Origin of the sequence: Thalassotalea euphylliae (assembly GCF_003390335.1) — a bacterium.
In the GTDB taxonomy this organism is placed as follows: Bacteria; Pseudomonadota; Gammaproteobacteria; order Enterobacterales; family Alteromonadaceae; genus Thalassotalea_F; species Thalassotalea_F euphylliae_B.
The window spans coordinates 4,670,527-4,728,197 of record NZ_QUOU01000001.1 but is presented as its reverse complement, the minus strand read 5'-3'; the positions used below and the strand labels follow the sequence as shown (position 1 = coordinate 4,728,197).

The window sequence follows — 57,671 nt, the reverse complement described above, 5'->3', positions numbered from 1 at the left end:
AATTACCGACTTAACTGGGTTGTATGGCAGTAAGTTTGCGCTAGAAACTTTGTCGGCAGGTGAAAATTTGCTGCTTTTATTCGCGGCGATTCTGCTTGGTTTACTGGGGAGTTATTTGTCGGTTCGCCAACATATTCGCGCAATTGAGCCAACCGCAGACTAAGCTTTTTGAGTGCTTGGCCAGCGGTCGCATCAACAAATTAAACGTTCAGCATACTATCAGCCCAACTCATTGCCTCAATATGAGCGGTTGAGCACACATCCATGCTTAGCCCAAACTGTTGGGCGATGCTTTCACAGTGTAACCACTGCCCTTGCTCAAAGTGTTTGGCGAGATCTAAATAGTTGGTGAGATAAGTGGTTTCGCCAAGTAATGCGGATTTAATATCTGGATCAATTGGCAAGATCTCAACCACACTGGCGATATCGTGATCTAAGATGCCATCAATCATTGACAGCAAACCCGTTAAAAAGGCTTTGGGGGGATTATCGCGGTCTTTTAGCTGTTGCCCAATCTGCTCGCAAAAGCTCGCTCTAAATAGCGACATGCGCATTAATTCACTGGTTTTATCTTCGGCCAGATCGGCAAGTGCGAGCAGCGCGATAAACTTTTTCAGCTCTGCTTCACCGATATACACTAGTGCGTGCTTTAATGAGGTGATCTGCTGGCTGCGGCCATACGTTGGGCTGTTGATAAAGCGCAGCAGTTTAAAGGTTAACCCGGGATCACAGCTAAAAATATCACTGATGTGATCAAAGTCTAATGTTAGATGGCTTGCTTGATTGATTAATTCCAAAATATTTTGCTTAGTGGTGGTGATTTTCTTTTGTTTCAGCGTTTCCGGCTTGGCAAAAAAGTAGCCTTGAAAGAGCGAGAACCCCAACAGTTTTAACTGCTCAAACTGCTGAGCCGTTTCCACTTTTTCGGCTAGCAGTATTTTATTGTACGGTCTGATTCTATTAACGTAGCGGCTAACCGCTAAAATCGAGATCGATAGTACATCTACTTTAATAATGTCGATATAAGGTAAAAACACATCCCACTTGGGATCAAAGTCGTGATCGTCGAGCGCCAGGACATAGCCCTGCTCTTTTAGCGACTTACATGCCGTCAATAATTCCTTGCTGATCGGTACATCTTCGAGTATTTCAATCACGATCTTTTTAGGATCTAAGAAGCTTGGGAAGTGGCGAATAAGGGTATCTGCATGAAAGTTGATATAAGCGGGTAAGTCGCCAGTTACCTGCTCTACGCCGAGCGTTAAGTGGTTGTTTGTTAATATATTAGAGGTTGCTTGGTCGGGGTTGATGTTCGGAAAATGGTTACTGTTGCCGTCGCGAAAGAGCAATTCGTAGGCGACTAACTGTTGTTCGGGATCTAAGATTGGCTGACGCGCAACGTAAGAATACACAATATTTTACCTTTAATTACATCAATACTTAGCCTTTCGTGGAGGATCTTTGCTAAGGTGATGATGTTTCGACTAGTTTTATTGATGAATTTTCATATAAGGCATAGCCTAGCAGAAGGTAACGGATATTTTCGACGGGCGATGAAATAAAATTGTGATATTCATGATCTGGTAATAAAAAGTTGTTATTGATAGTCGCATAGATAAATAAAGCGTGTTACTATCGCGAGCCGACTATCTGAATATCTTCAATAGTTTCCAGAGTAAATCGAGGTTTTTTAAATGAGTGAATCAATGCAATCAATGGCCTTAACTGTTCCGCAAAGCGGCAGCATTGAAGCATATGTCCAATCTGCTTACAGCATTCCTGTGCTTTCCGCGGAGCGTGAGCACGAACTAGCAACTCGTTTACACGACCAACACGATCTGAATGCTGCGCAAGAGCTTATTATGTCGCACTTGCGTTTTGTTATTCATATCGCCAAAAACTATTCAGGCTATGGCCTGCCGCAAGCGGATTTGATTCAAGAAGGTAACGTTGGCTTGATGAAGGCCGTTAAGCGTTTTAACCCAGCGGTTGGTGTGCGCTTAGTCTCGTTTGCCGTGCATTGGATCAAAGCGGAAATTCACGAGTACGTGCTGAAAAACTGGCGGATCGTCAAAGTTGCGACCACAAAAGCGCAACGTAAATTATTCTTTAACCTGCGCAAAAACAAAAAGCGTTTAGGTTGGTTCAGCAACGATGAAGTGAATACCGTGGCTGAAACTTTAGGTGTTAGCGCCAAAGACGTGATGGAAATGGAGTCACGCATGAGCAGCCAAGACCAAGCATTTGAACTTTCGTCAGACGATGACGATAGTGCAAGTAGCAGTGGTAGCTTTTCACCAGCCCAGTACCTTGAAGACAAGCAATCTGATTTAGCACTTTCGGTGGAAGAGGCAAACTGGGAGCAGCACGCTAATCAACGCTTATCAAATGCATTGGTGACCTTGGATGAGCGCAGCCAAGACATTGTTCGCACTCGCTGGTTAGATGATGATAAAGCAACGTTGCAAGAATTAGCGGATAAATACCAAGTCTCTGCTGAGCGCATTCGTCAGTTAGAAAAGAATGCCTTGAACAAATTAAAAAGTGCAATGGCGGTGTGATTAAACACACCTTCACAAGGTAAGTGAGAAAAACCGACATCTGTCGGTTTTTTTATGCCTGCAGATCTAGTGTGCATGTTTTTTGAGCGCCAATATTGGTTTTTTGTCACTTAACACTGGTCATCTAAGTGTTTTTTGATAGACTGTTTGCCGCAAACTAATCTGATAATTATAAAGAATAAGAACAAGTTACTTGAGCGATATCAGTACTAGGGAAGGTTCGCTCGCACAGCGACAACTTCCTAAATTAAAGTCACTACTCAACAAGTACCGGCAAGCAAACGCGATGCAGGAAAGCTTGCTGCGCCTGTCTGAACTTGCGAGTACTGTTACTGAGCTCAACGCATTCTACCCAGCAATGGTCGATATTATCGATTCATTGCTGACCACCAATAGCGTCCATATCGCGCTGCTTGATGATCACCAAGACCTTGAAGTTGTCTATTGCCACAATCCAGTGGAGCATCGTCTTGCCGAACACGTCGAGTTTAACGATTGGCGCAAAGGCTTAACTGGGCAGGTGTATTTAACCCAGCAACCACTTCATTGCAATGCTGCTGAGCGCATGGCACTGGCGAAGGCGGGCAAAATTGTGCTGTATGGCTCTGCTTGTATTGACTGGTTGGGGGTTCCACTGAAACGCGGTCATCACGTCATCGGTGTTATTGCGCTACAAAGCTATGACGAGCAGCTTTATTTTGATGACCGAGACTGCCAATTACTTGAATTTATTGGGGAACACTTAGTCACGGCGATAGATCGCGTGAAAAGTCGTGCGCTACTCGAGCAAAGTATTGAGCAACGAACACAAAAACTGACAGAAGCCAATCGTCGTTTACAACGGGAGATCTGTGAACGTCAGCAGGTGGAAAAAACCCATCAAGTGATGCTGGCCGTTTCTGAAATCGTTGCAGCCAACCAAGCATTGCCGAGCTTATTTAAACAAGTTCATCAAGAGTTGAAAGGGCTACTCGCTTGTCAGAACTTTTATGTGATCAGTAAGCAAACTGAAGCTAATGTTCTGTATCAAGCAAGGCAAGAGCACGTTGGCATTGACGATAAAAGACGCTTATCGATATTCACCGAGTTGGCGAGCAACATAGCCAAGCCATTACTGATTGCCCAGGGGCAGCTAATTACGCTTGAAATTGATGGCAGTATGGCACGCACACCCTATGTGCTGGACTTCGACAACAAGCATCAACCCCAAACTTGGCTTGCGGCGCCACTGATGGAAAACGGTCAAGTTATCGGTATTATCGCCACTCAGCACTATACAAATTCGCAAGCTTTTAGCGAAAAGCATTTAGCAATATTTCGCTTTATTGCCCAGCAGCTAACGAGTGCTATTGTGCGCGAACGAGATTTAACTCTTGTTGAGCAAAGCAAAGCGTCATTAGAGCATTTGGTTAACGAGCGCACTCAGGCATTACAAGCGTCTAACTTTAAACTGCGTAACCAAATTGAGGAGCGCCGCAAAGCGGAATCTAGGCTGTATTTTGAAGCCCATCACGATGCGTTAACCCGACTGCCCAACCGCGCTTTGTTTACCGATCGCCTAACGCATGCCCTGCGCCATATCAAACGCCATGTCGAGCACAGCTTCGCCGTGCTATTTATCGACTTAGATCGCTTCAAGGTGATTAACGATACACTTGGTCATCATATCGGCGATAAGTTTTTGATTGAAATTGCGGGGCGCTTATCGGGTTGCGTTCGTGATAACGATGTCCTGGCCAGGCTTGGCGGCGATGAATTTGTCGTGCTACTTGACTCACTCACCCGCCAAGACGATGTCGAAGATGTGGCTGAGCGCATTATTGAAGCAATCAGTCAGCCGTTTGAGATTGAAGGGCACAGTCTGTATTCAAACGCTAGTATTGGTATTGCAATGTGTTCGCCAAATTACGATGAGGCAACAGAAATATTGCGTGATGCTGATGCGGCTATGTATCAAGCAAAGAACCTAGGTCGTGGTCGCTATGTTTTCTTTGACGAAAGTATACGCGCTCAGTTGCTGGAAAGTATGACCCTTGAGCAAGAGCTGAGAGAGGCCATCAAGCAGCAACAATTTGAATTGCACTATCAGCAAATTTCGAATTTAGCCCGCACCAGTACCATTGGCTTTGAAGCGCTACTGCGATGGCAACACCCTGAAAAAGGCTTACTAACGCCAAGCGAATTTCTCTTTATGGCAGAAGAAACAGGCTTAATCGTTGATATTGAACGTTGGCTCATTGGCGAAGTGGTTGAACAGTTGGCAACCTGGCAAGCGCAGCAGCCTGATGGTGAAGTTACAGATTATCGACATGCGTTAATTGCCATTAACTTATCAAGCCGTTATTTGACTCAGCAAGCGCAATTACAAGAATTGATTACTGTCATCAAAGGCCACGATATTGAACCGCACCGGTTAATTTTAGAGTTTGACGAGTCGGCGATTTTGCCGCAGCCAGAGTTAGCGCTCGCCAGTTTGCGCAAGCTTAAAAAGCTCGGGGTGAAATTGGCGCTTGATGACTACGGCGCGTCATTGTCATCGTTTAACTTTATTCATCAGTACCCCTTTGAGTTTGTTAAACTTGACCGTAGCTTTATTCGCAGCTTAAACAACAACGAAAAACACTTATCCTTGGTTTCTGCTTTACAGCAATTGGGCAATCAATTTGGTTATCGCTTAGTCGCAGAAGGTATTGAAAACGAAGAAACGCTGGCTAAATTACAGCAAGCAGGCTGTGATTTCGGGCAGGGTTATTTGATTGCCAAACCAAGTAAACTGGTACAGCCTAAGACGATTGTCACCGAAAAATCTTATGCCTAACCACAGTGTTTAACGCCACTTACTGATTTTTATAGAAGTAACCTTCCACGCGCAAAGCGATACCAGGTGTTGTTTTGTAGTTCGTGTCTTCTGGCCATTCCAAAAACGGCTCTACTTCAAAGAATAGCCATTGCTTATAGGCGTTAAAACGGTAGCGATAACTCAGTGTGTAGTTATCGATCATAAAGCCATTTTCGCCATTTCGCTCCCCTTCAATCACGAAACCAAGCGCACCTGCTTGTACTAAAGAAAATTGATGCAAGTGATAAAAACCGTGTTTCCAACGAATACCGCTGAACGCTTCCGAGCCTCTAATTGAATAATCAAAGCGAAATTGATCGCGCGGACTTAACTGGTAGTCATACTCCAGCAGTAGTCTCGCACCTAAGCCGTCGTCAACGAAATAAAAAACCGCGGGTTCAATGCGTATGCCATGTGTTTTGTGCCAAGAGTAGCGACTTTTGTGGCGAGCGCGAACAAAGACATCACCGGATGAAATACCTAAGCGTGTGTCGGTAATGTGATCGCTGTCACTGTGGTGCACAAAGCGCACCGCTGCGGCAAATGAGTCATCTTCAATTTGCGGTCGCGTATTCACCACCTCCAAGGGCAAGCTATTCAGGCTGTCTTCTTCGTCATCAGAAAAAATTAAGTCCATGCGATCTTTGAAGTGTGGCAGCTTTAGACGTACGCGAAATTTGTTATCGAGCCCTGACAAATCTCTGGCTTTGGGTTCCCAGCCCAAGCGAATTCTCGCTTTTACATCAGGGCGTTCTCGTGCATCGTCTTCATCGGTAAAGAAGCCATCAAACCAAAATGCCGAGCGAAATACGGTGTCACTGACGCGCTCGTGTAGGCTTTCCATCCAGTCTATCTCTGCCTGAGTAGGACTACCGTGAATGGTAAACTTTTCCTCTGGCTGAGCTTTTTTCGATTGCGGTTTAATGATGTCACTCTCGTTTTCAGACGAAACTTCATTAACCGGAGTCGCAGACTGTTGGGCATAGCAATAGCTTGCTGACCAAGTACCAGCAATGATCAGCCAAGTTGACAGTAATAAACGGCTCATCTTTTTCGTCATGTCTTTCATCCATTGAACAGCGATAACCACACCACAAGTGAGTCCCTTTACGTTAACGAGAATTTGGCTAATTTGAAATACCATAAAGATCAATTCGCTATAAATCTTTAGTCGGTCTGCGCGCAGTTGTGATCTGTATCATTGAAATCGCCAAGTGAAACTCGCACTTTGAGTCGGCTTGGGTATAATAGACCCTTAGCTTGTTATACACGACAGCACACCTCACCAAGATGCATCAATAGGAGCGATTTATGGGTGGTATTAGTATTTGGCAGTTGCTGATTATCGCAGTTATTGTCATTTTATTGTTTGGCACGAAGAAGTTACGTACCTTAGGTACTGACTTAGGCTCGGCAGTAAAAGGGTTTAAAAAAGCCGTATCAGATGAAAACAGTGATACAACAGCAAAAACTGACTCGTTAGACGACAATTCAGCTGCAGCAAATGTTGAAAAAACGGCTGCAGAGAAAGAAAAAGACCGCGCTTAATTTATGTTCGACATTGGTTTTTGGGAGTTAATGCTGATCGCTGTGATTGGCTTACTCGTGTTAGGCCCTGAGCGCCTACCTGTAGCAATTCGCACAGTGCGAGACTGGGTTAATGGCGTGCGCCAGTTTAGTCAGTCGGTTAAAACTGAGCTCAAAGAAGAGCTGCGCATTAACGAATTACACGAAAACCTGAAAAAAGCTGAACAAAGTGACTTTAAAAACATGTCGCCGCAAGTGGCAGAGTCACTAAAGTCACTGCAAGAAGCGGCCGACATGGTTAACCGCCCTTATCAGCAGCAGTCGCCTGATTTTGACTCCTCAACGGGGCAACCTGAATTAAGCGCACAAGTGGCGCAGACTCAACAAGATCTGCGCTCCAGCGAGCAAGTTAAGCAAAACCCTGCCCAAGAAGCGCTAACAGGTGCTTCTCCTACAATCCAAGAGAATTCAACGCCGAATGACAAACAGTCAGGCTAATTACACCTTATTTGACCATTTAATTGAACTTCGCTCGCGATTATTGCGTGCGGTGTTAAGTGTGCTGATTGTATTTTGTTGCCTTGCTTATTTCGCGCAAGATATTTACCAGTATTTGGCTGAGCCATTATTGGCGACTATGCCTGAAGGCACGCAAATGATCGCAACTGATGTCGCATCACCGTTTTTTGCGCCGTTCAAATTGACCATAGTGTTGTCAATTTTTATCGCGATGCCGTTAATTTTGTATCAAATTTGGGCATTTATTGCGCCAGGGCTATACCAGAACGAAAAACGCATGGTCGCGCCATTAATGGTGGGGAGTACTTTGCTATTTTACGGCGGTATTAGCTTTGCTTACTTTGTTGTGTTTCCCCTTGCGTTCGCATTTTTTACATCGGTAGCGCCAGAAGGCGTGACCATAGCGACGGATATCAGTAGTTACTTGGATTTTGTCCTCAAGCTATTTTTCGCATTTGGCGCGGCATTTGAGATCCCTATCGCCATTATGTTGTTGTGTTGGACAGGCTTTACCAGCCCGGATAGTTTGCGCAAAAAGCGACCGTATATTGTGGTCGCCGCATTTGTGGTGGGCATGCTGTTAACACCGCCAGACATTATTTCACAAACTTTGCTGGCAATTCCTATGCTATTGCTTTTTGAGCTGGGGTTATTGTTGGCTGCACTGTATACAAAGAAAGACGATCAAAAGAAAGACGCCGTAGAGGCCTCAGAGGAACCGTAGTGAGAAAGATTGCGTTCATGTTATCACTTGTTGTAACGAGTGTAGCGACATCAGCAAATGCTGCAACAAGCCTAGCAGAGCAGTTAATGGCTTGTCGTGGCGAAGTCGATAGTTTAAAGCGATTAGTTTGTTATGACGGTCTGGCGGCCGCGTCAAAGCAAAAGACTACAAGTCACACGACATTGCCAGCTGCTTCAACCGTTGCACCTGTTGCCAATACCACCAGCTCAGTCGTGACAACTTCTGCGCCGAAAGCAATAACGGTTAATGCTCAAGATATTTTTGGTCAAGAAGCCAAGTTCAAGTCCAACCAAGTGGATGAAGTGCGCTTTGTGATCAAGTCAGCATCGTTAACACATCGCAAAAAGTGGCGCTTTGTCTTTGAAAACGGACAAAAGTGGGAGCAAAAAGACACAGATCGCTTCGGCAAGTTTGTGGCTGGCGAAGAAGTCATTATTAAGCGCGGTGTTATGAATGCTTTTTATCTGAAAAAGCCCAGTGCTAATCGCACTATTCGAGTGAAGCGCATTAAATAACTGTTAATTATAGTGATTGATATCGGGGTTAATCTTACCAGTGAGCGATTTGATAAAGATCGCGAGCAAGTGGTTGCATCTGCCATTGATGCTGGGCTAACTCACCTATTGATCACAGGTACCACAGTCGCTGAAAGCCAACAGGCATTGGCATTAGCAAAAGCCAATAGTGACCAATTGTCGGCGACTGCCGGCGTCCACCCTCATTATGCTGATGGTGTAGACGCAAACTACCTAGATTCACTGGCTACGCTTGCCAGCAACAAGGAAGTTAAAGCAATTGGCGAATGCGGCTTAGACTTTAACCGCAACTTTTCTGCGCCAGAGCAGCAAATTAGTGTATTTCGCGAACAAGTGCAGCTCGCCAGTGAGTTGCAATTACCGCTTTTTCTTCACCAGCGAGACGCATTTGATCCGTGGTTAACGGTACTTACGCCATTTCTGGGTAAAGTACCGGCGATGGTTGCGCATTGTTTTACGGGCAACCGTGACGAGCTAAATAAATGTGTTGAACTGGGTATGTACCTTGGCATAACTGGTTGGGTATGTGATGAACGTCGCGGCGCCGCCCTGCAAGCGGCAGTGCGAGCGTTACCACTTGAGCGACTGATGATTGAAACTGATGCGCCTTATTTAACCCCGCGCACGATTCGACCGCGTCCGAAATCAAGCCGAAACGAACCTAAGTATCTGGGCTATGTGGCTGAAAAAATTGCTGAATTAAAACAAGTGAGCGTTGAAACGGTTATTCATCACAGCCGCGCAAATGCGCAAAAGGTGTTTGATTTGTGAACAAGGTTGTTTTTAAACTTATAGCGCTGTGGTGGTTTTTGGCGACCAGTGTCCTTGCCAACCATCATATCGCGATGAATACCGTATTGCCCGGCGAGCAGAAAATGCCGCCCGTAAAGCTACATTCATTACACTTAGCGCCGGTGAACATCGCGACGACGATTGACCAACTGGCAGCGGATGACAGGATCGCTTGGCAGTTGGAGAGCTCTTCACACTTGGCCATTCAACAAGGGATTAACTGGTACAAAGTCGTCGTACACAATGCGAGCCAGCAAACGGCAAGCGGCTATTTAACCCTAGGTAATGATATCGCCATTAACTCGCTTGATATCTATAGTGTGCAGCCGGGCTTTAATAGCCTAAATGCCGTTAACCAAAGCCAAACAACACGCCTTTTACCAACCAACAACAGGTTTACCGAGCTGATTTTGGCGCCAAATGAACATCGCACTTTATACATTCGACTCGCCGCAGATAATGAACTGTATCGCCCTTTAGTGGTTGAAAACGTTCACGCTTTTATGCAAAGCAGCGGTGCTCGACACTATCAAAATGCCTTTGCTGTGGGCGGCATCATTGCTATTGCTGTGATGTCATTGCTGCTTTACGTTGCCGTTCGCGACCCTGCCCTAAGTTGGCTATCTGCCTATTTTTTCTTGCGCGCCATACTGTTATCTGTGTTGGTTGGCGGTCACCTTTACTATCTGTTCCCCGAGCACCCCGAACTTCGCGGTGGTGAGTTACTTGCGTTAGTGGCCTTGAGCACCCTTGCGTTTATTTGGTTTACTATTCACTTGTTTCAACTCAAACAGCAATTACCACGGTTTGTTTACGCCGCGAAGTGGGTTTCACTCGGTTTAGTGACCATTTCCGTGTTTAGCTTTTACATGCCGCCATCTTTGATTGTGTTAGCAACAAACATATTGTTTATCAGCACGCTGGTGGTGCTTTTTTCGCTAGGGCTAGTGCTGTATCGACGTCAGCAACGGCTGGCTTTTTTATTTAGCGTTATCATGGCTGTGCAGTTTGTTTTTGGCCTGTTGATTTCACTTGGCTTGTTTTTTGATGTTTCACCGTTTAACGCTCGTGAGTCTTTGTTGATTGCCTCATTTTTGTTTAATACAACGTTAATTGTGTTTTTAATTTGCCGTATGTACTACTACCAAATGCACGATAAACAGTTAGCACAAAAAGAGGCGTTAACCAATGCGCTTGCCTCTCAAAAAGCGCAGGCGCAGCTGCTCAACTTGCAAGAAGAAAACCAAGAAGAGCTAGAGCAACGAGTGCAAGAGCGCACACTAGAGCTGAATATCGCGCTTAATGAACTTGAAGAACTCAACCGCGAGCTTGAACAAAAGAATACCATTGACGAGCTCACGGGATTATACAATCGTCGCTTTTACGACCAGCGAATTTTAGCGGAATATCGCCGCAGCAAACGCAATTTAACACCGCTGAGCTTAGTGGTGATTGACCTCGACTTCTTTAAACGAGTGAACGACAAATTTGGACACATTGCCGGCGATCAGTGTTTGAGTTGGCTCGCACAGCACATTAAACAAAGTTTGAAGCGCAGCACCGATGTGGGCTGTCGCTATGGTGGCGAAGAATTCTGTTTGATTTTGCCTGATACTGATCAAAATGGCGCAATCGCGCTTGCTGAGGAACTGCGAAAAGCGGTGCAATCGTTCGACTTTGTTTATCAAGGCGAGTCAATTTCACTTACCGTAAGCTGTGGTGTTGCCACCTACACGCAACAAGAAAACATAGCGCCGACACATATTTTTTGTGCGGCTGACAAGGCCTTGTATCAAGCAAAACGTCAAGGCCGAAACCAAGTTAACAGCCAAGATATTTCCCCCGATTTATTGATTCAGGAGCACTCTCATGACTAATGCCTTTGGCCAGTACCCTGCTCGCCGTATGCGCCGTATGCGCAAAGATGATTTCTCACGCCGCTTAATGGCTGAGCACCAACTGACAGTGAATGACTTAATTTATCCCGTATTTGTGCTAGAAGGTGAAAACCAGCGCGAAGTTGTCGAATCCATGCCTGGTGTTGAGCGCAAGAGCATCGATTTATTGCTTGAAGAGGCTAAGGAACTCGTCGAACTTGGTGTGCCAGCCGTTGCTTTATTCCCAGTGACACCGCAAGCACATAAATCACTAATGGCAGAAGAGGCCTATAATCCTGATGGCTTAGCGCAACGTGCTGTTCGCGCCTTAAAAGCCGCTTATCCAGAGTTAGGCGTGATCACCGACGTCGCACTTGATCCGTTTACAACCCATGGTCAAGACGGCATTATTGATGACGATGGGTATGTTATCAATGAAGTCACTAAAGACATTCTGGTTAAGCAGGCCTTGTCGCATGCTCAAGCTGGTGCTGATGTTGTCGCGCCATCAGACATGATGGACGGTCGCGTTGGCGCGATTCGCGAAGCACTGGAAGCGGCAGGACATTTCAACACCCGTATTCTTGCTTACTCTGCCAAATATGCGTCTAACTATTACGGCCCGTTCCGCGATGCTGTCGGCTCTAGCGGTAACTTAAAAGGTGGTAATAAATATACCTATCAAATGGACCCTGCAAACAGCAATGAAGCCATGCATGAAATTGCTCAAGATATTGCCGAAGGTGCGGATATGGTGATGGTTAAGCCGGGTATGCCGTATTTGGATATTGTGCGCCGCGTCAAAGATGAGTTTGCGGTGCCGACATACGCTTATCAAGTGAGTGGTGAATACGCCATGCACATGGCGGCCATTCAAAATGGCTGGTTGGCAGAAAAACCGTGCGTCATGGAAGGCTTATTGGCGTTTAAACGCGCTGGAGCCGATGGCATTTTGACTTATTTTGCCAAGCAAGTTGCTCGCTGGCTAAAAGAAGAAAGCTAGGCTTTTCAGTAGATAGCAGTCAATCAGATACCCGATCACCGGATAGGTGGTCGGGTTATTTTTTAGCAAGATCCCGTCACTAACTATTCTTCCTAACGCTCTCAATCAATTAGCAGACAATCGTTAAATCAAGATCCAGCGCGGTCAGCTGTTCATTTTCGTGCAGTAATTCATCGCTGATTAAGGGGTGAGCTTCCAGCCATTGACTGGGTAAGCATAAGTTAATCATTTTTCCGTCAACACTGGTGTGGTATTGGGGCAATACATCGTCTTTGCGGCGGCGACACAAGATAATCGCGAGTCTGAGAATCGCCAATAATCGCCGCGCGGTGACCGTGTCGGTAATGGCTAGTTCGGCCATCGCATTAGCCGGAATATCACCTTTAGCTAAGCCGACTAAACTCACGATAAACTGCCTTTCCGTTTGATCAAAGCCCGGTAAATCAGCGTGTTGCAAAATATAGGCACCATGGCGTTGATGATACTTGTATGACAGCAATAACCCCACTTCATGCAGCTGACAGGCACAATTGAGCAGCTGCTTTAAGTTACCATTACTCAGCTGCCATTGGCTCGCGTAACAAGCGAATAAATGCATGGCTTGTTGGCTTACGCGCTCAGCGTGAGCAACATCAATATGGAATCGCTCCACCAAGGAATCTACCGTGCGGGTGCGAATATGCTGGGAACGCATATCGGGCAGCATTTCGTATAGTAAGCCTTCGCGAAGTGCACCGCTTGATAGCTGTAGGGTTTTTACTTCAAAGGTTTCAAATAAGGCGATGAGTATGGCAAGACCACTGGCCAATACCGGCGAACGCTCGCTGGACAGGCCAGCAATTTGAATATTATTTACTGCGCCCGCGCTGAGCAGTTGTTGCTTCACTTCTTGCATAAAAGCTAGAGTGATGATCGCCGGCCGACTTTGATGCATCAATAGTTCAGCCAGTGCCTGCATAGTGCCAGAGCCGCCCAAGGTTTGCTGGCCGATAAACTCTTGGTATTGAGCGATATAAGGCAATAACTGAGATTTTGCTTCGGCAATGGCTTTGCTAAAACCTGCATCGGTAATCTTGCCATCGCGAAAGAAGGCTTGGTTAAACGTCACACAGCCCATATTCAGGCTAATGGCGTGGTGAATATTAAAATTTTCACCGGCGATGATCTCAGTGCTGGCACCACCAATATCAAATACGAGCTTTTGCGCACTGCATTCGCTGGTATGAGCGACACCAAGATAGATACGCTCGGCTTCTTCGATACCTGAAAGTAACCTGACTGGCTGTTTTAATATGTGCTCAGCTCGGTTAAGAAACAGATCGGCATTGTTGGCAATGCGCAACGTCGCGGTGGCGACAATGCGAATGTTTTCTGGCGCAATATCTTGCAAACGCTCTGCAAAAAAGCTTAAACACTCCAGCCCACGACCAATCGCTTCTTCTGAGAGGTTACGCTGGTCGTCTAAGCCTGAGGCAAGGCGCACTTTGCGTTTTACTTTATCAACCGTTTGTACGCCGTCTGCTACCAACCGAGTAATCAACATATGAAAGCTGTTGGAGCCCAAATCAATAACCGCATAAAGAGGGCTAGGTGCGGCGTACTGCTGGTTTTTCATTGCCTATCGACGTCCGTTTCGCGCTCTGTTTTGGCCACCGTTATGAGGTTTATGACGACGATGACGCGGTTTGGGCTTAGGTAGATCGGTAAGCAGTGCGCCAGGGTCGTATTTGCTCACGGGCAAGGTGTGACCTATGTAGTTTTCGATGGCGGGTAAGTTAAAGACGTAGTCTTCACAGGCAAAGCTAATGGCGTGACCTGTCGCCCCTGCACGCCCGGTACGGCCGATACGGTGCACATAGTCTTCAAAATCATCCGGTAAGTCGTAGTTAAAAACGTGCGTTACGGCCGGAATATGTAGTCCACGCGCGGCAACATCAGTGGCCACCAGAATGTCTAAATGCCCTTTGGTGAATTGCTCCAGAATTTTCAGGCGCTTTTTCTGCATGACATCGCCAGTTAATAAGCCAACCCGCACTTTATCGGCATCAAGGTGGGCGAAAATGCTGTCACACATGTGCTTGGTATTGGCAAAAACAATGGCTTTTTCCGGCCACTCTTCTTCCACTAAGGTTTGCAATAAGGCCATTTTGTCATCGTTTGATGGGTAAAATAGCTCTTCGGTGATTCGGGTATTGGTTTTTTGCTCTGGCGCTACTTCGACACTGACTGGGTCGTTCATGTGCTCAAATGCCAGCTCTTTCACGCGGAACGACAAGGTTGCTGAAAACAGCATATTCAAGCGCTCAGTGGCTGCTGGCATTTTGCGGAACATGTAGCGAATGTCTTTGATAAAGCCCAAGTCGAACATGCGATCAGCTTCATCAAGGACGACCACTTCAATATGATTGAGTTGATAAACACCTTGTTTAAAGTAGTCAATCAGTCGGCCGCAAGTACCAATTAAAATATCGACCCCTTGTTCCAACTCTTGGCGTTGAGATTCATAACCCTCGCCCCCATATACCACACCAAGGCGCAAGCCTGTGCTTTTTGCCATGGCTTTCGCATCGTTGTGAATTTGAATGGCCAACTCGCGAGTCGGTGCCATGATAAGGGCACGGGGCTGATTGTGATCAACTTTGCCTTTTTGCAGCAAGTGGTGAAAAGTCGCAGACAAAAATGCGATGGTTTTACCTTCGCCAGTTTGTGCTTGACCCGCGATATCTTTACCGTCAAGTAGTACAGGTAGGGATTTAGCTTGGATATTGGTGCAGTGCTCAAAGCCCATAGCTTCGAGGCCTGTAACGACTTGCTTGGCAAGCCCAAGGTCGGCGAACTTGGTTTCAGTTAAATGTGTTTTTTTCATGCAGCAAGCTTAACAGGTTATCAAACGTTAAAAAATGATTGATAACAGGAAAACACCAAAAACGAACAATTTTACCGAGCAATTTTTACACATGAGACAAATTGCACTTGGTATAATAAAAAACTCTATCGAATTATTCGCATAACTGTATCAGCAAGGTATACTCTTGCTCGTATAGCCGCAAGGTATCTAGTAACGGAGAAAAAAATGAGCGATAAAATACTTCAGCTAACAGATGACAGCTTTGACACTGATGTAATCAACGCGTCAGGTTTAGTATTGGTTGATTTTTGGGCTGAATGGTGTGGTCCTTGTAAAATGATTGCCCCACTACTTGACGATATTGCGCAAGAGTATGAAGGTCAGCTTACCGTTGGTAAATTAAACATCGACCAAAACGCAGGTACGCCACCTAAGTATGGTATCCGTGGTATCCCAACGTTATTACTCTTCAAAGATGGTAACATTGCTGACACTAAAGTTGGCGCCTTATCAAAAACTCAATTAAAAGAGTTTATTGACGCTAACTTATAAGCGACAAACGACAAGCTCAGCCAATGCTGAGCTTTTCTTTTTCTGCGCATAGACGCGCTCAAAAAAACCACTGAATCATAAGAATTAACAAGGCACTTACTTTACCTAGCAACGTTTTAATGCTAACTTTAGCCCTGTAATAACACATATCTAAACCCTATTCTTACGTCCTAACACTGCCAGCAGGCAACACACAACAACATTTTATTGTTTAAGAACATCTACTATGAATCTTACTGAACTCAAACAGAAGTCTATCAGCGAATTGGTTGCGTTAGCCGAGTCGATGAAGCTTGATAATCTTGCTCGTAACCGTAAACAAGACATTATTTTCGCGATTTTAAAAGCCCACGCTAAAAGCGGTGAAGATATTTTCGGTAGCGGTGTGTTGGAAATTTTACAAGACGGTTTTGGCTTCTTGCGTTCTGCAGACTCTTCATACCTTGCTGGCCCAGATGATATTTATGTATCACCTAGCCAAATTCGCCGTTTTAGCTTGCGCACGGGTGACACCATTCAAGGTAAGATTCGTCCACCAAAAGATGGTGAGCGCTACTTTGCGTTACTTAAAGTTAATGAAGTTAACTTTGACAAGCCAGAAAACTCTCGCAACAAGATTTTATTCGAAAACTTAACGCCAGTTCACTGTAACTCGCGCATGGTCATGGAGCGTGGTAACGGTTCGACGGAAGATATTACGGCACGTGTGTTAGACCTAGCCTCGCCAATCGGTAAAGGTCAGCGCGGTTTGATTGTGGCACCGCCAAAAGCGGGTAAAACTCTTTTACTGCAAAATATCGCGCAAAGTATTGCTCATAATCACCCTGAGTGTGAGCTAATGGTTCTACTGATTGATGAGCGCCCAGAAGAAGTCACGGAAATGCAGCGCCTGGTGAAAGGTGAAGTGGTTGCTTCAACGTTTGACGAGCCAGCTAGCCGTCACGTACAAGTAGCCGAAATGGTGATTGAAAAAGCTAAGCGTTTAACTGAGCACAAGAAAGACGTGGTGATTTTACTTGATTCAATTACCCGTTTAGCACGTGCCTACAACACGGTAATTCCATCGTCAGGTAAAATCCTTACTGGTGGTGTTGATGCGAATGCCTTACACCGCCCTAAGCGTTTCTTCGGTGCCGCACGTAATATCGAAGAAGGTGGTAGCTTAACCATTATTGCTACGGCGCTAGTCGATACCGGGTCAAAAATGGATGAAGTTATTTACGAAGAATTTAAAGGTACAGGTAACATGGAACTGCACCTATCTCGTAAAGCTGCTGAAAAACGCGTATTCCCAGCGATTCACTTTAACCGCAGTGGTACCCGCCGCGAAGAGTTACTGACCAAACAAGATGAACTTCAAAAAATGTGGATTTTACGTAAGATTGTTCACGAAATGGGTGAAATTGATGCCATGGAGTTCTTGATTGATAAGTTGGCGATGACCAAAACCAATGATGAATTCTTCGACTCGATGAAGCGTAAGTAATTTCAATCGATACGAAAAACACCGGCCTAGCCGGTGTTTTTGTTTATGCGCTTTTATTTGTGCTTCTTTTGAATGTTTATTGGTGAGCACAATTTGCAATAGTATGTTCCTATGAATAGTTTCACTGTGTTGCCCTGTAGATTTATTGCTGTGCTCCTGATCATCTGGCCGATATGGGCGGTAAAGGCTGATAACGCGACATCAGAGCGTATTGACGTGCTAGTTGAAGACGCTTACCCGATGCAATATATGGAGCGTGGTAACTATTTAGGGCCAATCGCAGAGCAGGTCATCAAACTGTTGGCAAAAGCTGATATAGAGGAATACCAGTTTACGCTTATCCCTTGGCCGCGCGCCGTCGTGATGGCCAAAAACAAACCCAATACCTTGATTGTTGGCTTAGCACGAATACCACAGCGAGAGCAAGATTACCTATGGGTAACGCCCGTTGTCAGGCTTGACTATCAGTTTTACAGTACGGCAACCATCCTGCAGGAGCAGACGATTGACGAAGACACAGTAAAGTCTATGCGCATCGGCACGGTGATCAATAGTATGCTAGATCAGCATTTACGATCGCAAGGCTTTACCCAAGTACAAGCGGTCCCTTATGCAGAGCAGAACTTTGATAAACTGATCAACCGTCGCATTGACGTCATTCCCGCCAGTAGCCGCGATTTTATGGCTTCTTGTCGTATTGTCAGACATGACTGCCATCGCTTTGTGCCAGTCTTACCGATAGATTTACCCACTAAAACCCTGTGGTTAGCGGCAAGTAAAACCACAGAGAAACACTTGATAGAGCGATTACACCTCGCCGCTAAGTCTATTGAACCTTAATTTTTTGATAGTAGCCGTCAAAGATCAATTGCCAAGTGTCTCCTTTATCTTGGCTAGCTTGCCAGCGCTGATTGACACGCCCATCGTCAAGCAGCCGCCAACTCACCTTATTAATAGTGGCTTTGCCCCCTTGGTTTATTCCATTACCAGTCAAGGTCATCACACCATCACTAAAACGGCCGTTTAATTGCAGTAAAGCCCCGCTGCTATCTATCCAAGTTTGATGCCACTGCTGTGTTTGTCGCTCATAGATATTGAGGCTCTTTCCCTCAAAACCTGTTGGGGATTGGTATTCTTCCAAAATACCGCAGCCACCGTTAATCAAAGAAATTTTGCTGTGACTGACTTGCTTGTTTGCACTGTTAGTCACCTGCTACTCACCGAGCCAAAAATCAAATTGGCGGTAGGCGTTGTCGTCACAAGCCATGGCTGAGTGCGCGGACAAACTGACTAAAAAGGCGAATATTTTTCTGGTCATAGTGTGCCTTAGTTTCGTAGTAGGCTGTTTGTACCAATAGGTATAAGGTTAGCAGTGTTTAGCTATTTACCGCTTAAACAATTCCCTACTAGCCATTTGCCATCTCGGCATTTGTTATCTAGTCATGGCGAGTACTTGCCTTGCAGGTTATAATATCAGCACTATTTTTGAGCAATATTTAATATGAAATACAGCGATTTACGCGACTTTATTAAGCAGCTGGAAAAAATTGGTCAGCTCAAACGCATCAAGCAGCCAATTTCTACTGAGTTGGTGATGACTGAAATCAGCGATCGAACCTTGCGAGCGAAAGGCCCTGCCTTGTTGTTCGAAAACCCCATTGGTTTTGATATGCCCGTATTGACGAACTTATTTGGCACGCCTGAGCGGGTGGCATTGGCGATGGGACAAGAAAACGTCAGCGCGCTGCGCGATGTTGGCCAATTGTTGGCAACATTAAAAGAGCCTGAGCCACCAAAAGGTTTTAAAGACGCACTTGATAAACTGCCGTTGTACAAGCAAGTGCTCAATATGCCGACCAAGGTCGTGAAAAAAGCAGAGTGCCAGCAAGTTGTCATGTCGGGCGACGCAGTTGATCTCACTAAGTTACCTATTCAGCACTGCTGGCCGGGCGACGCGGCCCCGCTCATTACTTGGGGGCTAACCATTACGCGCGGCCCTCATAAAGAGCGCCAGAACCTTGGCATCTATCGCCAACAGCTATTAGGCAAGAACAAGTTGATTATGCGTTGGTTGTCACATCGAGGTGGTGCCATTGACTTTCAAGAGTTTAAGAAAGCGAACCCTGGCGAAAATTACCCCGTTTCTGTCGCGCTTGGCGCCGATCCCGCGACTATATTAGGGGCTGTAACACCCGTTCCTGATACCTTATCTGAGTATGCTTTTGCGGGCTTGTTACGCGGCAGCAAAACACAAGTGGTGAAAAGTATTAGTAATGACCTGCAAGTGCCAGCAACCGCTGAAATCGTGCTTGAGGGTTATATCGCGCCTGATGAAACCGCACCTGAAGGCCCTTACGGTGATCACACGGGATACTACAATGAAGTAGATGAATTCCCCGTGTTTACTGTGACACACGTGACCATGCGTGAAAATCCGATTTATCACAGTACCTACACTGGCCGTCCGCCCGATGAACCCGCCATTCTTGGAGTTGCACTCAACGAAGTGTTTGTGCCGATTCTGCGCAAACAATTCCCCGAAATTGTCGATTTTTATTTACCACCCGAAGGGTGTTCGTATCGCCTAGCGGTCGTCACCATGAAAAAGCAGTACCCTGGGCATGCAAAGCGGGTGATGATGGGCGTTTGGTCGTTTCTGCGCCAATTTATGTATACCAAGTTCGTGATTGTTTGTGATGACGACATCAATGCGCGTGATTGGGAAGATGTTATTTGGGCGATTACTACGCGTATGGATCCAAGTCGTGATACCCTGTTGGTGGATAACACGCCGATCGACTATTTAGATTTTGCTTCGCCAGTTTCTGGCCTAGGTTCAAAAATGGGGATGGATGCGACCAATAAGTGGCCAGGAGAAACTGACCGCGAATGGGGCGAGCCAATTGTGATGGATGACGCCGTGAAGCAACAAGTCGATGAAATATGGCAAGAATTGGCGATAGTCCCGAAAGCCTCCAAATAAATGACATAAGAGAAAGATTGTAGATGAATACCATTGAGTGTCGAATTGAACAAATCGTTAACTTAACCCCGTATGTTTATAAAGTGCTGTTGGCACCTAGTCAGCCAGTTGAATTTAAACCTGGTCAGTACTTAAACCTCGTGATGGCAGAAGACGACAAACGCGCGTTTTCCATTGCCAGCGCGCCACACCAGCCATTAATTGAATTGCAAATTGGCGCATTTGGTGAAGACAGCTATGCGATGCAAGTTATCGACAAGTTAAAAAATAGCGACACCATTGCGATAGAGGCGCCGATGGGTAACGCTTACTTGCGTGAAGAAAGTGATCGCCCGTTATTATTGATGGCGGGCGGCACGGGCTTCTCTTACATCAAATCTATGTTTGAGCATTTAGCTGAGCAAGCGAGCGATCGTTCACTTGTGGTTTACTGGGGGCTGCGAACACTCGATGCCTGCTATGAGTTAGAGCAAACCAAAGCGATTGTTGAGTCGTTACCCAATGCCCGTTTTGTGCCAGTGATTGAACAAGCGGAAGCTTCTTGGCAGGGGAAATCTGGCTTAGTACATCAAGCGGTAATGAGCGATATCACCAGCCTTGAAGCTTATGATATCTACCTCGCGGGTCGCTTTGATATGGTGGGCATTGTGCGCACCGATTTTGTTGAGCACGGCGCAAATATCGACCATATGTATGCCGACGCTTTTGCGTTTATCTAAATGCACAGCGTCTGTAAGCGCACAAGGTATTTTGTCTCTTTAGCCCAAGGCTTGCTATGTCTGAGCTAAAGGCTTTATTAACCAAAGTGCTTTGATGTTCAGTTGGCGACGCTAGTGCTTCGCCAACTGTCTTCTAATCGCTTTTCAACAGCCCGCGAAAAGTCTGCTAACTGCTGGTATCGTCAGCCACTGTTCGGTCTCGAATAACAACACGGTTTCTGCCATTATCTTTGGCTTGATACAAACAAGCATCCGCCACCTTCACCCAATCGACGATATTGACGGCAAATTTTGCTTGCGCGATAACGGCACCAAAACTGGAACTTGTGTTAATGGTATTCCCGCTGGCATCGGTTACTGCTAGTGCGGCAATACTGCATCGCAGTGCTTCCAATTTATCGGTAAGTGCCACTGGTGAGATATAAGGGGCGACAATCACAAACTCTTCACCACCAAAGCGCGCAACTATGTCTGTTTCACGGCTAAAGGCTTGCCTGATCAGTGCCGCAACCGCCACCAGCACTTTGTCACCAGTTAAATGACCATAAGTGTCATTGAGGCGTTTAAAGTGATCTAAGTCGAGCATTACGACTGCCATATTAGCATCGCTGCGTTGTGCGGCTTTTTGCATTAGCTCAAAGTGGCTATCGAGATAATGGCGGTTATATACTTTGGTTAAACCATCAATACGCGCTTGTGCTTTGAGTTGCTGGTTGGCTTGATTAAGCTCTTGCGTGCGTTCTTGCACTTTAATTTCGAGCTGTTGTTGGTGCTCTTTGACCGAGCGCTTATTCGACTTTAATTCCTCGTAAAGCTGCTCAATTTCAATCGCCGCCACTTGATAAAGGGGCGTAAATTCTGTGATCGCTTTATTGTCGTACTTGTTTACTTGCTTCATGATAAAGCGCAATGGTCGCGTGATACGGCTACCAAAGCGATGTGCAATTAAGCTGGTCAGCAACAAGGTCAGCATTAAGCTGAAAAATATCACTAAGTACTCTCGCTCTATCTCACGTATCGTCAGTTGGTAGTCAACTAGGGTATAGACTTTCCAGCCACTGCTCGCGGTGCTTTGTGCATAGGCAAACTGTTTGTTTGGCAGGGTTTCAACAATTAAACGATCTTGAATTGATGAGTCCACCACCCGTTGCACGTCAAACAAATACAGTGGCTCTAAGTTAAGAGAGGGGTGTGCATAAATGATATTGTCGTGTTGATCAGTGACCACGACCTTGAGTGTCTCAGCGCCAAGCTTAGCTTGGGTCAGTCGGCCAATAAAGCTTAAATCAACCGAACCTTCGACGATACCAAGGGCATTAGTGGGCTGTCTCACATCGAAAATAGGTGTACTGATAGCAACAATAGTGTCTGTGCCAAATCCTCTGCCTTTGAACACTGGTGACATATAAAGTGACTGGGTGAGCATTGCTTGTTGAAAATAATCGCGATCGGCAACGTTCATATCACCGCTAAGTGACAATAAGTGCTGCGGGCTAGCATGAATAACATCGGCGTTACTGTTGGTAATCAACATGGTAATAAAGCCGCTGTAGCTTTGATGGACTTGCTCAAGAGACGTTTGCCATTGACTCGCTGGCACAGCGCTAAGCCACTGAGCGGCAAGTGCGATAGCACTTTTCTGGTTCTTGAGTGAAATGTCGATCATTTCAGCAAATTTTTCCGAGCGATCTTCAAGCGTTGTTTCAATAATATTTTGTGCTTTGACGATCAAATCGCGACTGATAAACAAGGTCGTTGACGTGAGGGCCATCGTCGTCATCAGTACAATCGCGTAGTTCAATTGATGCTTTAATTTGCGTTTCAATGGCGGCTGTTGTGACCAGCTGGCGTTCAAGCGATCGCTTAACAAGAACGCAATTAAACAGCCAATGGTGCCGTAGATAATGGCATTAAAGCCTTGTTTTAGTGCAATGAACAGCCAGTAAACAGTCCCTTGATCGACGCCTAGCCAAACAATTAACCCCGTTAGTGGCATACCAATAACACACCAGTAAGCAATGTCGGCGAATAATACGTAGACACCCCTACCGCGCAAGTAGGCTATGGTTAGCGCTTCCAAGCCAAAGGTTAAGAAAGCAAAGGGATGCCCCCATGTAAAATACAAGGGAGTGGCTGTCATCAAAGCCGTTAGCAATGCCCATTGCGGCTTTAGACACATGGCTGCAATGATCACCATTGCATTGCCTAAGATTAATTCGACTTCCGGTAGAAAAGGGAAGGTGAAAGTGTTGAGAGTAGCACCCAATACACCGAGCAGCAGGGCTACCCATATTGGCTGAAATGAGCGCTCCGTGGTGTATTCTTGCGTCGAAGTATTAGGTACTGCTGTCATTCGGTTACAAGCTTATTAATAGCTCAGCTGCTTGTTGATGTTTTCCTTGTTGGCTGAGTGCGCGGGCAAATCCTTTCGCATCAATATGACTCATTGGCGTTTGGCCTGCGGCAATGCTGTTAAACGCGCGCTCGGCAAGGGGCCACTGCTGATCACTCAGCGCGAAGTGACCCAAACAACTTAACCAGAAGTGGTTGTGTTGGTCTTTTTGCAAGTGTTGCTGGGTCGCTTTGATGAGTTCAGTTGGCTGCGCCAAGGCCAGTGTTTTAATTTGGTTAATAAGCACAGTGTTCTGCCCTTTTTTTACCACAGGCAGTAGTAACTGGTTTAATGGCTCAGCAAGCTGATGCTTAGCAAGGACTTGGCAATAGGCAGAGACAATATCGTTGTCTTGTTTCAGTTTGCGCCCTAGACTTTGCCAATAATCAACCAGTGCTTGTGCACTTTTTTCATACACTAGCTGTTCAAACTGACCGAAATAAGCTTGGTGTTGCCATTTTCCGACTTGTGTACTGGTAATCGCTTTTTGCTTTTTAGCTTTTGCGATAAATGTAATGGCATGCTCAAAACGCTGTTCAGCGATACTCAAGTTAATTTCGTGGGCAAGTATGCGGTGATCATGACCAATATGAGTGTGATAAGTATCGAGTAATTCGCGCGCTTTTTGCCACTGTTGCTGCGCCATCAAAATATCGAGCTGTACTAAGATGCTTTCAATGCCATGCTCTTTCACGCTTTGCCCTTGGTGGTCAGCAAGTTGCAAATAGCGCTCGGTATTTACTTCGTTGCTTTGCTCGTGAGCGGCTTTAGCCGCCACTAAATAGGCGGTCATTGGCGACTGGCTTTTATCTGCGCTGCTAGCGAGTAACTTTTCCGCCTCTTCGTGATGGCCCAATAGATAAGCGGCAATGCCCTTTCGATAATCGCGTTCACTGCGGCGTTTGCTGGCAAAGGCAAGCTTGTGCCAAGTACCTGTGCCAACCTTGATACCACCGCGCAGTACTTTCAGTAAAAACATCAAGGTAATAAAAAGTACGACTAATGCAAAAACGGCGGTAACGACGGTTGATTCTATAGTTAAATCACCCATGGCAATGAGTATGTAGCCCTTTTCGCCAATCAGCATTGGGCTGAGCGCGATGGCAACAAGCACCAGTAGTGCAATAACAATCAATTTGATCATAGGGTTGCTCCATTGATTTTTTGCTCGTTGTCGTCAGCGGCTTCTGCATCAGCTGACGGTTTAGGGGCGATATCAACGGGGGCTAGCGGCGTCGCAGCCGGGTTTTGTGCAAGTCGGCTAATGGCGCGGTACGATTCCAGCTTGTTCGGCAGTGATAGGCTGACCACTTGATTGCGCAGCTCAGTTATCGTTTGCTGGAAGTTAGTGACCGCAAGCGACTCCATATCGAAGTATTCGCTAACCCAAGCATTCACTTTATTGAGCGACTCTTGGTATAAGGCTTTTTTGTGTTGGCTCGTCGCCCACTGCGCTAATTGCAATTTCAGTTGTAAATTTTGGCGCAGATGATTTTGCTGCTCAGGGCTTAGCAGCGCCTCCACGTTGCTAGCACGGCGTTTAACAGTGAAGAAATAACTGGCAATTTTTTGCCAAGTTTTACTGAGGTTTTCGCGCCAGTCTGCAATATCTTCCGACAAGGTTAAGTCTGGCGCTGCTGTAGTTGGTGTTGGTAGATGTGCCATGGCAATTGGCAGTGCATCAATCTGCTCGGTCAGCCCCATTAAGGTTAAAATCACATCATCGGTTGCCAATTCGGGTAACAGGTTTAAGGCCGCGATATCTTGGCTGATCAGCTTGCGCACTGGCAGATATTCGGGGTTTTTCGTGGTTTTGAGTTTGTCGTCAGCTTCATTCAGTAGGCGAATTGCCAGTTGTGCATCTTGCTCTAACCACAAGGAGCGGCTGGCAACGCGGATAAGGTATTCCGCTTCTTTTACTTGCCACGGCGCACTATTATTTTGTTGTAGGCTTTGGGTTAGTGTGCGCAGCTGTGCCAGCTCGGTTTGCACTGGGCTCAGTGCCGGACTTAATGCTTGCTCTGCCAATTGCGGCACTTGCGCTAGCGCGGTCTCTTGCTGGCGGGTCAGTGTGGCTTGTTGTTGATTGAGCGCTTGTTGTAAGTTTTGCTCAGTGGCTGAAAGTTGTAATTGATGAGACTGCTGAACCTCAGCGCGCAATGTCTTGTGTTGCTCCATCAGCCAAAAGTAGCCACCACCAAGGCCGGCAATTGCCCCCACCGATAATACTAAAGCGAGTGCGCCTACTTTTGAAATGCCTTGTTTGGGTGGTTTTGCTGGCGGCGTCTTGGGGGCTGTACTCGCTGTTTTATTTGCTGCTTTTTTCGCTGGTGAGCTTAGCTTTGCTGATGATTCAAGTTCAGCTTTGTCAGCCTTAGGGGACGTTGTGTTAGCGGGCTTTGTCTTTGATGGCTTGGTATTCTTAGCTGCCGATTCTGGCGTCGTGTTATCTGTCATTTGTTCGTTCCAATTGATTCAGCGTTTTCATTATCGCTTGATCGCTCGCACCTTGGGTGCAGACAACCTGTTGCAGTCCATATCTCCGAGCAGTATCAGCAATACGCTCGCTGGCGACAAGCCATAAGCATGTGTTTTGCCAGAAATTATCTTTGTCTTGTGGATGCGATACATTTTGAGTTAATTGCCATGCGCTTTCAAGTAATGCCTGACTGGTCACTATAATGCCTGTCACCCCCTGTTCACGCCATAGGCAGGCTTGACGCTGATCAAACTCCAGCCACTGGCGATAATAACTTTCGAAATAGCGAACATTCGCACCGCGCATAATCAATTCATTCGCCAGCAGTTCGCGGCCACCATTGCCGCGAATGATTAAAATATTGCGGTTCGATACCTTCGCCAGTGCGGGTAGCGCCAACATCCCTTCGCTGTCATGCTGAGTTGGGCAAATCACCTGTGTGATGCCCGCTTGTATCAGGGCTCCTTGCGTTGCATTGCCAACCGCGATAACGGTTTTAGCAGCCCACTGTGGCAAAGGTAATATCTGATTCGCCCATTCGACTGCCGCCTTGCTGACGAAGATTAATATCTCTGGAGAATGTTCGCTAAGTAACTGAGAGAGTGTTTGTTGGCTACTGCCTGCTTGGTAGGTAAACAATGGCTGGCAAAAGGTTTGATAGCCAGCGCGTTGCAGTTGCTGGGCAAGCTGCTCTGCTTGAGGTGCTGGGCGAGTAATCAGCAGCTTAGCTTGGTGCCGCTCATTACTCGCTTTTTTGCTTGGCGGGTGGTCTATGTTAGTCACCGTAAACTTGCTGAAGAATGCGCTTCGCGCCTAAGCCAAGCAGGGTGTCGGCAAGCTTTTGGCCAATCGCCTCGGCGTGTTCAATACTGCCTGTGATCTCACTTTCGATGATTTCACTGCCGTCGACCGAGCCAACTAAACCGCGCAAGTAGAGTTCGTCGTCTTCAATAATGGCATAGCTGCCGATGGGGACTTGGCAGCCACCTTCAAGCGCTCGGTTCATCGCGCGCTCTGCTAATACGCGTACGCGAGTTTCTTGGCATTCAAGTGGTGCAAGCAATTGCTTTATTGTTTCATCATCCGTGCGGCATTCAATACCCACCGCACCTTGGCCGTTGGCGGGTAACATTTGCTCTGGTTCGATAAAGGCCTTGATGCGCTCAGGCATTGCTAATCGAATTAAGCCCGCTGATGCTAAAATAATCGCATCGTATTCGCCGTCATCAAGTTTCTTCAAACGCGTATTGACGTTACCGCGCAGATCGCGAATCTCTAGGTCAGGGCGCTGCGATTTCAGCTGACATTGGCGGCGTAAGCTTGAGGTGCCGACAATGGCGCCTTTAGGCAGTTTGTCAATGCTGGCGTATGTGTTCGACACAAACGCGTCACGCGGGTCTTCACGCGGACAAATAACTTCTAATCCCAAACCTTCTGGGAAGTCCACTGGCACGTCTTTCATCGAGTGCACGGCAATGTCCGCACGGCCTTCGAGCATCGCCACTTCCAGCTCTTTTACGAATAAGCCTTTACCGCCGACCTTTGCTAATGGGGTATCCAAAATGATGTCGCCCTTGGTGGTCATCGGCACTAATTCAACGGTGATATCTGGGTGGAAGTGCTCTAATTGAGCTTTGACGTATTCCGCTTGCCATAGGGCTAAGGCACTTTTGCGGGTTGCAATTCTTACTGTGGTCATGGTGATCTCTTACGACTGAGTTCTGTGGGCTTAGCGCTTACGGTTGCGTTAAGGTAATGTCGGCTTCTGCCTGTTTGGCAACGGCGGCAGACAAAAACTGCCAAAATTCGTCGCCGGCACGTTTATCGCGCCATTGGTCATTGTCTAAGACAAAATGGTGACCGTTGAACTTGGTAGCAACCCAAATTTCATGCAGTGGCGCTTGCTTGTTGATGATAATTTTACTGCCGTTTTTAAATGCCAAAGTCAACATCCCACCGACACCTTCGTAATCAATGTCTGTGCCGCAGTCTTCAATGGCTTCTTCTACTGCGAGTAATAACTCGTCAGCAATGAAATTGTATTGGCTATCGTTCATTTATCAGATCCAAGAGTGATAACACTTGTATTTGTTGATGTGCATGTGCGTATAATACCAGTCACATGCCGTAATACCAGCGTATTACCTTAATTTTTGCCTGCTAACTTATTAAAAAATGAAAACAAAACTTAACCGAATTTTTGCCTGTTTTTTTGTGCTTGCTGTACTTGCTGGTTGTGGTTTAAAAGGGCCACTTTATCAAACCCCAGAGCAGCCTGAACAAGAGCAGCCAGCGTCGGATGCAGGAGCAAACTAGTGGATTATTTTAACTATCAAGGTGATGCTTTGTATGCCGAGGGCTGCGCGGTCGCTTCGCTGGCGAACGAGTATCAAACACCGCTTTATGTCTATTCAAGAGCGACAATAGAGCGCCACTGGCATGCTTTCGACCAAGCCGCAGGTGAGCTCCCTCATTTGGTGTGCTATGCGGTCAAAGCGAACAGCAACTTGGCCGTATTGAACGTGATGGCGCGTTTAGGCTCGGGCTTTGATATTGTCTCTAAAGGTGAGCTGGCACGCGTAATTGCTGCTGGTGGCGATCCCGCGAAAGTGGTTTTTTCCGGCGTTGGCAAAACGTCTGATGAAATCGCTTATGCGCTATCACACGGTATTTATTGTTTTAATATTGAGTCTGCCGCCGAGCTTGAACGCATTAATCATGTGGCTGGCAAGCTTGGCAAAAAAGCACCCGTCTCGTTTCGCGTTAACCCAGATGTTGACGCGGGCACACACCCTTATATTTCAACGGGCTTAAAAGAGAATAAATTTGGGATCAGTATTGAAGAAGCCCCAGCGCTTTATCAACACGCGGCAACACTCGCGAATATTGCGATCAAGGGAGTAGATTGTCATATCGGCTCTCAGCTAACAGAAGTGCAGCCCTTTTTAGATGCGCTTGACCGCGTGTTGGTACTGGTTGATACCTTAGCCGAGCAAGGTATTTCCCTCTCACACATCGATGTCGGTGGTGGTTTAGGGGTCTGTTACGACGATGAACAACCTCCGCATCCTAACGAATACGCGAAAGCGATTGCCGAGAAAATTGCTGATCGCAGTATTACCCTGATTTATGAGCCGGGGCGCGCCATTATGGCCAATGCCGGGATATTGGTGACTCAAGTTGAGTTTATCAAAACCAATCAAGACAAGCATTTCGCCATTGTTGACGCGGCCATGAATGATTTACTGCGTCCGTCACTCTACCAAGCGTGGCAAAACATTATTCCGGTTGAGCCGCGCACCAATGCGCCTAAGGTTAATTACGATGTGGTCGGGCCAATTTGTGAAACGGGTGATTTTCTCGGTAAAGACCGCGAGCTAGCGATTCAAGCGGGTGACTTGCTGGCGGTGCGCTCTGCAGGTGCTTATGGCTTTACCATGAGTTCAAACTACAACAGTCGCCCACGCGTCGCCGAAGTCATGGTTGACGGCGAAACCAGTACGCTAGTGCGCGAGCGAGAAACCATTGAGCAATTATGGCAAGGTGAGCACACCCTGCCGGACTCATCGGCACCCAATAGCGGCCAATAAGCAATAAAGACACTCAATAAGAACTAAAGAAAGACAGTATGCTGGTTAATTTTTCTAAAATGCACGGGTTGGGCAATGACTTTATGGTCATTGATAATGTCACCCAAAACGTTTACTTACCGAATGAGCAAATAAAGAAACTGGCAGATCGCAATTTTGGCGTTGGCTTTGATCAATTGTTAGTGGTTGAACCGCCTTATGACCCCGATTTAGATTTTCACTACCGCATCTTCAATGCCGACGGCAGCGAAGTGGGCCAATGTGGCAATGGCGCCCGTTGTTTTGCACGCTTTGTGCGCAGTAAAGGGCTGACCAATCGCAATAAAATTCGCGTTTCGACTCAGTCGGGTAAGATGACCTTGTATATTGAGCGCGATGGCAACGTCTCGGTGAACATGCCAACACCGCAATTTGAACCGGGGCAAATTCCGTTTAAAGCGCAAAAAGTTGAAGGCACCTATATTATGCGTACCGAGCACGAAACCGTGCTGTGTGGCGCGGTATCTATGGGTAACCCCCATTGTGTTCTCACCGTTGATGATGTCAAAACGGCGCCAGTAGAAACACTCGGGCACGAACTTTCTGTTCACGAGCGTTTTCCCAAAGAAGTTAATGTTGGCTTTATGCAGGTGGTTTCTCCCGACTTTATCAAACTGCGCGTCTATGAGCGCGGAGCCGGTGAAACGCTGGCCTGTGGTAGCGGCGCATGTGCTGCGGTTGTGATTGGGCAAACACAGAAAAAATTGAATAAACAAGTTACTGTCGAACTCCCCGGCGGTAAACTACGAATATTTTGGAAAGGTCCCGGGCATCCGGTAAAAATGTCTGGCCCTGCCACTCATGTTTTTGATGGTCAAATACATATATGAATGAACAAAATCCTTTGCATGCCGATGACTTGCCATTAACCGATGAGATCGTTGCACGCTATTTGGAAGATAACCCTGAATTTTTTAACCGCAATCCCGCATTAATTACTGGTTTGCGCTTGCAAGACACGCATCGTGGCACTGTGTCGTTAGTTGAACGCCAACAAACGCAATTGCGCCAAAAAATTCAGGGGCTTGAAGAAGAAATCACTCAGCTGATGTCAGTTGCCAATCAAAATGAACAGTTGTTCTTACTGTATAGCGATTTGTATTTGCAATTGATTGACAGTGAGAATGTGACTCAGCTCTTAGATATTTTATCGCGGGCAACGCTCGAATTACTCTCGTTAGCGGGTTTAAAGCTTTGGCTAACGCCTGAATACAGTGCCGAACACACCAGTATTGTCAGCCAAAATTGCCAAACCATTTTCGATGCGCGCCTTGCGCATGACGAGTATTATTTTGGCCGCTTGCAGCAGGCTGAGTTGCAACAGATTTTTGCTAGCAGTACCGCTGGCTCAGTGGTGCTGATCAAGCTTGCGCACCTTGAGCAGGATATTGGCTTTTTAGCGATTAGCTCACAAGATGCCGATCACTTTGACCCACGTATGGATACCTTATTGCTTGGCCAGTTTCAAAAATTGGTGGCTAAGCTATTATTTCAACATTTAGCGACGAAATAACGTTAAGCCAACAACGTGAAATTTTACCGAAGCTTAAAACCCATCAAGGCGATCAGCTTTGACTTGGATGATACCCTCTACAGTAATCGGCCCGTCATGGTTGCTACTGAGCGTGCAATGCCGCCCTATTTTCAACAGTTACTAGCGCCATTGGCTGTGGTTGATGGCCTTGTTTTTGATCGCCACTTTTGGGCGCCACACCGCACTGCGGTTGTTGAACAGACACCAGAGTTAACACATGATGTCACGGCACTGCGCTTGGCAACGTATCAACAGGGCATGGAAAGTTTAGGTATCGCCACCGCGCAAGCGACAGAGCTTGCCCAGCAGGCCATGGCGTATTTCTTGGCAACGCGCAGTAATTTTGTTGTGCCACCAAGCAGCATTGCGCTGTTACAACAACTGCGCCAATACGTGCCCGTGGTCGCGATCAGCAATGGCAATGTTGACACAGAGGCGATCGGCATAAAAGCGCATTTCGACTATATCTATCACGCCGGCAATGGTCATCGCATGAAACCCGCAGGTGACTTGTTTGAGCAAGCGGCGCAAGACTTAGGGATTGCGTGTGAGCACATGCTGCACGTGGGTGACTGTGGCCGCGCCGATATTCTCGGCGCACTGCGCGCTGGCTGCCAAGCGGCATGGTTATCTTGTTACGATGTTGGCAAACCGCTAAAAGTTTTACCCCATATCGAGTTAAGCGACGTTACGCAGCTAGCTGGCTTAGCTCCCCACTTGAGTTCCTAAATAATGGATGTGTCTGATCTATTAGACGGCTTAAATGACAAGCAGCGTGAAGCCGTCGCTGCTCCTTTACAAAATATGCTGGTACTGGCGGGTGCTGGCAGTGGTAAAACGCGCGTTTTAGTGCAGCGCATTGCTTGGTTAATGCGTATCGAACAAGCCTCGCCACACAGTATTCTTGCGGTTACCTTTACCAATAAAGCGGCCTCTGAAATGCGTGCTCGTGTTGAGCAAACAACCGGCGGCAATGTCTTTGGCATGTGGTTAGGGACTTTCCACGGCCTAGCGCATCGCCTGTTGCGGATGCACTTTCAAGAAGCTAATTTGCCACAAAGTTTCCAAGTACTGGACTCTGATGACCAGCTGCGTTTAGTAAAACGCACGATTCGCGCCTTGAATTTGGACGAGAAAAAATGGCCTGCCAAGCAAGCGGTTTGGTATATCAATGGCAAAAAAGACGAAGGGCTACGGCCTAAGCACCTTGACGCTCAGTTTGATCCAACCGAGCAAACTTTTATTAATATTTACCAAAGTTACCAAGACGCTTGCGATCGCGCTGGATTGGTGGATTTTGCTGAACTCTTGCTACGCGCGCACGAGCTGTGGCTCGATCACCCTGCCCTATTAGCGCACTACCAACAGCGCTTTAAGCATATTTTGGTCGACGAATTCCAAGATACCAATGCCATTCAATACGCTTGGTTAACTATGCTGGGTAAGCAACAAAGCAATGTCATGATTGTCGGTGATGACGATCAGTCGATTTACGGCTGGCGCGGCGCGAAAATTGAGAATATTCAACGCTTTTTAGATGATTACCCGAAAGCTGAAACCATTCGTTTAGAGCAAAATTACCGTTCAACCGCGAACATTCTGAACGCCTCAAACCAGCTGATTGCCAATAACAATAATCGTCTTGGCAAAGAGCTGTGGACGCAAGATGAAGCTGGTGAAAAAATCTCGATCTACACCGCCTTTAATGAAATTGACGAAGCGCGTTTTATCGCTGGCCGCATTAATACGTGGCGAGAGGAAAGCGGCTCGCTCGATGATGTCGCTATTTTGTATCGCAGCAATGCCCAATCACGCCTGCTCGAAGAAGCCTTGTTACAGGGGCAGCTACCTTATCGCATTTATGGCGGCTTGCGCTTCTTCGAGCGTCAAGAGATCAAAGATGCGCTGGCGTACATGCGCTTGATCAATAATCGCGATGACGATGCTGCGTTTGAGCGCATTATCAACACGCCAACGCGTGGTATTGGCAATCAAAGCCTTGCACTGGTTCGCGACGCAGCAAAATCTATGGCAGTGACGCTGTGGCAAGCGTGTCAAAACATGCTGGCCGAACAAAGCCTTAAAGGACGTGCTGCCAACGCCATCACTAACTTCATTAATTTGATTGATCAGCTTGAAGACGACTCTCGCGACCTCGATTTAGATCAACAGGTGAACTTTGTTATCGGTCATAGCGGTCTTAAAGCGATGTACCAAGCTGAAAAAGGCGAACGCGCGCAGGCACGCATTGAAAACTTGAATGAATTGGTGACCGCATGCCAAACGTTTGAGCAAGAGCCTGAGTTGACAGAAGAGCAAACGAAACTTACGGCATTTTTAACGCATGCTTCGCTGGAGGCGGGTGAATCACAAGCTGATGATTACGAGCCAGCGGTGCAGCTCATGACCATGCACTCAGCGAAAGGTTTGGAGTTCCCGCTGGTCTTTATTGCTGGGCTTGAAGAGGGGATGTTCCCTTCGCAGCAGTCGCAAGAAGATATCAGCCGCTTGGAAGAAGAGCGCCGCTTGTGCTACGTTGGCATGACAAGGGCAATGCACAAGCTATACTTATGTCATGCTGAAAGTCGTCGCTTGTACGGACAAGAAAAGTATCACAAACCAAGCCGATTTTTACGCGAATTGCCACCGCAATGTGTCGAAGAAATTCGTTTGCAGAGCCAAGTGAAAACACCTGCGCCAACAGGGCGATTTTCGTCAACTTTCACGACGGAATCGTTCGAAAATACCGGTTTTAGTTTAGGACAAGCAGTACTGCACCAGAAGTTTGGTGAAGGGGTAGTACTCAATTATGAGGGCACGGGTGCGCAAAGTCGTATTCAGGTCAATTTTGAACAAGTAGGGATCAAATGGTTAGTGGTTGCGTACGCTAATCTGACCCCGCTTGGCAAATAATAGTAGGAGCAGTAATGGCACAACGTTTATTGGTCGTTGAAGACAGCAAAGCAATTGCCAAGGTTATCGAGCAACTTGCCAAAGCATTGGGATTTGAAGTAACGGTGGCCTACAATTTGGCAGAAGTCGAAAGTTTGTTGCAAGGCGGTGCGAGCTTTTTTGCGGCCACTGTGGACTATGCGTTGCCGGATGCGACAGACGGAGAAGCCATTGCATGCGTGTTATCACATGGTATTCAAGCCGTCGTTTTGACGGGTAAGATGGATGAATTGACCCGCCAAAAGATTTTGTCACAGCCAGTGATTGATTACATTCCAAAAGAAAATAGCCAAGCATTCCTCTATTTGAAGCGCATACTGCATTGGCAACGCACTAACCAAGAAAATGGTATTTTAGTGGTTGATGACAGCTTGTCGGCACGTAACCACATTGTTGAACTACTCAAGCGTCGCAACTTCTCTGTGTATGTTGCCAGTGATGGTGTTAAAGCACTGGAAGTACTTGAGCAGCATCCGGATATCAAAATGGTCATTACCGATCTGGAAATGCCAAATATGGATGGGATTGAACTGACCAATGAAATTCGCAAGCGTTACACTCGCGATCGCCTCGCGGTCATCGGTATTTCTGGCGCTAGTAATGGCATTCATTCGGCGCGCTTTATAAAAAACGGTGCAGACGACTTCTTACGCAAGCCGTTCTGTCCTGAAGAATTCTATTGCCGCATTACGCAAAATATTGAAAACCTCAATAACATCAAGCAGATTCAGCGTGCAGCGAATACTGACTACTTGACGGACCTACCAAACCGTCGCGCTTTTATTCAATTTTCACAAAGCAAAATTCCACAATATGTCGAGCAAAACACGGCGTTTTGTTTGGCCATGCTTGATATTGACTACTTCAAGAAAATCAATGACACCTATGGTCATGAAGCGGGTGACAATGTCTTGAAAATGGTGGCTTTGTACATGCGCAAACATTTACCGGGGGCGATGATCGCGCGCTTGGGTGGTGAAGAATTTGCGGTACTGTTAACTGGGGTTGACGACGATCAGTTATACGCGCGCCTAGATGATCTTAGACGCGAGTTATCGTTAGCGCAATTGTCGTACGAAAATCATCAAATTTCACTGACCGTCAGTATCGGCGTTGTGTTTAATAGTGATGACAAGCTCGCTGCGCAAATGAATGCCGCCGATCAAGCGCTTTACAACGCTAAAGAAAATGGCCGCAACCAGATTGTGGTCAGTGGCCAGGAAGATTAGCACGGCTAATCTTCCGCTTTCCCTATTTCACAGTGCAGGCTATGGCATTGAATTGATGATTGAATTAAAGCAGATTAATAAATAGACTAATTACATAACTTGTAAGCTGCGACAAGGAAGACGCATGCCCACTCAACGACCCATTGAGCCGTTAAACCAGCTTAATGTCGATAATTTAAGTGTTTTTGACGAACCAATAAATCCCCTCTTTGGTAACGAGCAGGCAGCACAAAAGCCCAGTTACCCGCCTCACAAGACCGCAGAGTCATTACCGCGAGAGGTCAAACTTGCTCTACCTGCGCACCATAGCCAATGGCTAGTACTAACCCAGCCAGTAAGTTGGCAACAGCTAAGGGCAGATCAATACACACGACTGTATGTTAAAGACAAAAAGTCATGGCAAGCGGTAAATACCCTGCGAGCATCGCCGGCCAAAGGCGAATTATTGGTATTAAAGCACAAAGACTTTTATCAGCAAGGTAACAAGCAAGCGACTTTGATAAAAGGCGCGGCGGGAGCAGGCCAAGCCAAGACGACAGGTAAGAACCCATTTACACAAGGTTATAATGATCAAAGTACAAATTATCACGTACCTGCATATCAGCAAGGCTTAGCGCCATCCACTATTTTTACCAATATTGAACAATCTCCTGAGCCCGAAGAAAAACGTATCATCATTAAAATTGAAGGTGAAACGTCGGCCCGCTTTACCCTCAAGGGTAGTGGTGTTAACCAACAGCGCACGTTCGATAGCAAGGCTAAAGAAAGTGCGAGTACAGCATACTTTGCCAAGCTAAAAGAAGATGCCAGTTATCAGCTTGACGCAAAGTTGCTGAACCTACCAGTGCAAACCATAGTGCCTAACATGGCATTTAGTGACTACCAAAATCGCCAAACCATTGAAAACTTAAATATTGGGGAGAACGGCGGTTTTCAACTACTTGACCATCGCGTAACTAGTCAAGGCCATGTTGAGCTAACACTACTGCCTGAGCCACCTTGCTTTGGCGTATTTTTTGATGGCACGGGAAATAACCTCACCAACGACAGCCAAGACCCCAATGACGATAAAGAGCCCACTAATATTGCCAAACTTTACGAGCTATATCCAAGGCTTGAGCGAGCTAAAGAGCGGTTTTATTCAGAAGGTATTGGCACTCAAGCCTTTGAAAATGATAGTAACTGGGATATGGCGTTTGCAGGTAGCTTTGATGATCGTATTAAGCTCGCATTAGATGAAACAAGAGACTTCTTTATTCGTTTCCCCTCGTGCAAAGTAGGTACAATTGATATCTTTGGTTTTAGTCGAGGCGCATCGCAAGCGCGAGCCTTTGCCAATATTATTCATAAGCTCAACCGTGAACAGCCCGATTACTGGGGCGGTACAAAGCTGATGGTGCGTTTTATCGGCCTATTTGACACGGTAGCCTCCATCGGCGGCGATGGCGATAATGACCATAGCGAAGCTAGTGCAAACAAGGCTATTCCTGGCCAAATTAATTTAGACTTGGCGGAAAACTCGGCGGGTAAGGTTTACCAATTAGCCGCATGGGATGAGCGGCGCGATAAATTCCCACTTAACTCCCTTAAAACCGGCGAAAACCTGTTACTTACCAACCACGAAGAAGTTGAGTTGCCTGGCGCCCATGCCGATATTGGTGGCGGTTATGGGCCTGTTGCCTCAGAAATTCGCTACCCCAGACTATATATAGCTGGCAAGCCAGATGAGCCTGCGCATCAAGCCGAGCTAGAAATTCGTAGAAAATTACTGGCAGAGGAATACGATTGGCCGGGGATTGATATCGAACTTATCGCACTGCGCCCGCGAAAAAATCACAATCGACGTATTAAAAACTTACCTGAACAGAGCTTTTATACGCCGTACAAAGCCGTCTGGCGTCGTCAGGTGAACAACTCCTTGTCTCATTATGCGCTGCATCAAATGCATCAAGTCGCAGTACAGCATGGCGTGCCTTTTCGACCTATCAATAAGCTAGCGGGGCTTTATCCCTATGAACTTTCCAATGAACTAAAAACCTTGGTGGAAAGCGCTACCGCTAACGGGCCACAAAGCACTGCATGGCAAAAGCTCTACCTTGAGTATATCCATATTAGCGTGAAGTATGCTGGGTTTATTGATGGTATCGCTCATGGTGAAGAACAAAGTGCAATTTACACTACGTCTAACGGCCAACGTGAAATCTTTTATAATCAGCCAGATAACGCAGAGACAAACTCCGATAACTGGCAATTTTATCAAGGTATAGGCCAATCTCATTGGAGAAAATAATGATTTATCGTTTGCTAGTCATGAGCTTTTTGTTAGTCACTTTAACTTCGTGCTCGTCCGAAAGAACTTTAAAATTATTAATAGTGGGTTCATCTACCGTAAAAGGCAACGATATAATGATTCGGCCTTTGGTATTTGATGAAAAATGGAAAGTTCCTGTGGGAAGCCTAGGCTGTTGTTGGAAAGAATCGGGGGCTCAGTCAGGCGCATGGGATAAGCTTTTTCCTAAAAAAGTCGCAGTTCAATGGCATGATGAGAGCCAGAGCCGCTTATACAGTGCCGAAGTCAAGATTGACCACAAGCGAGGGGAAGAAATTGCCAGAAATTTACCGCCATATACCGTAATAAGCTCGGGTCGAATTGAAAAACAGCCAAAACCTAAATTAATTGTAGGTTTTGGTGAAAATGGTGAAGTGACCGTTTGGATATCTAATGCATCCAGTGAAATGAACAAAACAGGTCGAATTCTGGTGGAGCTTGGCTCAGGCCAAGCGACTTGGGAGCACTTTGACCCATATTAACCGTGATAATTGACAAGCATATGACAGCCTAGAACAATAACAGCATAGACCAAACCCACTGGAGAAAATTATGATGATTCGACTAATGATTTCACTGCTGATGGTACTGCCATTAATCGCTTGTACTGCCAATCAACCCATCAAGTATATGGTCATTGGTTCATCAACGGTCAAAGGTAATGAGTTAATGGTGCGCCCGTTAGTATTTGATGATAGCTGGCGTAAGCCTGTCGGTAATTTAGGTTGCTGCTGGCAAGAGGCAGGAGCACTATCTGGCGCTTGGGGCAAGTATTTCCCCAAAAAAGTCGCGGTCCAGTGGCATGATGAAAGTCAAAGCCGCCTATACAGCACAGAAGTCAAGATTGACCATGTGCGAGGCGAAAAAATTGCCAGAAACTTACCTACTTATACGATTGTAAGTCTTGATGAAATAAAAAAAAATGTGAAGCCTTACTTAATTGTTGGCTTTGGTGAGCAGGGCGAAGTGACCGTGTGGATATCTAATGCGCCCAGCGAGATGAATATCAGTGGTCGAATATTGGTCGCGCTCGGTTCAGGTCAAGCGACTTGGGAGCACTTTGATCCTTATTAACCTTGATAATTGGCAAGCTTACAACGGCGTAGACCAAATCCACTGGAGAAAATCATGATTATTCGACTAATTATTTCATTGCTTATGGTACTGCCATTAATCGCTTGTACAACCCACCAACCCATCAAGTATATGCTGGTTTCTGGCTCTACCGTCAAAGGAAATGAAATCATGGTACGTCCGATAAGATTTGACGACTCGTGGCAAGTTCCTGCAGGCAGTATGTCATGTTGTTGGGGTGTTGCAGGTGCAACTGCGGGTGCTTTTGGCAAGCCGTTTCCTAAAAAAGTTGCGGTCCAGTGGCATGATGAAAGTCAAAGCCGCTTATATTCAGCGCAAGTCAAAATCGATCATAAGCGAGGCGAAAAAATTGCCAGAAACTTACCTACTTATACGATTGTAAGTCTTGATGAAATAAAAAAAATGTGAAGCCTTACTTAATTGTTGGTTTTGGGGAGCAGGGCGAAGTGACTGTTTGGATATCTAATGCGCGAAGCGAAGGAAATAGAAAAGGTCGAATTCTGGTGGAGCTTGGCTCAGGCCAAGCGACTTGGGAGCACTTTAACCCTTATTAACTGAAATTTTACGTTAGCAGAGGGTTAAGCGCACTTGGCCAGTTTGTGATACTGAGTTGGCAGTGATAAAAATCGCTCTACTTGCGCGATATCGCTAACGCTAAACAAGCGAAACTGATTCATGGATTGAAACGTTTCGCGACAAAACCTCGCCATCACTTCACATGCTTCGCCATTTGAGTCTGGCAGTACAATCGCTGTTTTACTAGGGCGATTAATGACTTGAGGGTTGTTCATCACTTCAGCCGTGTCTAATAACATTTGGCAGTCACCCGTGATATGTTCCAGTTGGCTAAAGTCGTATAAACCGTTTAACCCCACATAATAATTCTTATCGATCATCAAATTCCCGTAATGGACGACGATATCTTTGTAGTCAAATACAGGTGCTGTTTTTACGGTGAATATATTGTGCGTTGCATCAATGTGATAATTGATTTTTAAGAAAGGGAGTAACTGTTCCATCGCATTAACATCCTTGTTGATGATAATGGAAGTATAGACGACTTTTTATGCTTTGTTACGTGACAGCCATTGCTTGACAGCAATGGCTTAATACCCCATTCGCATTAGGCGTTTAGTTCGTTTTGTTTACTGCTGTTGTTGGTTGAGTGACTTGCTTTCGCGCTTTGCGCGCTCTTAACGAGTCCACGCTGTAAATAACCAAGGCCGCCCAAATACAGGCAAAGGTCGCCAGTTTTGCCGGCGCTAGCACTTCTTGATAATAAAAGGTTGCCAGCATAAACATGATACTTGGCCCAATGTATTGGAAAAAGCCAAGTGTGGCGAGTGTCAGGCGTTTTGCCGCGGCAGTAAAACACAGTAAAGGTGCGGTGGTGATCACACCCGCCATCAATAGCATGGTATTGAGCGACCATGAGTTATTAAGCATATTGCTGGTGTCGCTGCTGACAAAAAATAGCCACCCCAGAAGTGCCACTGGCAGTAGTAATAGTGATTCAATTAATAAGCCGACAAAAGAGTCGATGTGCAGCTTTTTACGCACTAAAGCGTAGATGCCAAAAGTGGCGGCAAGTACCAGTGAAATCATCGGAATCGTGCCGAGTACAGCGACTTGAATTAAGACGCCGACAATCGCCAGAGCTACTGCTACCCCTTGCCATTTACGCAATCGCTCGCCCAGAAAAATCATCCCCAAGGCGACATTAAAAATAGGGTTGATGTAGTAACCTAAACTGGCATCCAGCAGGTGATCGTTATTAACCGCCCAAATGAAGATATACCAATTACTGCCTAGTAATGTTGCCGTGACAGCAAGGCTAGCGACGACTTTTTTGTTGGTGAGGGTTTTGACAAAAGGCTGCCATTTGCCAATAGCAACCACGATGACTAACAATAACAGCGTTGACCAGACAACACGGTGGATCAAAATCTCAGTCGCTCCAACGGCGGTTAGCGCCTTAAAGTACATTGGTGCTAAGCCCCACATAAAATATGCAGCTAGCGCATTAATAATCCCGCTATTGGTTTGAGCTGAAGCTGATGAGTTGGGCATAAAGAAGACCTAGTCGCTATTTTAAGGGCGCGAATTCTATCACAGGTTCGCGCATTGATAGCAAGGTTATAACGAGGTTTTAACCAACCATATAAGTGCCAGTGCCAAAGGCGATATGGTCGTTTTTCTCGTTGTGCAGCTCCATACGGGCGACGGCAACTTTACTGCCACTGCGAATAATGTGCGCAGACGCGACAAAATGCTCACCTCTGCCCGGGCGCAAGAAGTCGGTACGCAAATCTATGGTGCCGAGTTTGTTAAGGTTTTCTTGAATCAGCAAAGGAGAGACTGCTTCCATATTGGCGATAATGCTTGCCGCAGCGACTACGCCACCAGCTAAATCAAGGGCTGCTGCAGTTACGCCGCCGTGCAGTATTTTTTGCATTGGGTTGCCAATGAGTTTGTCATCCCAATGAAAACTAATTTCTGAGCGCGTGTCGTCAAAGCGCGAAATTTCAAAGCCCAGTAGTTGATTAAACGGCATGCTGGCATTCCATAGTTCGGCAACTTTTTGAAAGCGTTGTTGTTTATTCATACTATTCGTCCTTGTCCAAAAGTTTTTTCTGGTCAGATGTGTGTTGATTGATTTTTAGCCTAACAGCTTTTTTCCATTTTTTTAAACTCCTTACTAGGGATTCACCTTAGCTTGGGCTAAAATGCTTGCGGTTTTTAACCCCATTTTTTTAATCCGTTTTTATATTTCACAGGAACACTGTTGACCTCCCCTGCTACCAATGCGCAAGCACCACTTCTTGAGTCTTTAAAACACCACTTTGGCTACACCTCATTTCGCGAGGGGCAAGCAGGTGTCATTGAGCAAGTAATGAGTGGTCGCGATTGTTTAGTGTTAATGCCAACTGGGGGCGGTAAATCGCTATGTTATCAACTGCCTGCAACCTTATTTGACGGTATCACCATTGTCGTTTCGCCACTGATTTCGCTAATGAAAGATCAAGTGGATGGACTGACACGGCAAGGTATCAGCGCCGCGTTTGTGAACTCATCGCAAAGCCAAGCGCAAGTGAACGATATTTTTCAGCGTTTGGCAGCTGGTCAAATTCGTTTGCTCTATGTCGCGCCAGAGCGGCTGACGCAGCATTACTTCTTGCAAGGTATTGCCAGTTTACCTATTCGCTTATTCGCAATTGATGAAGCGCACTGTATTTCACAATGGGGTCATGATTTTAGGCGTGCTTATACCCAATTAGGCTGCTTAAAACGCCACTTTCCGCACATTCCGGTAATGGCGTTAACGGCAACGGCAGATGTCACCACGCGCAAAGACATTCTCGAACAGCTAGGGCTACACAACCCGTATGTGCATCTTGATAGCTTTGATCGCCCTAATATCCGTTTTACGCTTGCGGAAAAATACAATGGGCAAAAGCAAATACTCTCGTATATCAAACAGCGCAAAGACGACGCTGGCATTGTCTATTGCAGCAGCCGTTGGCAAGTGGAGAAACTCAGTAAGTTCTTGGGTGAGTCGGGTATTAACTGCGCCGCTTATCACGCGGGCTTAGAAACGGAAATTCGCGCTTATGTACAAGACGGCTTTACCAAAGACAATATTCAGATTGTTGTCGCTACCGTCGCCTTTGGTTTAGGCATTAACAAGCCGAATGTGCGCTATGTAGTGCATTTTGAGCCGCCGCGCACCATTGAGTCTTATTATCAAGAAATTGGCCGCGCAGGTCGTGACGGTATGCCGGCAGAGGCATTGTTTTTGTGTGATGAGCAAGATATTAGCCGGATGAAAAAGCGCATTGCCGAGCACGAAGACGAGCAACGGGCGAAAGTAGAAATGCAGCGTTTTCAAGCGATGACCGATTTTGTGGACGCGCAAACTTGCCGTCGTCAGGTGGTGCTTAACTACTTTGCTGAATTTACGAAAAAACGCTGTGGTAACTGTGATATTTGCCTTGACCCGCCCAGTGAGTTTGATGCCACTGAGGTGGCGCAAAAGGTGCTGTCTTGCGTCTATCGCATTGAGCAAAAAGGTGATGTACAGTATCTGGTTACCGTGCTGCGCGGGCAAGTGACACCTCAAATTCAAAAACAGGGTCATGAAAAGGTCTCCACCTTTGGCATTGGTAAAGACAAAACGCCCAGTTATTGGTTTTCTGTGATCCGTCAGTTAATCCATCTCGGCTATTTGCAACAAGATATCGCCCAGCATTCGGCACTGAAACTGACAGAAGCTGCACGCTCGGTATTAACAGCGCAAGAAACGCTTATGTTAGCGTCACCGCGCTTGCAACGCGCCAGTTACTGGCAACAAAATAGCGCGGCGAAACAGTACGATCGCAAGCTGTTTGGTAAATTACGTTCATTGCGCAAAGAAATTGCCGATGCTGAAGATGTCGCACCGTTTATTGTCTTTAACGATGCAACATTGGCGGAATTAGCTCGCATTCAGCCGCGTTCACAAGCGCAGATGTTATCGGTCAGTGGTATTGGCGATACTAAGTTAGCCCGCTATGGCGAGCCTTTCTTATCGCTTATCAAGGCGCATCTTAACGCTTAGATCCGGTCGCGCTTACATTCAGTAGCGGCTTAAAGATCGCGTCCTAAACGCTTTTCTATTTGCCGCTTCTCCCATTCAGCGTCAAAGAAGTTGAATAGCTCAAAGGTGGCGACCGCGTGGCTGATAAGCCCTATTCCCCAGCCCATCATTACCCAAAGTACCCATAAATAGCCGGGCGTGATCAACCAATTCACGGCAAACAATACGATGTTAATAATGATGTATGTGGCCAAATGGCCATAGAAGGCTTTTAACCCTTGCACGTACTCCATGGCGCGCTGCTCTTCCAAGGTGACTTGAATGCCTGCTTTATTGTCAGTGTCGGCTGTGCTTGCTTGAGTGGTCATGTCTACCTCCTGTTGCAGTGATGAAATATCAAGTTCGAACACTGCCGCAAGTGATTTTAGCGATTCCAATCCGGCTTTTTGGCCGCGCTCAATTCGCTGTATGGTGCGGACACTCAAGCCTGATACTTGCGACAAATGCTCTTGTGACCAACCGCGTTGTAAGCGTAACTTCTTAATTAGCATCTAAATTTTCCTTTGCTGTTTGGTTGTGTTCGTCGTTGATAACCATGGTGGCAAGCACTCTGTACTCATACCCATGCCACTTCAAAGTGCTTGTTTCAGTTGGCATTAAAAGCGATTTAGTCAAGGCATTGATTGCAGAGAATGATCGTTCCCCTTTTGTTCAATGGAGAGCAAAATCAATAACACCGCATAAATCGCTTTTAAACCAACCCATTTTTTTAAGATAGAGAAGGCGCTTCACAGGAACTCACTTTCTGCGTTGCAGCTTATTGAAAGGGAGTAACCATTCCGGCAAGCTGCGTCTTGATATTGAGTCCCTGTGAAAGCGCTGAAATCAAGTATCTTGAAGCAGCATGAGTATATACCACGTCATTTAAGCGACATTAAGGTGACAAACTATATAAATCATAGGGTTACAAGCAATAAACTAAGCCGCTATTAGTGCATAACCCGTTCAAAACGTCTTAATCAAGCGAGTCATTGTCGCTCGCCATTGATAAAAACTGTAAAAAAACACGACAACTCAATTCCCTATTCATTAAAAATAGTCTATATCTTTGATGTACGGATGAAAAATCAGATTATCAATGGATTGATTAACTCTCATGTTTGACGCGCAAGTGCGATCAATCATCGCCACTGTGGTCGATGGTTTTATTATTATTGACGATAAAGGCCATGTTCAAAGCTTTAACAAAGCGGCCGGTAAAATCTTTGGTTGTAAGCCCAATGAAGCACTTGGCCGCAACGTTGACGTGTTGGTGCCAGAGCCATTTCAAATACAGCACAACAGTTACCTCTCCAATAACCTGATAACAAGTACCCAAAAAATTATCGGCATCGGCCGAGCAATTTGTGCGCGTCGCAAAGAAGCAAAGCTCCAAGAGGTATCACTGAGTGCTTGGTGCAAACACATATATTGAAAAGCTTGTGAGCTTTAAGGGCTTAATTCAAGCGATTAAAACGAAGCAAGGCTGCTGGTTTGGTATTGCGGTTTTACCAAGTTACGAGCCAAAGGAATAGCAAAATGGCAACTCGGAAAATACTTATTGTTGATAATAATCAAGATGATATCGAGGCGATACAACGGGCGCTTGGCGATTGCGAAGCGATTCCGTATGAATTTTATGTCGCCCCAACCGAAGAGCTTTCGCTCGAATTACTCAAAGACCAGCACTTTGACTGTCTTTTATTAGACTACCATTTGCCGGGCGTGTCAGGGCTTGAATTGTTTCGCGCGATTAAAGCGCAAGCTCCCACTGTGCCGATTGTGGTACTTACTGGCCCAACCGATCAATTAATGGCGGCTTCCCTGCTCAAGCAAGGCGCTCAGGACTACATCAATAAGTTTGCGCTAAATTCACTTAACCTGCATGAAAAAATCTCAGCGGCAATTGAACACGCCAGTGCGTTTGTGCCCCGTCGTAGCGCGTTAGATTGCAAGGTATTGATTATTGACGGCAACACCGATGATATCGAGGCATGTCGGCGGTTACTGCGCAAAGCACCCAGTGAATACACTGTTGAACACGCCATGACAGGTCACCAAGGGTTAGCCATGATTGCGGGCAATGAACCTGACTGCATCTTACTTGACGATTCCATGCCCGGTGCAACTGGCCTGGATTTGCTGACCAATATAGTAACCAATCACCCATTTGTGCCCGTTGTGATGATGACGGGTCAGGGTAACGAATCGGTTGCGGTTAATGCCATCAAGTTTGGCGCTCAAGACTATTTGGTCAAAAGCGACTTAAAAGCCAGCCGATTAGACAAAGTGATTGGCTTGGCGGTTCAAAAGAAACAGCACGAGCGACAACTACTAATAAAAGAGCAAGAGCTTGAGGAAGCTCATAATTTCCTTGAAATCGTGTTTCAGTCGGTGCCGGGCTATCTTTTTGTTAAAGACAAAGACTTTCGCTTGGTCAAAATGAACGACCACTTTCTGCACTTGTATGGCGTTGAAGATCAAAACACTATTTTGGGGCGCACGACCTTTGAAGATTATGACCCTGTTGATGTTGAATACTTTCTCGCCAAAGACAAAGAAGCCTTTGCCAATGGCAGCAGTGAAACCATCGAACAGATAACCTTTCCCAATGGCGAAATTCGCACCTTACACACGATTAAACAGCGCTTTAATGACAATACCGGCGAGCCTTTTATTTTGGGGGCGGCCGCCGATGTAACCGAGCGTGATTTATTAATTTCAAAGTTACGCAAGTCTAATGAAGACCTAGAGCAGTTTGCTTACATCGCTTCGCATGATTTGAAATCACCACTCAACGCCATTAAAAAACTCGTGACTTGGATTGAAGAAGATTACGGCGATCAGCTGCCGCAAGGGGCTAAAGCCCATTTTGACATGATCAAAAGTCGCTCGGTTCGCCTTGGTCAGTTGCTTAACGATCTACTGGCTTATTCGCGCTTAAACAAAAAGCTCTCCGATGCTGAGCCATTTAACTTCCAACAGCTGGCGCTTAATGCCCATGAGCTTAACGCAGAATTCGAGCGCTTTACCTTGGTTGCATCTGATCTCGATATTGTGCTGCCCAAAGCTGCGATGCAAATCGTATTGCTTAATTTGCTCGGTAATACCATTAAGCACCACGATAAAGGGTACGGTCATATTCAGATGGATGTTATCGATTGTCAGTCTCATTACGAGATTCATTATTTCGATGACGGCCCGGGTATTCCAAGAGAGTACGCGGAAAAGGTATTCCAGATGTTCCATACACTTAAACCCAAAGATGAAGTGGAAGGCAGTGGCATGGGGCTAGCGATGGTGAAAAAGGTGGTTGAGTATTACCAAGGCACAGTTGAGCTTGTGTATGGCGACAAATTCACCTCTGGCGTTCATTTTAAAATTGTTTGGCCTGTGCATCAGGTCGTTAACACGTTGGCGCATGAGGCTGTATATGACCAGATTTAGCGAGCGCGTCACCTTATTGGTGGTTGAGGATGACGACATTGATTTTATGACCATCAAACGCAGCTTTGCCAGAGAGCGTATTAGTAACCACATTGTGCGTGCACATCACGGCGAAGAAGCGTTGAAGTTGCTGATCAACAACTCCATTCCTTCCCCGTATGTGGTGTTACTGGATTTACAAATGCCGAGAATGGGCGGGTTGGAGTTTCTCGACAAGGTCAGAAAAAACAAAACCATCGCAAATGCCATCGTTTTCGTGTTAACTACGTCAGCCAATGAGCAAGATATTGAAAGAAGTTACTTAAAAAATGTCGCCGGGTATTTTGTCAAAGACGAGGCGGGTAAAGAATTTATCGAAATCGTGTCACTGCTCAGAGGATATTGGCAGATTGCCCACTTGCCAGGAGAGGCATAGGCGCAAAAATTCATTTTATTAGAAGGGAAATCAGAGGAACAAGGATGTATAACGAATTAAATGTATTGATCATTGATGACGATGATATTGAGCGTACTAGCTTGAAACGCGCGCTCTCCAGTACAGACTTTATTTACAACATAGTTGAAGAAAGTGAACCCCAAAAAGCGCTGCAGCAGCTTACCTATCAGAGTTTTGATGTTGTGCTTTTGGACTATTTAATGCCGTCGGTCAACGGTATTGAGTTGATGCTCAAACTCAAAAAAGCGCCCTTTGTTTGTGATACCGCGTTTATTATGGTCAGTAATTACGCGGATGACGAACTGATTTTAGACGCTATTAATGCGGGTGCCCAAGATGTCGTGCTAAAAGAAGATGTGACGCCATCACAGCTCAAGCGCTCTATTTTACAAGCCAAAAAGCGCTACGAATTGGAGCAAGAACTGTACGATAGTTACCGCCATATGAAGAAAATGGCTGAACTAGACTCATTGACGGGGCTTTACAACCGTTACCACTTTGAAGAGTCTTTGCTGCAGCGCATAAAAACGGGATTACGCCACCCTAGCGAGATAACTGCGGTGATGTTGCTCGACTTAGACAAGTTCAAGCACATTAACGACACTTACGGTCACAATGTTGGCGATCAATTGTTAGTGCAAGTCGCGAGTCGATTTAAAAAAGTTTTTCGCAGCAATGAATTGTTTGCGCGACTTGGTGGTGATGAATTTGCCTTTGCCTGTGGCCAGCTAAAGTCGTTGAACGAAGCCAAGCAAATTGGCAACCGCTTGTTGGGCGCGTTGGCTGAGCCTTTTAACATTGATGGTCATGTGATTCACAGCTCGGCAAGTGTCGGTTTGGCCATGTTTCCTGTCAATGGTAATACCCAAACTGAGCTGATGAAGTGTGCCGATATTGCCATGTACCGCGCCAAGCAACATACCATCGAGAAGCTGTGTGTCTATGAAGACAACATGCAGGCGGAAATCTTATTTAAATACAAACTTGAAACTGAATTGCGGCGCGCGTCGATGGAGCACGACTTTGAGCTGCATTACCAACCGATCCTTAAAGACAATTTGATTATTGGCGCCGAAGCCCTAGTGCGTTGGCCACAGGCAAGCATGACACAAAGACCTGATGAGTTTATTCCGGTCGCAGAAGAGTGTGGTGTGATTCAAAAACTGGGCTTGTGGGTCTTTAAACAGGCCTTAAAAGAAATGGCTGACTATTTGAATGCAACAGGCTCAGATTTTATGTTGTCGATCAATGTTTCTCCTTGCCAGCTGACCGAACCTGGCTTTGCTTCTTCCATCACTTCGTTGATTGCTCAGCATGACGTGTCGCCCGAGTGCATTACGTTAGAAATTACCGAGACGGCGCTGCTCAATGAAAATGTGACAACGCTCGAAAACTTAAAAGCCCTGCATAAGTTTGGTTTAAAAATCGCGCTGGATGATTTTGGCACGGGTTATTCGTCGCTGTCTCACTTAATTAAATGTCCCATTCACTCGGTAAAAATAGACCGCAGTATTATTGACGACTCGAAGTCACAACATTCGATGATTAAAACCATGCTTGCCGGTGTGGCAAACATGCTGCAGAGCTTAAATATGAAAATTGTTGCCGAAGGGATCGAGACTGCTGAGCAGGCAAGCTATTGCAATCAGCTTAATATTAATTACCATCAAGGGTATTATTATTATAAACCTATGCCACGGTCGGCATTGGTGAACCTAATTAGCTGATAATAATCATTGAACCACTAATGCTATGGGCAGAGTGTGCAGTTATTATTGAGAAAAGGTCAGCATGTTCAGTGCTGACCTTCTTTAGTTGTAGAAGATCAACTGATGTTAGGGCTGGGAAACATCGGTTTTATGAGGCTTATTCGAATTGCTCAATGGTTTTCATTAATAATTCTTGATAGCCAACTAAGCCGAGTATCTGCTCAGATTCAATAACCGGCGCACAGCTTAGGCCGAATTTATCAAACAAGCGTGCGCAGTAACGAACGTCCATTTCTGGCGGTACTGACATCACAGGTTTTGACATAATTTCGTAGATGTTAACGCGATCCAGTGAGCGGTCTTTGGCGAGCACTTTTTTAGCAATATCAGAAAGCAATAAAATACCGTAAGCGTCGTGTTGATCGCGTTTATTGACGATAACAACCTGAGTATTTTTCTCTTTCATGGCGTTAAGTGCTTCGCGCACGGTTTGCATGCCGTCAAGTTGGGCGTAAGCAGACGTCATAACGTCTTTTGCTTTGATGATTTGTTTCGTACTCACAGTTCGTTCTCCACACTTGAACTTAGTTGACTGATTTGATGCGAGACACCAACGGCATCTTCAACATCAATTTGAAAGGCAATACCAGATCCCGGTTTTTCATCAAACTCACCTACTCTGGCGATTTCTTCTAAAATGTGGCGCGACATGTGCTCTTCAACGAGCAGTAGTACCACATCGCGCTGTGTTACCAGATCAAGGCCAAAGAAGGTTTTTGACTTATTTAAGCCTTCACCGCGGGCATTATTGATCACTGTTGCCCCTGTGGCGCCAGTGTCGCGAGCGGTTTCAACGACTTGATCGGTTAAGGCATCTTCAACAAAGACGACAATCAGTTTAAAGCGCATAATAATTCCTTAAAGTTGACTTGGTTCAGGGCGCTTGCGACGTGCAGCATACCATTGACTTAATTGAGCATAGGCCATGACTGACATCATCGGGAATAAGCTGGCAAAGGCGATTAGGCCAAAGCCGTCGATAAGTGGGCTGCGGCCCGGCACTGTTTCAGCCAGCCCCAAACCAAGCGCGGCGACAAGCGGCACGGTAACGGTAGAGGTTGTTACCCCGCCAGAATCGTAAGCTAGCGGGATAATCAGTTTGGGGGCAAACAAGGTTTGAATGACCACCACCACATAGCCGGCAATGATGTACCAATGAATTGGGTCACCGACCACAATGCGGTAGCAGCCCAGAGAAATACCAATAGCCACACCTAGAGCCACCGAAATTCTCAGCCCCCAAATGCCAATGGCACCGCCAGATACTTGGTTTGCTTTAATTGCCACCGCAATCAGCGAAGGTTCCGCGATTGTGGTACTAAAACCAATGAGAAAAGCGAATAAATACACCCAGCCGTAGTCTTGCCAGGTCAAGCTGATCGCTCCTTTCACGGCATCAAGCGCTTCACTACCGGCAATAAACACAGGATCGGTGAGTTGCTGCGCCATTAACTTGCCGAGCGGGAATAGTGCGCGCTCTAGGCCGACTAAGAAAAAGGTTAAGCCGATAACTACCCAGACAAAGCCTGACAGTACCTTGCCAATGTTAGGGACGGGTTGACGAATGACCGCAAACTGAAAGCCAAAGATGATCACCGCAATTGGGATCACATCGGTGACAGTGCTCAACATGGTTTGGCTGAGATCGGTTAATATTGTGATTAAGTTCATAGCATCACCATGCCGTAGACCATGACAAACATCATGGGGGTCAGTGAGGCCAACGCGATTAAACCAAAACCGTCAATCATCGGATTACGTCCTTTGATTGATGAAGCCAAGCCAACGCCAAGTGCGGTGACCAAAGGTACAGTAATGGTTGATGTGGTGACACCACCTGAATCATAGGCAATACCAATAATTTCCACAGGGGCGAATAAAGTCAGAATTACCACTAAAACATAGCCACCGATGATCAAGTATTGAATTGGCCAGCCTTTGAGAATGCGGAATACGCCAAGCACAATGGCGAGGCCAACGGATAAGGCCACGGTGAAGCGCAAACCATTGGCATAACTAGCTTTGGCAGCTTCATCAGCCGCTATCATATTACCACTGGCAGCCACTTCAGCGGCTTCTGCGGCCACGGCGATTAAAGCGGGTTCGGCGACTGTAGTACCAAAGCCGAGGGCAAAGGCAAAAATCAATAACCAGAAAACACTGCCTTTTTTAGCAAAGGCGTGGGCCATGGTTTCGCCAATGGGAAATAAGCCTTGTTCAAGGCCGTGAATAAAAAAGGTCAGACCGAGCAATACAAAAAGTACACCGACCAAAAGATCCAAAATATTGGGCAGAGGTTGTTGAATGATCACCAACTGAAAAAATACGATAACGGCAATGATGGGGGCTAAATCCCGTATACTACCGAGCATAAATCCAGCGAGCTTTTTAACGGTTTGAGGCAAGCTGAGTCAGTTCCTTGTCTAGATTTTCCCCATCTTAGCAAGTTACTGGCGGTTAAATATTGATTTAAAACAAGCTTAGCGATTAATCAACAAGTGCTTTGTTGAGGGTTGCTGATCTCAGGAGCAATAAGTCAATTTGCCATCAATGTGAATCACCAAGCCCTGATATGAAAATAAGGCTTGGCATCGTTTGTCTGGCGATAATATCGTTAAGAAAAGTTCAGTAATATGCTTTGCTAGTAAGCAGTTAGCATTCGCCTTGCAGGCACTAGGGCTTATTTAGTGCTTACTTAGCGCGCTCGCAATCAAGACCACGGCCCCTGCGGCTAAAATGCCTGTTGCGAGTAAACTGCCGACACTAAAACACACTGCACTGGCGATCATGGCACCCGAGGCAAGAATGGAATAGATTTGTTGTCGCGCTTTTAACGCTTGTTGTTGTTTGATTTGCGTCAACAGTTCTATTTGCTGTAAATGTGCTTGTTTACCTGTGCTGAGGAAGTCGTAAACAAGGTCTGGCACTTCTGGTAGTTTTTCATTCCAAAACGGTAAGTTGTCTTTGATTTTGCCAAATACCGCCTGAATACCCATTTGCTCTTTGACCCAGTTTTCTAAAAACGGCTTAGCGGTTTGCCATAGATCCAGCTGTGGGTAGAGTTGGCGCCCTAGCCCTTCAATGTAGAGTAAGGTTTTTTGCAATAATACCAGCTGTGGCTGCACTTCCATATTGAAGCGGCGCGCGGTATTAAACAGGTTGACTAAGACTTGCCCAAACGAGATTTCGGCCAGTGGTTTGTTGAAAATGGGTTCACACACCGTGCGAATGGCAAACTCAAATTCATCCACACTGGTGTGGCGTGGTACCCAGCCAGAATCAACATGCAGCTGAGCAACTTTGCGGTAATCGCGGTTGAAAAACGCCACGAAATTTTCCGCTAGGTAGCGTTTGTCTTCTTTATTCAAGGTGCCGACGATACCGCAGTCAATGGCAATCCACGTCGGATCGGCTGGGTTCGTGGCGTTGACGAAAACATTGCCCGGGTGCATATCGGCATGGAAAAAGCTATCGCGAAATACCTGCGTAAAGAAGACTTCTACGCCGCGCTCGGCTAAGAGTTTCATATTACAGCCAAGTTGCTGCAGGGTTTCCACTTCACCAACGCCAATGCCGTAAATGCGCTCCATGACCAGTACATTTTTGTGGCAGTAACTGCTGTAAATTTCCGGTACGTAAAGGTGATGGTCGCTGGCTTGGCCTTGCGTAAAGTTGCGCTTTAGCTGAATGGCATTGGCTGCTTCGCGATTCAGATCAAGCTCATCAAGAATGGTTTTACGGTATTCGTTGACCACTTCTTTCGGGCGCAGGCGTTTGCCATCTGGCAACCATTTAGCCACGATACCGGCAAACATCTGCATGACATTGATATCGGCAATAATGGTTTTTTCGATGCCCGGGCGCAGCACTTTGATAACAACTTGGGTCGCACTGCCATCATCCTCTTGCATGGTCGCTGTATGCACTTGCGCAATGGAAGCTGAAGCCAAGGGCTTGGCGTCAAAGTTACTGAAATGTTCAGCAAAAGCTTCGCGGCCAATCGCCGACTCGATTTGTTTGAGAGCCTGCTGGCCGGCAAAAGGCGGTACGCGGTCTTGCAGCAAGGCAAGTTCTTCGGCGAAGGCTTGCGGTAGCAGGTCGCGGCGAGTTGAAAGCATTTGCCCGAACTTAATAAACACTGGGCCTAGGCTTTCTATTGCCAAGCGAAGTCGTTGCGCTTCACTTTTGTCTTTGTGTTGATTTCTCAGCCAAAACAGCGACATTCGCGCCAGTTTAATATACCAAGGCACCGCAGCACGGGGCAGCATTTCGTCTAAACCGTGCTGTAGGAAGGTTTTGATGATTCGGTAAATTCGTAAACTACGCACGCTGGCATTCCATTTGGTTAATGAGTTGGGGTGAAATTAGTGATCGAGCTGAGTCATTTTTTCGGTTAGCGCAGCAACTCGCTGTGATAATTGCTCAACGCTTTGCTGGCTGCTAGTAACCCCTTGTGTAAAGTGACGCAGCTCAGAGGCTGAAACCACCCATTGTTGCTCATGCAGCACATACTCCGTCATATCAGCACTCACTTGGGCTTTGGCAAACGCTAACTTGCGCTGGGCATTGGCCGCTAACGAGAGCAGTTTATGCGTTGCGACATCGCCAATATGCGCTTCAATGGCAGTGGCCCAATCGATCTCAATACTCTCTGCCAGCCCAATAAATTGTTGAGCCACTTTCATATCGCCAACGATATCGAGTTTATCGGCTTTAATTAATTCAGTTAGTTGGTGTTCACTTCTGATTTTGTTAAGCGTTGATAAGCTGGTGGTGATCGTACATTCGGCGCTTGTTTGTTCAGGAATAGTTTGCTCAGGACTAGTCACCAGTAACTTAGAGGCGATATAGCGAAACTCTAAGGTAAAGCCAAGCTCTGCCAAGTTAAGTGCCATCGCACTGGACTGATATTTCTCAGCGAAATTAACGGGCTTATCGCTCAGTGATAACGCTTGGTTCGCGATAGATTCAATGGCAGAGCACAGTAGCTGAGCAAGCAGAGCGGTACGCATAAACTAGAACTTATAACCTTTGTGTAGCGCGACAATACCACCGGTTAGGTTGTGGTAGGTGGTTTGTTCAAAGCCTGCATCTGCCATCATGGTTTTTAGCGTTTCTTGATCTGGGTGCATGCGAATGGATTCAGCCAAGTACTGATAGCTGTCGCCGTCTTTCGCGACCAGCTCACCCATTTTCGGTAAGATGTTAAACGAGTAGAAGTCGTATGCCTTGTTTAACAATTCGTGCTCTGGCTTTGAAAATTCCAGCACAAGCAGGCGACCACCGGGCTTTAACACGCGGAAAATAGAGCGCAACGCGTTGTCTTTGTTGGTGACATTACGCAGGCCAAAGGCAATGGTCACAATATCAAAGGTGTTTTCTTCAAACGGTAAGTGTTCCGCGTTCGCTTGCACGTAGTCAATGTTTTGCACTAAGCCGCGATCGCGCAATTTGTCACGCCCCACGTTAAGCATAGAGCTATTGATGTCAGCTAGAATCACTTTGCCGTCTTTGCCCACTAGCTGCGAAAACTTAGCGGTTAAGTCACCTGTACCGCCCGCTAAGTCAAGCACTTTATTGCCAGGACGAACACCTGACGCATCAATGGTGAAACGCTTCCATAAGCGGTGAACACCAAATGACATCAAGTCATTCATAATGTCGTATTGTTTTGCAACCGAATGAAATACGCCCGCCACCATTGACTCCTTTGAGCCTTTTTCGACGGTTTGGTAGCCAAAATGGGTAGTTTCTTGATCTGTTGAGTTTGGGTTTTCAGTTTGTTCGTGTTGCATGGGCTGAGACATCAATTTTTCGCTTACCTTTCATGTTGACGCTAGTGTACTGCAAGCTATGGGTAAAATCAGCCTTTGGTTCACACTCTTGTTTAATTTTCACCACCTTGTCATTGTGGGTATAAACACCCATATTAGAGCTAATCATTAAAAATAGGCGTTAATCATGACAGTAGCAGAGCAAGACTGGGCTTTTTTCGGCCGACGTTTAGTGCAAACCGGTAACCTTAATCACAACGATACCCTGTTTGGCGGTACTATGCTGGCGTGGATTGATGAAGAAATTTACATCTATGCCAAATGTCAGTTGGGCAACAAAGATGATATGACCATGGTGACGGCTCGCTTTGGCGAAATTAACTTTCGCGCGGCCGCGTTTAAAGGGAATATTATCGAGTTTGGTATGAAAACGAAAAATTTGGGCCGTACTTCGATAACGGTGGATGTCTTAGTGCGCAACAAATCAACGCACAGTGTCATTTGTGAAGTACACGACGTGACTTTTGTTTGTGTTGACCCTGAAACCATGAAGCCGATCCCCCACGGCTGTTTACCGGAAAACTAACTACGCTGATGAGAATCTTAGGCTGTCATGCCAATGTCCGTAAACTTTGTATATAATTAGCAAAATTTTAGCGCAGAGCACTTTTTTATTAGCGCTGAGTTATTATTGCTGAGCCTAACAAACTCCGCTCAACCAACTTAAATGTAATAGAAGTATGTGATCAGGCTTTGGCTGCTGAATTAGTATGTATGATCACGTATGTAAGACACGAGAATGTAACCCATGGTAAATGGCTCCAAAGACGTATCGCCAACCGAACAACACATTACCGAGCTCAACACTTGGCATAATTTCAAGCGTTTGATCCGTCACGCATTTCCCTACCGCGCAGCATCATTTTTTGCCGTGTTTTGCATGCTGGGTTATGCCTCTATCGACGTTTACTTTTTGTCAAAATTACCAGCCTTAATTGATGAAGGTTTAACGGGTAAGAACCCTGATTTTATGAAATGGGCGCCGCTATTTGTGATCGTCTGTTTTATTTTGCGCGGCACGTTCCACTTTTTGAGTAATTATTGCTTGGCGTGGGTAGGTAACAATGTGGTTGCAGATCTCAGACAGAAAATTTTTAAACACGTGATGGCAATGCCAGTTGCCTTTCATGACAGTGTTTCTACGGGTACCTTAATTTCCAAACTCACCTTTGATACTGAGCAAGTGCTAGAAGCGGTGAGTAAATCACTGTTGACCTTAGTACAACAAGGCGGCTTTGTGATTGGTTTACTGTTCCTGATGTTTTGGGAAAGCTGGCAGTTATCGGCAATATTCTTAGTGATCACACCAATTATTGCGGTGATTGTCACGATTGTTTCTAAGCGCTTTCGCAAAATCAGTAAGAATATTCAAAATGCGATGGGGGAAGTGACCAGCGCGGCAGAGCAAACCTTCAATGGTCATAAAGTGGTGATTACCTTTGATGGCCAAGAGCGCGAAAACGATCGCTTTTTCCAAATTAACAAACACAATCGCCAGCAACGCATGAAAATGGTCACGGCTAAATCGGCGAGTGTGCCGATTATTCAAATTATTGCCTCATTTGCCTTAGCATTTGTGTTGTATGTTGCCACGCTCGACGGTTTTGTTGAAAACCTGACACCGGGCGTATTTATGGGCGTAGTAACTTACATGACCATGTTACTAAGGCCACTTAAACTGCTAACGAACGTAAATAACGAATTCCAGCGCGGCATGGCGGCTAGCAGCAGTATTTTTGAGTTGCTCGACAAACAGCCAGAGCGTGAAACGGGCAATCAGGTGCTTGAAAAATCACAAGGTAACTTAACGGTTAATCGCGTCAGTTTTGCTTATCCGAGTGAAGAAAAACTCACCCTCGACAATATAAGTTTTCACGCTAACAGTGGTGAAACTATTGCTTTAGTTGGGCGCTCTGGTAGCGGTAAATCGACGTTAACGTCTTTGCTATTAAGATTTTACCAAGCGCAAAAGGGTGAGATTTTAATTGATGACACGGATATTTCGACACTAACGATTAAGTCGCTGCGCCGCCAGTTTGCTTATGTCTCTCAGCAAGTTGTGCTGTTTAACGACTCACTTGCTAACAATATTGCTTACGCCAAACCTGATGCGACCAAAGCAGAAATCATCGCAGCCGCTAAGAAAGCGCATGTATTGGAATTTGCCGAAAAATTACCGCAGGGGTTAGATACCAATATTGGCGATAACGGCGCCCTGCTTTCCGGTGGTCAACGCCAACGTGTTGCCATTGCCAGAGCCTTGCTGTGTGATGCGCCATTCTTGATCTTAGACGAAGCCACAAGTGCGCTAGATACTGAATCTGAGCGCCATATTCAAGATGCGTTAACAGAGCTACAGCAGCAGCGCACATCAATTATCATCGCTCACCGCTTATCGACCATTGAAAATGCCACCAGTATTTTGGTGATCGATCAGGGTAAAGTGATTGAGCAAGGTAATCACGAAGAACTGCTTGCCAAAGATGGTGCTTACGCGCAACTGCACAAGTTCCAGTTCGCTCACTAAGCGCATAAGTAGCGAATCTCAAAGTTAAAGGTTAGTTGAATCACTCGCCTTTCTTTTTCAATTTTGAATTCAGTTCAAGCTTATCTTTCAGTAGGCGCTATTTACTCGTCAGGCAAACGCTCATCAAGCGCTTTAAGTGATCGTAAAAATAGCCCCAAACCGCCAACAGCAAGGACAAGAATAACGATCAAATCAAAAGAACTCATGGTACGGAAAGAAAAGCGTAATGAGGAAATCACACCGAAAATTAAACCCGTTACTGATCCTATCGCGAGTACCCAGCCCAAAAAGTTACGCCCGTTATAAAAGATAAGACCAACGCCGAACATAAAGGGGATCATAATCATCCCACTGGTCACGCTGTAACTGCCGCCCATGGCTGAAAAACTGTACAAGCGCATGCCCATACCAAAGCTT

57 protein-coding genes (2 of these 57 only partly in view) are annotated in these 57,671 nt (G+C 46.1%); 34 read left to right on the top strand and 23 right to left on the bottom strand.

The window, feature by feature from the left end:
- Positions 1 to 163, top strand: partial view of a permease-like cell division protein FtsX gene (gene ftsX, locus DXX93_RS20470; RefSeq protein WP_116009736.1) — the final stretch only. Its footprint begins 812 nt before the window's first position; the window shows 163 of its 975 coding nt (coding positions 813–975); its start codon lies beyond the left edge, outside the window; its stop codon occupies positions 161 to 163.
- A gap of 37 nt (positions 164 to 200) precedes the next feature.
- On the opposite strand, the gene DXX93_RS20465 is transcribed toward ftsX, so the two are convergent.
- Positions 201 to 1,412 carry an EAL and HDOD domain-containing protein gene (locus DXX93_RS20465; protein WP_258872735.1) on the bottom strand — a complete coding sequence of 404 codons (1,212 nt, stop codon included), beginning with the start codon at positions 1,410 to 1,412 and terminating at the stop codon, positions 201 to 203.
- 282 nt (positions 1,413 to 1,694) lie between these two features.
- On the opposite strand from DXX93_RS20465, the gene rpoH reads away from it, so the two are divergent.
- Entirely contained in the window at positions 1,695 to 2,561 is an 867-nt protein-coding gene (gene rpoH, locus DXX93_RS20460; RefSeq protein ID WP_116009735.1) for an RNA polymerase sigma factor RpoH, read from the top strand.
- Between the two features lie 193 nt (positions 2,562 to 2,754).
- Positions 2,755 to 5,379, top strand: a complete 2,625-nt coding sequence (locus DXX93_RS20455) for a bifunctional diguanylate cyclase/phosphodiesterase (protein WP_147302736.1) — start codon at positions 2,755 to 2,757, stop codon at positions 5,377 to 5,379.
- 19 nt (positions 5,380 to 5,398) lie between these two features.
- On the opposite strand, the gene DXX93_RS20450 is transcribed toward DXX93_RS20455, so the two are convergent.
- Positions 5,399 to 6,544 carry a hypothetical protein gene (locus tag DXX93_RS20450; RefSeq protein WP_116009733.1) on the bottom strand — a complete coding sequence of 382 codons (1,146 nt, stop codon included), beginning with the start codon at positions 6,542 to 6,544 and terminating at the stop codon, positions 5,399 to 5,401.
- A 167-nt stretch (positions 6,545 to 6,711) separates the two neighbouring features.
- On the opposite strand from DXX93_RS20450, the gene tatA reads away from it, so the two are divergent.
- The 7 genes from tatA to hemB are packed head-to-tail and all read left to right on the top strand — an operon-like array spanning position 6,712 to position 12,399.
- Positions 6,712 to 6,948 carry a Sec-independent protein translocase subunit TatA gene (gene tatA, locus DXX93_RS20445; protein ID WP_116009732.1) on the top strand — a complete coding sequence of 79 codons (237 nt, stop codon included), beginning with the start codon at positions 6,712 to 6,714 and terminating at the stop codon, positions 6,946 to 6,948.
- Positions 6,949 to 6,951: 3 nt separating this feature from the next.
- On the top strand, positions 6,952 to 7,425 hold the full coding sequence (gene tatB, locus DXX93_RS20440) for a Sec-independent protein translocase protein TatB (protein WP_116009731.1): 474 nt from the start codon (positions 6,952 to 6,954) through the stop codon (positions 7,423 to 7,425).
- Positions 7,406 to 8,170: a twin-arginine translocase subunit TatC gene (gene tatC, locus DXX93_RS20435; protein ID WP_116009730.1), complete on the top strand. Its 765-nt coding sequence runs from the start codon at positions 7,406 to 7,408 to the stop codon at positions 8,168 to 8,170. Before tatB ends, tatC begins: the two co-directional genes overlap by 20 nt.
- Positions 8,171 to 8,187: 17 nt before the next feature.
- The gene (locus tag DXX93_RS20430) at positions 8,188 to 8,706 is read left to right on the top strand and encodes a hypothetical protein (protein WP_116009729.1); all 519 of its coding nucleotides are present in this window, start codon (positions 8,188 to 8,190) and stop codon (positions 8,704 to 8,706) included.
- A gap of 12 nt (positions 8,707 to 8,718) precedes the next feature.
- The gene (locus DXX93_RS20425; RefSeq protein WP_181902288.1) at positions 8,719 to 9,498 is read left to right on the top strand and encodes a TatD family hydrolase; all 780 of its coding nucleotides are present in this window, start codon (positions 8,719 to 8,721) and stop codon (positions 9,496 to 9,498) included.
- A complete protein-coding gene (locus DXX93_RS20420) occupies positions 9,495 to 11,396 on the top strand; it encodes a GGDEF domain-containing protein (RefSeq protein WP_116009727.1) in 1,902 nt (633 codons plus the stop codon). Before DXX93_RS20425 ends, DXX93_RS20420 begins: the two co-directional genes overlap by 4 nt.
- On the top strand, positions 11,389 to 12,399 hold the full coding sequence (hemB, locus tag DXX93_RS20415; RefSeq protein WP_116009726.1) for a porphobilinogen synthase: 1,011 nt from the start codon (positions 11,389 to 11,391) through the stop codon (positions 12,397 to 12,399). Before DXX93_RS20420 ends, hemB begins: the two co-directional genes overlap by 8 nt.
- Positions 12,400 to 12,508: 109 nt before the next feature.
- On the opposite strand, the gene DXX93_RS20410 is transcribed toward hemB, so the two are convergent.
- Together DXX93_RS20410 and rhlB are read right to left on the bottom strand one after the other, a co-directional pair.
- Complete coding sequence (locus tag DXX93_RS20410; protein WP_116009725.1) at positions 12,509 to 14,014, bottom strand: Ppx/GppA phosphatase family protein; 1,506 nt, start codon at positions 14,012 to 14,014, stop codon at positions 12,509 to 12,511.
- Between the two features lie 3 nt (positions 14,015 to 14,017).
- Positions 14,018 to 15,265 (bottom strand): ATP-dependent RNA helicase RhlB, encoded by a 1,248-nt coding sequence (gene rhlB, locus DXX93_RS20405; protein ID WP_116009724.1) that lies wholly within the window; start codon positions 15,263 to 15,265, stop codon positions 14,018 to 14,020.
- Between the two features lie 207 nt (positions 15,266 to 15,472).
- Here rhlB and trxA point away from each other — a divergent pair, with 207 nt between their 5' ends.
- The 3 genes from trxA to DXX93_RS20390 all read left to right on the top strand — a co-directional run bounded on the left by trxA (position 15,473) and on the right by DXX93_RS20390 (position 18,125).
- A complete protein-coding gene (gene trxA, locus DXX93_RS20400) occupies positions 15,473 to 15,799 on the top strand; it encodes a thioredoxin TrxA (RefSeq protein ID WP_116009723.1) in 327 nt (108 codons plus the stop codon).
- A 226-nt stretch (positions 15,800 to 16,025) separates the two neighbouring features.
- Positions 16,026 to 17,285, top strand: a complete 1,260-nt coding sequence (gene rho / locus DXX93_RS20395) for a transcription termination factor Rho (RefSeq protein WP_116009722.1) — start codon at positions 16,026 to 16,028, stop codon at positions 17,283 to 17,285.
- A gap of 111 nt (positions 17,286 to 17,396) precedes the next feature.
- Positions 17,397 to 18,125, top strand: a complete 729-nt coding sequence (locus DXX93_RS20390; RefSeq protein ID WP_116009721.1) for a transporter substrate-binding domain-containing protein — start codon at positions 17,397 to 17,399, stop codon at positions 18,123 to 18,125.
- Here DXX93_RS20390 and DXX93_RS20385 read toward each other — a convergent pair.
- Entirely contained in the window at positions 18,112 to 18,495 is a 384-nt protein-coding gene (locus tag DXX93_RS20385) for a DUF1579 family protein (RefSeq protein WP_116009720.1), read from the bottom strand. The genes DXX93_RS20390 and DXX93_RS20385 overlap by 14 nt on opposite strands.
- 291 nt (positions 18,496 to 18,786) lie before the next feature.
- Here DXX93_RS20385 and ubiD point away from each other — a divergent pair, with 291 nt between their 5' ends.
- Both ubiD and fre read left to right on the top strand, forming a co-directional pair.
- The gene (gene ubiD / locus DXX93_RS20380; RefSeq protein ID WP_116009719.1) at positions 18,787 to 20,268 is read left to right on the top strand and encodes a 4-hydroxy-3-polyprenylbenzoate decarboxylase; all 1,482 of its coding nucleotides are present in this window, start codon (positions 18,787 to 18,789) and stop codon (positions 20,266 to 20,268) included.
- A gap of 23 nt (positions 20,269 to 20,291) precedes the next feature.
- A complete protein-coding gene (gene fre / locus DXX93_RS20375) occupies positions 20,292 to 20,987 on the top strand; it encodes an NAD(P)H-flavin reductase (protein WP_116009718.1) in 696 nt (231 codons plus the stop codon).
- Between the two features lie 166 nt (positions 20,988 to 21,153).
- Here fre and DXX93_RS20370 read toward each other — a convergent pair whose 3' ends face one another.
- Genes DXX93_RS20370 through cyaY form a run of 6 tightly spaced genes read right to left on the bottom strand, consistent with a single transcriptional unit; the run spans position 21,154 to position 27,915 of the window.
- Positions 21,154 to 23,340, bottom strand: coding sequence for a sensor domain-containing diguanylate cyclase (locus DXX93_RS20370; RefSeq protein ID WP_116009717.1), 2,187 nt, complete (start codon positions 23,338 to 23,340; stop codon positions 21,154 to 21,156).
- A 4-nt stretch (positions 23,341 to 23,344) separates the two neighbouring features.
- Positions 23,345 to 24,523 (bottom strand): heme biosynthesis HemY N-terminal domain-containing protein, encoded by a 1,179-nt coding sequence (locus tag DXX93_RS20365; RefSeq protein ID WP_116009716.1) that lies wholly within the window; start codon positions 24,521 to 24,523, stop codon positions 23,345 to 23,347.
- Entirely contained in the window at positions 24,520 to 25,836 is a 1,317-nt protein-coding gene (locus DXX93_RS20360; RefSeq protein ID WP_116009715.1) for a uroporphyrinogen-III C-methyltransferase, read from the bottom strand. Before DXX93_RS20360 ends, DXX93_RS20365 begins: the two co-directional genes overlap by 4 nt.
- A complete protein-coding gene (locus DXX93_RS20355) occupies positions 25,826 to 26,641 on the bottom strand; it encodes a uroporphyrinogen-III synthase (RefSeq protein WP_116009714.1) in 816 nt (271 codons plus the stop codon). The genes DXX93_RS20360 and DXX93_RS20355 overlap by 11 nt, the downstream gene beginning before the upstream one ends.
- Positions 26,634 to 27,557 (bottom strand): hydroxymethylbilane synthase, encoded by a 924-nt coding sequence (gene hemC, locus DXX93_RS20350; protein ID WP_374188934.1) that lies wholly within the window; start codon positions 27,555 to 27,557, stop codon positions 26,634 to 26,636. Before hemC ends, DXX93_RS20355 begins: the two co-directional genes overlap by 8 nt.
- Before the next feature lie 37 nt (positions 27,558 to 27,594).
- A complete protein-coding gene (cyaY, locus tag DXX93_RS20345) occupies positions 27,595 to 27,915 on the bottom strand; it encodes an iron donor protein CyaY (RefSeq protein WP_116009712.1) in 321 nt (106 codons plus the stop codon).
- A 118-nt stretch (positions 27,916 to 28,033) separates the two neighbouring features.
- Here cyaY and lptM point away from each other — a divergent pair, with 118 nt between their 5' ends.
- From lptM to DXX93_RS21080, 12 genes are all read left to right on the top strand, one after another.
- Entirely contained in the window at positions 28,034 to 28,174 is a 141-nt protein-coding gene (gene lptM, locus DXX93_RS20340) for an LPS translocon maturation chaperone LptM (RefSeq protein WP_116009711.1), read from the top strand.
- A complete protein-coding gene (gene lysA / locus DXX93_RS20335) occupies positions 28,174 to 29,448 on the top strand; it encodes a diaminopimelate decarboxylase (RefSeq protein WP_116009710.1) in 1,275 nt (424 codons plus the stop codon). The genes lptM and lysA overlap by 1 nt, the downstream gene beginning before the upstream one ends.
- A gap of 38 nt (positions 29,449 to 29,486) precedes the next feature.
- Positions 29,487 to 30,317, top strand: a complete 831-nt coding sequence (dapF, locus tag DXX93_RS20330) for a diaminopimelate epimerase (RefSeq protein ID WP_116009709.1) — start codon at positions 29,487 to 29,489, stop codon at positions 30,315 to 30,317.
- Positions 30,314 to 31,000 (top strand): DUF484 family protein, encoded by a 687-nt coding sequence (locus DXX93_RS20325; RefSeq protein WP_116009708.1) that lies wholly within the window; start codon positions 30,314 to 30,316, stop codon positions 30,998 to 31,000. Before dapF ends, DXX93_RS20325 begins: the two co-directional genes overlap by 4 nt.
- Before the next feature lie 15 nt (positions 31,001 to 31,015).
- Positions 31,016 to 31,750: an HAD-IA family hydrolase gene (locus DXX93_RS20320; protein WP_116009707.1), complete on the top strand. Its 735-nt coding sequence runs from the start codon at positions 31,016 to 31,018 to the stop codon at positions 31,748 to 31,750.
- A 3-nt stretch (positions 31,751 to 31,753) separates the two neighbouring features.
- The gene (gene uvrD, locus DXX93_RS20315; protein ID WP_116009706.1) at positions 31,754 to 33,934 is read left to right on the top strand and encodes a DNA helicase II; all 2,181 of its coding nucleotides are present in this window, start codon (positions 31,754 to 31,756) and stop codon (positions 33,932 to 33,934) included.
- Positions 33,935 to 33,948: 14 nt separating this feature from the next.
- Positions 33,949 to 35,202 carry a diguanylate cyclase gene (locus DXX93_RS20310; RefSeq protein ID WP_116009705.1) on the top strand — a complete coding sequence of 418 codons (1,254 nt, stop codon included), beginning with the start codon at positions 33,949 to 33,951 and terminating at the stop codon, positions 35,200 to 35,202.
- A gap of 124 nt (positions 35,203 to 35,326) precedes the next feature.
- Positions 35,327 to 37,492, top strand: coding sequence for a T6SS phospholipase effector Tle1-like catalytic domain-containing protein (locus DXX93_RS20305; RefSeq protein WP_116009704.1), 2,166 nt, complete (start codon positions 35,327 to 35,329; stop codon positions 37,490 to 37,492).
- A gap of 116 nt (positions 37,493 to 37,608) precedes the next feature.
- On the top strand, positions 37,609 to 38,013 hold the full coding sequence (locus DXX93_RS20300) for a DUF2931 domain-containing protein (protein ID WP_147302735.1): 405 nt from the start codon (positions 37,609 to 37,611) through the stop codon (positions 38,011 to 38,013).
- Between the two features lie 70 nt (positions 38,014 to 38,083).
- The gene (locus tag DXX93_RS20295) at positions 38,084 to 38,605 is read left to right on the top strand and encodes a DUF2931 domain-containing protein (RefSeq protein ID WP_258872734.1); all 522 of its coding nucleotides are present in this window, start codon (positions 38,084 to 38,086) and stop codon (positions 38,603 to 38,605) included.
- 54 nt (positions 38,606 to 38,659) lie between these two features.
- Positions 38,660 to 39,034 (top strand): DUF2931 domain-containing protein, encoded by a 375-nt coding sequence (locus tag DXX93_RS20290; RefSeq protein WP_258872733.1) that lies wholly within the window; start codon positions 38,660 to 38,662, stop codon positions 39,032 to 39,034.
- Positions 39,031 to 39,180 (top strand): hypothetical protein, encoded by a 150-nt coding sequence (locus DXX93_RS21080; protein ID WP_258872732.1) that lies wholly within the window; start codon positions 39,031 to 39,033, stop codon positions 39,178 to 39,180. Before DXX93_RS20290 ends, DXX93_RS21080 begins: the two co-directional genes overlap by 4 nt.
- A gap of 24 nt (positions 39,181 to 39,204) precedes the next feature.
- On the opposite strand, the gene DXX93_RS20285 is transcribed toward DXX93_RS21080, so the two are convergent.
- From DXX93_RS20285 to DXX93_RS20275, 3 genes are all read right to left on the bottom strand, one after another.
- Positions 39,205 to 39,645: a hypothetical protein gene (locus DXX93_RS20285; protein ID WP_116009701.1), complete on the bottom strand. Its 441-nt coding sequence runs from the start codon at positions 39,643 to 39,645 to the stop codon at positions 39,205 to 39,207.
- Between the two features lie 112 nt (positions 39,646 to 39,757).
- Positions 39,758 to 40,696, bottom strand: a complete 939-nt coding sequence (gene rarD / locus DXX93_RS20280; protein WP_116009700.1) for an EamA family transporter RarD — start codon at positions 40,694 to 40,696, stop codon at positions 39,758 to 39,760.
- A 79-nt stretch (positions 40,697 to 40,775) separates the two neighbouring features.
- Positions 40,776 to 41,231, bottom strand: coding sequence for a thioesterase family protein (locus DXX93_RS20275; RefSeq protein ID WP_116009699.1), 456 nt, complete (start codon positions 41,229 to 41,231; stop codon positions 40,776 to 40,778).
- 180 nt (positions 41,232 to 41,411) lie between these two features.
- On the opposite strand from DXX93_RS20275, the gene recQ reads away from it, so the two are divergent.
- Entirely contained in the window at positions 41,412 to 43,223 is a 1,812-nt protein-coding gene (gene recQ / locus DXX93_RS20270; protein WP_116009698.1) for a DNA helicase RecQ, read from the top strand.
- A 29-nt stretch (positions 43,224 to 43,252) separates the two neighbouring features.
- Here recQ and DXX93_RS20265 read toward each other — a convergent pair whose 3' ends face one another.
- On the bottom strand, positions 43,253 to 43,753 hold the full coding sequence (locus tag DXX93_RS20265) for a 2TM domain-containing protein (protein WP_116009697.1): 501 nt from the start codon (positions 43,751 to 43,753) through the stop codon (positions 43,253 to 43,255).
- A gap of 605 nt (positions 43,754 to 44,358) precedes the next feature.
- On the opposite strand from DXX93_RS20265, the gene DXX93_RS20260 reads away from it, so the two are divergent.
- The 4 genes from DXX93_RS20260 to DXX93_RS20245 all read left to right on the top strand — a co-directional run bounded on the left by DXX93_RS20260 (position 44,359) and on the right by DXX93_RS20245 (position 48,851).
- Positions 44,359 to 44,676 (top strand): PAS domain S-box protein, encoded by a 318-nt coding sequence (locus DXX93_RS20260; protein ID WP_116009696.1) that lies wholly within the window; start codon positions 44,359 to 44,361, stop codon positions 44,674 to 44,676.
- A 104-nt stretch (positions 44,677 to 44,780) separates the two neighbouring features.
- Positions 44,781 to 46,688: a response regulator gene (locus DXX93_RS20255; protein WP_116009695.1), complete on the top strand. Its 1,908-nt coding sequence runs from the start codon at positions 44,781 to 44,783 to the stop codon at positions 46,686 to 46,688.
- Positions 46,675 to 47,103, top strand: a complete 429-nt coding sequence (locus tag DXX93_RS20250) for a response regulator (RefSeq protein ID WP_116009694.1) — start codon at positions 46,675 to 46,677, stop codon at positions 47,101 to 47,103. Before DXX93_RS20255 ends, DXX93_RS20250 begins: the two co-directional genes overlap by 14 nt.
- Before the next feature lie 44 nt (positions 47,104 to 47,147).
- On the top strand, positions 47,148 to 48,851 hold the full coding sequence (locus DXX93_RS20245) for a two-component system response regulator (protein ID WP_116009693.1): 1,704 nt from the start codon (positions 47,148 to 47,150) through the stop codon (positions 48,849 to 48,851).
- A 139-nt stretch (positions 48,852 to 48,990) separates the two neighbouring features.
- On the opposite strand, the gene DXX93_RS20240 is transcribed toward DXX93_RS20245, so the two are convergent.
- From DXX93_RS20240 to ubiE, 7 genes are all read right to left on the bottom strand, one after another.
- Positions 48,991 to 49,395, bottom strand: coding sequence for a CBS domain-containing protein (locus tag DXX93_RS20240; protein ID WP_258872731.1), 405 nt, complete (start codon positions 49,393 to 49,395; stop codon positions 48,991 to 48,993).
- Positions 49,392 to 49,742, bottom strand: coding sequence for a P-II family nitrogen regulator (locus tag DXX93_RS20235; RefSeq protein ID WP_116009692.1), 351 nt, complete (start codon positions 49,740 to 49,742; stop codon positions 49,392 to 49,394). Before DXX93_RS20235 ends, DXX93_RS20240 begins: the two co-directional genes overlap by 4 nt.
- A 9-nt stretch (positions 49,743 to 49,751) precedes the next feature.
- A complete protein-coding gene (locus DXX93_RS20230) occupies positions 49,752 to 50,564 on the bottom strand; it encodes a DUF1538 domain-containing protein (RefSeq protein ID WP_116009691.1) in 813 nt (270 codons plus the stop codon).
- Positions 50,561 to 51,265 (bottom strand): DUF1538 domain-containing protein, encoded by a 705-nt coding sequence (locus tag DXX93_RS20225; protein ID WP_116010076.1) that lies wholly within the window; start codon positions 51,263 to 51,265, stop codon positions 50,561 to 50,563. The genes DXX93_RS20230 and DXX93_RS20225 overlap by 4 nt, the downstream gene beginning before the upstream one ends.
- 312 nt (positions 51,266 to 51,577) lie before the next feature.
- Positions 51,578 to 53,221 (bottom strand): ubiquinone biosynthesis regulatory protein kinase UbiB, encoded by a 1,644-nt coding sequence (gene ubiB / locus DXX93_RS20220; protein WP_116009690.1) that lies wholly within the window; start codon positions 53,219 to 53,221, stop codon positions 51,578 to 51,580.
- A 36-nt stretch (positions 53,222 to 53,257) separates the two neighbouring features.
- Positions 53,258 to 53,905: a ubiquinone biosynthesis accessory factor UbiJ gene (locus DXX93_RS20215; protein ID WP_116009689.1), complete on the bottom strand. Its 648-nt coding sequence runs from the start codon at positions 53,903 to 53,905 to the stop codon at positions 53,258 to 53,260.
- Between the two features lie 3 nt (positions 53,906 to 53,908).
- Positions 53,909 to 54,700, bottom strand: coding sequence for a bifunctional demethylmenaquinone methyltransferase/2-methoxy-6-polyprenyl-1,4-benzoquinol methylase UbiE (ubiE, locus tag DXX93_RS20210; protein ID WP_181902287.1), 792 nt, complete (start codon positions 54,698 to 54,700; stop codon positions 53,909 to 53,911).
- 154 nt (positions 54,701 to 54,854) lie between these two features.
- Between ubiE and DXX93_RS20205 the strand changes: the two genes are divergently transcribed.
- Both DXX93_RS20205 and msbA read left to right on the top strand, forming a co-directional pair.
- On the top strand, positions 54,855 to 55,253 hold the full coding sequence (locus DXX93_RS20205) for an acyl-CoA thioesterase (RefSeq protein ID WP_116009688.1): 399 nt from the start codon (positions 54,855 to 54,857) through the stop codon (positions 55,251 to 55,253).
- Positions 55,254 to 55,475: 222 nt separating this feature from the next.
- Entirely contained in the window at positions 55,476 to 57,254 is a 1,779-nt protein-coding gene (gene msbA, locus DXX93_RS20200; protein WP_116009687.1) for a lipid A export permease/ATP-binding protein MsbA, read from the top strand.
- 101 nt (positions 57,255 to 57,355) lie between these two features.
- Here the strand turns inward: msbA and DXX93_RS20195 are convergent, their stop codons facing one another.
- On the bottom strand, positions 57,356 to 57,671 hold the 3' portion of the coding sequence (locus DXX93_RS20195; RefSeq protein ID WP_258872779.1) for a hypothetical protein. 29 nt of this gene lie beyond the right edge of the window; 316 of the gene's 345 nt are visible here — the last part of the coding sequence; the start codon falls outside the window, past its right edge — the gene reads right to left on this strand; the stop codon is at positions 57,356 to 57,358.

What these genes read in the sequence shown, in the direction of transcription:
- rpoH (WP_116009735.1), top strand. Translation starts at nt 1,695, where the DNA reads ATGAGTGAATCAATGCAATCAATGGCCTTAACTGTTCCGCAAAGCGGC.
- DXX93_RS20450 (WP_116009733.1), bottom strand. Translation starts at nt 6,544, where the DNA reads ATGGTATTTCAAATTAGCCAAATTCTCGTTAACGTAAAGGGACTCACT.
- tatA (WP_116009732.1), top strand. Translation starts at nt 6,712, where the DNA reads ATGGGTGGTATTAGTATTTGGCAGTTGCTGATTATCGCAGTTATTGTC.
- tatB (WP_116009731.1), top strand. Translation starts at nt 6,952, where the DNA reads ATGTTCGACATTGGTTTTTGGGAGTTAATGCTGATCGCTGTGATTGGC.
- tatC (WP_116009730.1), top strand. Translation starts at nt 7,406, where the DNA reads ATGACAAACAGTCAGGCTAATTACACCTTATTTGACCATTTAATTGAA.
- DXX93_RS20430 (WP_116009729.1), top strand. Translation starts at nt 8,188, where the DNA reads ATGTTATCACTTGTTGTAACGAGTGTAGCGACATCAGCAAATGCTGCA.
- hemB (WP_116009726.1), top strand. Translation starts at nt 11,389, where the DNA reads ATGACTAATGCCTTTGGCCAGTACCCTGCTCGCCGTATGCGCCGTATG.
- DXX93_RS20410 (WP_116009725.1), bottom strand. Translation starts at nt 14,014, where the DNA reads ATGAAAAACCAGCAGTACGCCGCACCTAGCCCTCTTTATGCGGTTATT.
- rhlB (WP_116009724.1), bottom strand. Translation starts at nt 15,265, where the DNA reads ATGAAAAAAACACATTTAACTGAAACCAAGTTCGCCGACCTTGGGCTT.
- trxA (WP_116009723.1), top strand. Translation starts at nt 15,473, where the DNA reads ATGAGCGATAAAATACTTCAGCTAACAGATGACAGCTTTGACACTGAT.
- rho (WP_116009722.1), top strand. Translation starts at nt 16,026, where the DNA reads ATGAATCTTACTGAACTCAAACAGAAGTCTATCAGCGAATTGGTTGCG.
- DXX93_RS20390 (WP_116009721.1), top strand. Translation starts at nt 17,397, where the DNA reads ATGAATAGTTTCACTGTGTTGCCCTGTAGATTTATTGCTGTGCTCCTG.
- ubiD (WP_116009719.1), top strand. Translation starts at nt 18,787, where the DNA reads ATGAAATACAGCGATTTACGCGACTTTATTAAGCAGCTGGAAAAAATT.
- fre (WP_116009718.1), top strand. Translation starts at nt 20,292, where the DNA reads ATGAATACCATTGAGTGTCGAATTGAACAAATCGTTAACTTAACCCCG.
- DXX93_RS20370 (WP_116009717.1), bottom strand. Translation starts at nt 23,340, where the DNA reads ATGACAGCAGTACCTAATACTTCGACGCAAGAATACACCACGGAGCGC.
- DXX93_RS20365 (WP_116009716.1), bottom strand. Translation starts at nt 24,523, where the DNA reads ATGATCAAATTGATTGTTATTGCACTACTGGTGCTTGTTGCCATCGCG.
- DXX93_RS20360 (WP_116009715.1), bottom strand. Translation starts at nt 25,836, where the DNA reads ATGACAGATAACACGACGCCAGAATCGGCAGCTAAGAATACCAAGCCA.
- hemC (WP_374188934.1), bottom strand. Translation starts at nt 27,557, where the DNA reads ATGACCACAGTAAGAATTGCAACCCGCAAAAGTGCCTTAGCCCTATGG.
- cyaY (WP_116009712.1), bottom strand. Translation starts at nt 27,915, where the DNA reads ATGAACGATAGCCAATACAATTTCATTGCTGACGAGTTATTACTCGCA.
- lptM (WP_116009711.1), top strand. Translation starts at nt 28,034, where the DNA reads ATGAAAACAAAACTTAACCGAATTTTTGCCTGTTTTTTTGTGCTTGCT.
- dapF (WP_116009709.1), top strand. Translation starts at nt 29,487, where the DNA reads ATGCTGGTTAATTTTTCTAAAATGCACGGGTTGGGCAATGACTTTATG.
- DXX93_RS20325 (WP_116009708.1), top strand. Translation starts at nt 30,314, where the DNA reads ATGAATGAACAAAATCCTTTGCATGCCGATGACTTGCCATTAACCGAT.
- uvrD (WP_116009706.1), top strand. Translation starts at nt 31,754, where the DNA reads ATGGATGTGTCTGATCTATTAGACGGCTTAAATGACAAGCAGCGTGAA.
- DXX93_RS20310 (WP_116009705.1), top strand. Translation starts at nt 33,949, where the DNA reads ATGGCACAACGTTTATTGGTCGTTGAAGACAGCAAAGCAATTGCCAAG.
- DXX93_RS20305 (WP_116009704.1), top strand. Translation starts at nt 35,327, where the DNA reads ATGCCCACTCAACGACCCATTGAGCCGTTAAACCAGCTTAATGTCGAT.
- DXX93_RS20300 (WP_147302735.1), top strand. Translation starts at nt 37,609, where the DNA reads ATGATTCGGCCTTTGGTATTTGATGAAAAATGGAAAGTTCCTGTGGGA.
- DXX93_RS20295 (WP_258872734.1), top strand. Translation starts at nt 38,084, where the DNA reads ATGATGATTCGACTAATGATTTCACTGCTGATGGTACTGCCATTAATC.
- DXX93_RS20290 (WP_258872733.1), top strand. Translation starts at nt 38,660, where the DNA reads ATGATTATTCGACTAATTATTTCATTGCTTATGGTACTGCCATTAATC.
- DXX93_RS20285 (WP_116009701.1), bottom strand. Translation starts at nt 39,645, where the DNA reads ATGGAACAGTTACTCCCTTTCTTAAAAATCAATTATCACATTGATGCA.
- rarD (WP_116009700.1), bottom strand. Translation starts at nt 40,696, where the DNA reads ATGCCCAACTCATCAGCTTCAGCTCAAACCAATAGCGGGATTATTAAT.
- DXX93_RS20275 (WP_116009699.1), bottom strand. Translation starts at nt 41,231, where the DNA reads ATGAATAAACAACAACGCTTTCAAAAAGTTGCCGAACTATGGAATGCC.
- DXX93_RS20265 (WP_116009697.1), bottom strand. Translation starts at nt 43,753, where the DNA reads ATGCTAATTAAGAAGTTACGCTTACAACGCGGTTGGTCACAAGAGCAT.
- DXX93_RS20260 (WP_116009696.1), top strand. Translation starts at nt 44,359, where the DNA reads ATGTTTGACGCGCAAGTGCGATCAATCATCGCCACTGTGGTCGATGGT.
- DXX93_RS20255 (WP_116009695.1), top strand. Translation starts at nt 44,781, where the DNA reads ATGGCAACTCGGAAAATACTTATTGTTGATAATAATCAAGATGATATC.
- DXX93_RS20250 (WP_116009694.1), top strand. Translation starts at nt 46,675, where the DNA reads ATGACCAGATTTAGCGAGCGCGTCACCTTATTGGTGGTTGAGGATGAC.
- DXX93_RS20245 (WP_116009693.1), top strand. Translation starts at nt 47,148, where the DNA reads ATGTATAACGAATTAAATGTATTGATCATTGATGACGATGATATTGAG.
- DXX93_RS20235 (WP_116009692.1), bottom strand. Translation starts at nt 49,742, where the DNA reads ATGCGCTTTAAACTGATTGTCGTCTTTGTTGAAGATGCCTTAACCGAT.
- DXX93_RS20230 (WP_116009691.1), bottom strand. Translation starts at nt 50,564, where the DNA reads ATGAACTTAATCACAATATTAACCGATCTCAGCCAAACCATGTTGAGC.
- DXX93_RS20225 (WP_116010076.1), bottom strand. Translation starts at nt 51,265, where the DNA reads ATGCTCGGTAGTATACGGGATTTAGCCCCCATCATTGCCGTTATCGTA.
- DXX93_RS20215 (WP_116009689.1), bottom strand. Translation starts at nt 53,905, where the DNA reads ATGCGTACCGCTCTGCTTGCTCAGCTACTGTGCTCTGCCATTGAATCT.
- ubiE (WP_181902287.1), bottom strand. Translation starts at nt 54,700, where the DNA reads ATGTCTCAGCCCATGCAACACGAACAAACTGAAAACCCAAACTCAACA.
- DXX93_RS20205 (WP_116009688.1), top strand. Translation starts at nt 54,855, where the DNA reads ATGACAGTAGCAGAGCAAGACTGGGCTTTTTTCGGCCGACGTTTAGTG.
- msbA (WP_116009687.1), top strand. Translation starts at nt 55,476, where the DNA reads ATGGTAAATGGCTCCAAAGACGTATCGCCAACCGAACAACACATTACC.